Genomic DNA, 53,925 nt, shown 5'->3' on the forward strand with positions numbered 1-53,925 from the left:
CAGCGCCGCAGCGCCACGACGGCCCAGATCGCCTCGACCACGCCAAACGGCCAGGCCCCTTGCAGGAAGCCGTAAGCCGAACCGAGCACGCAGGCCATTGCGAACATCAGCACGAACCAGTGGCTGCGGTCTTCCAGGGCGTAAGCGACCAGCATCGCTGTCACGGCGAACAAGCCGAATAATGTCAGCGCATCCATGTTCCGGGTTCACTCCGTAGCGCGACGCGTGATATGCGCTAACACCATGCCGGCTCTTATCCTGCCTCTCGTCGATGCTGCAACCCACTGGCCCGAACGCGGCGGGTTGGTCGGCCTTGATCTCGGCACCAAGACAATTGGCGTTGCCGTCTCCAATCCAGACCGCCGGTTAGCTACCGGCGTCGAAACGATCCAGCGCAAGGCGTTCAAGCAGGATGCCGCCCGGCTGCTCGCGATCGCCAGTGAACGCAAGGCCGTCGGCTTCGTGCTGGGCCTGCCCATCAACATGGACGGCAGCGAGGGCCCGCGCGCGCAATCGACCCGCGCGTTTGCCCGCAACCTCGCCGGTCTGACCGCGCTGCCCATCGGCCTCTGGGACGAGCGCCTGTCGACCGCCGCGGTCGAGCGCGAGCTGATCGGCATGGATGTCAGCCGCGCCAAGCGCGCCGAAGTGATCGACGAGCACGCCGCGATCTTCATCCTGCAAGGCGCGCTCGACCGCCTCGCCAATCTGCGCGCAGCCCCGGGGCCTGACTGATCCATGGCCGTCGTGATTGCGGCGCTCCTCCCCGTCTTTATCCTGATCGTGCTCGGCGTGGTGCTGAAGCGCACCCTGATGCGGCTCGATACGCAATGGAACGGGCTTGAGCGGCTGACCTATTTCGTGCTGTTTCCGATGCTGCTGATCCAGACGCTGGTGAAGGCCGACCTGTCCAAGGTCCCGGTCGCAGGCGTCGGCGGCGCGCTGCTGCTGTCAGCGCTCGCGATGTCGCTGCTCTGCCTCGCGCTCCGCCCCGCCCTGTCGCGGCTCGATATCGACGGCCCCGCCTTCACCTCGATCTTCCAGGGCGCGATCCGCTGGCAGACCTATGTGGCGCTGTCCGTCTCCGCCAATATGTTCGGCGAGGTCGGGCTGGCGCTCGCCTCCGTCGCGATGGTGGCAATCATTCCGCTGGTCAACGTCCTCAGCGTCGCGGTGCTCGCGCACTACGCAGCGCCGAAGAAGCAATCCGCGCGCACCGTTGTCATGACGGTTGTCCGCAATCCCCTGATCTGGGCCTGCGTGATCGGGCTCGTCGTCAACGTCATCCACCTGCCGTTGCCGAAGATCTGGCATGAGGTGGCGGACGCACTCGGCCGCTCCTCGCTCGCCATCGGCCTGCTCGTCACCGGCGCCGGACTGCATCTTGAAGGCCTGCTCCGTCCCAGCGCGGGCGCGGCTATCGGCGTGGTGTTCAAGCTGGTGCTGATGCCCGCGGTCGCGCTGGTGCTCGCCGTCTGGTTCGGACTATCCGGCGACAGCCTCGCGATCGTCGCGATCTGCGCCGCGGTGCCGACCTCCACCAGCGCCTATGTGCTGGCCCGCCAGATGGGCGGCGATGCCCCGCTGCTGGCGCAGATCATCACGCTGCAGACGATTTTGGCGGCGATCACGATGCCGATCGCGATCGCGCTGGTGGCCTAACTCCCCAGCCACATCGTCAGCACCACCGCCGTCAGATTGTTCAGCGCGTGCAGCACGATCGTGAGCCAGAGCGAGCTGCTGCGGTAACGCATGTAGCCGAACCACAGGCCGATGGAGAAGACCTCGGCGAGGAAGTACAGGTCGTATTGCAGATGCACGACCGTCCACACCAGCGACGACAGGATGATGGCGCCGGGCACGCGCAGGAAGCTCGCAGACCAGCCGCGAAACAGAAAGCCGCGGGCGAGGACCTCTTCGGACATCGGCGCTGCCACGCTGAAGGCGAACAGCAGCATCAGCGCCGCGCCCTTGTCGCGACCGGATTTCAACAGGTCGGTCATGAAGCCCGGCGTCGCCTCGCGGCCCAGACTCCGCGACATCGTCTCCCAGGCGACCACGATCAGGATCAGCCCGACCGCGCCGAACAGGAGTTGCTTCCAGGACGGCCAATAGAACGCGAGATAGTCGACGAAGGAGGCCTTCTTGATGCGGATGGCCAGCCACACGGCGGCCAGCGTCGCCGGCAGGCCCATCGTGACCGAAAACGCGAGCGACGCCGGCTCGCGACCGATGTGCTGCATCGATGCGAGGTCGATTGGGTCACGGGCGACCCAGACCAGATAGACGATGGCCCCGATCTGCCCGACGAACATGGCTGCGAAGATGGCGATGCCCCACAGCGCCGTGCCCCAGAACTTCCAGACTCGCGGCGGCGCCGGCGTCTCGGTGAGCGGCGGCAGATCGGGATTGAGGGAGTCCATCAGGAGGCTTTCGTTTGGCAGGCTCACGGCAGCGCCCGCTCCAGCAGCGTGCGCACGTCGCCGCTCTCGAGCTCGACCGCGCCGTACATGCTGGCGTGGTTCGTGGCGAGGCGCGTGGCAGCGAACAGTTCTGCTTGACGCGGTGACACGCCGTTGAGCGCGGCGGCGGCCGCAAGCAGCGCCAGCTTCTCGACCGCAAGGCGCGCTACGCGCTCGCCGTCCGGGCGGCCGAAGGTCTTGCCGATGAATCCCGCCGTCTCGCCTGCCCCTGGCAGACCTTTGGTCTCGGCAGCAAGCGCTTGCAGGACCGACATCGCTGCCTCCGGCTCGCGCGAGAGCGCGCGCAGCACGTCGAGACACATGACGTTGCCCGAGCCCTCCCAGATCGCATTGACCGGCGACTCCCGGTAGTGCCGCGCCAGAATGCCGTCCTCGACATAGCCGTTGCCGCCGAGGCATTCCATGGCTTCGTAGAGAAACGGCGGCGCGCTCTTGCAGGTCCAGTATTTGATCGCAGGCGTCAGCAGCCGCATGTAGGCGGCCTCCGCCGGATCGAGCGGCGTCCGATCGAAGGCGCGGCAGAGCCGCATCACCACAGCCGTGCTCGCCTCCACATGCAGCGCCATGTCCGAGAGTACCGCCTGCATCAGCGGCTGATCGGCGAGATGTTTCTGGAACACGCTGCGGTGCCGGGTGTGATGCAGCGCGTGGGCGAGCCCCGAGCGCATCAGGCCGACCGAGGCGATCGCGCAATCCTGCCGCGTCATTTGCACCATCTGGATGATGGTACGGATGCCCTTGCCCTCATCGCCGACGGCTTCCGCATAGGCACCGACGAACTCAACCTCGGACGACGCGTTGGAGCGGTTGCCGAGCTTGTCCTTCAGCCGCTGGAACTGGATCGCGTTCACCGAACCATCCGGCGCGAAGCGCGGCATGAAGAAACAGGTCAGTCCCTGGTCCGCCTGCGCCAGCACCAGGAAGGCGTCGCACATCGGCGCCGACATGAACCATTTGTGGCCGGTGATACGGTAGGCGCCTCCCTCGCGCACCGCGCGCGTCATGTTGGCGCGCACGTCGGTACCGCCCTGCTTCTCGGTCATGCCCATGCCGAGCGTCATACCGCGCTTCTCCCACCACGGCGCGAAGCTGGGATCGTAGCTTTTCGTCGACAGCACCGGCATGACCTTGGCGCGCAGATCAGGCTGCATCGCCAGCGCCGCAACGGAGGCGCGCGTCATCGTGATCGGGCAGAGATGGCCGGTCTCGACCTGCGAGGCCATGTAGAATTTTGCCGCGCGGATGACCTCTGCGGCATCACCCGCGGGTCTTCCATCCGCAGTCCAAGTCGAATTGTGCACGCCGGCACGGGCGCTGTGAGCCATCAGCTCGTGATAGGCCGGATGAAACTCGACCTGGTCGCGCCGATTGCCCTTGGCATCGAAGGTGCGCAGCTTCGGCGTGTTCTCGTTCGCGACGCGCCCCCGATCGACCATCGCAGCCGAGCCCCAATGCTTGCCGAACTCCGAGAGCTCCGGTTCCGCCGCCGCAGCGCCATTGGCCCTGACCGCCGCGACCAGCGGCTGGTCCGCGGCGAACAGATCGACGTCCTCGAACGGCGGCGACTGGTTGAAGACCTCGTGGGTCGCGAAGCTGGGCTGGGTCATCTCGTGTCCTCGGCGCGGAATCAGTTCCGCCGCGGCTGGATCGGGAAATCATAGGCCGCACCGCCCGCTCCCGGCAGCGAAAAGTGCCACCACTCCTTTGCATAGTTCACAAAGCCTTGCCTTGCCATCGCAGCCACCAGCCGCTTGCGCCAGGCGCGCTGATCCGGACTGATCGTTGGTGCGGCGGTATGCCCTTTCACGTCGGTGCAGTCATAGCCGGTGCCCATGTCGACGCTGCCCTCCGGCAATCGCGCCTCGACCGGTGCCGTGCAGTCCGCGTAGGTCTTTGACGGGTCGTATTTGCCTGAATTGTCGGCGTTGAGATCGACCAGCGTGAGATCGAGCGCTGCGCCCGTCGAATGCTGCGAGCGGCTTGCGATGTAGCCGAGGCGGAACAGCTCGGTCTTGGGAATTTTGGGATTGTAGCGCCGCTCGGCGGCCGTCTCGTGGCCGTTCTGCGACCACCTGACCATGTCGAGCGAGGCCCGCGCCGGCCGGTAGCAGTCGAACATTTTCAGTGAGAGATTTTGCGCCGCCAGTTCCTGCTGGACCGCCTTCAGCCGCAGCCCAACCTCCCGCTTCACCACGCACTCGCCGGCCCCGTAGCCGGCGAGCGGACGGCCGACGAAATTGTTCGAGGTGGCGTAGCGGATGTCCTGGATGATGCTGGGCTCGATGTCGTGCAAATAGACGAAACCGCCGGGAAGCGATTGGGCGTGGGCCCCGGAAACAAAAGCCGCGACCAAGAGCGCTGTTAGAGTTGTTTTCAGCGGAAATCTCCCCTTCGTCATGGCCGGGCTTGTCCCGGCCATCCACGCCTTTTCTGCGACAGCACCTTAAGAACGTGGATGCCCGGGACGTCTAGCGCGAAGACGCGCTTCGCGCTTCTGCCCGGGCATGACGGAGAAGACGGGGACAGCTCACGCCAGCGATAAGACCGACAGATCGGGGGATAACTCCCCGCCCGGGCTTTGGCCCTTGCCCCCCCGGCCATCCCCGCCTATAGCTCTCGCTTTAATGACATCGAAATCGACCTTCGTCCTCGGCCACCGGCATTTGCTGGGCATCGAGGGCCTTTCCGCGGCCGACATCACCGGCCTCCTCGACCTGTCCGAAGAATATGTCGAGCTCAACCGCCAGGTTGACAAGAAGCGCACCGTCCTGCGTGGACGGACCCAGGTGAACCTCTTCTTCGAGGCGTCCACCCGGACCCAATCCTCGTTCGAGCTCGCCGGCAAACGGCTGGGCGCCGACGTCATGAACATGTCGGTGTCCTCCTCGTCCATCAAAAAGGGCGAGACGCTGGTCGACACCGCCATGACGCTCAACGCCATGCATCCGGATATCCTGGTGGTGCGCCATCACGCCTCCGGCGCGGTGGAACTGCTGGCCCGCAAGGTCGACGGTTCCGTGATCAATGCCGGCGACGGCGCGCATGAGCATCCGACACAAGCCCTGCTCGACGCGCTGACCATTCGCCGCAACAAGGGCCGGCTCGAGGGCCTCGTGGTCGCGATCTGCGGCGACGTGCTGCATTCGCGCGTGGCCCGCTCCAACATCATCCTGCTCAACGCGATGGGCGCCCGCGTCCGCGTCGTCGGCCCCTCCACACTGCTGCCGCCCGGCATCGAGCGGATGGGCGTCGAGGTCGCGCGCGACATGCGCGAGGGGCTCAACGGCGCCGACATCGTCATGATGTTGCGGCTCCAGCGCGAGCGCATGAACGGCTCCTTCGTGCCGTCGACCTCCGAGTATTTCCATTATTTCGGGCTGGACCAGAAGAAGCTCGCCTACGCCAAGCCAGACGCCCTTGTCATGCATCCCGGCCCCATGAACCGCGGCGTCGAAATCGACACCGCGGTCGCGGACGGCGCGCAGTCCCTGATCCGCGAACAGGTGGAGATGGGCGTGGCCGTGCGCATGGCGGTGCTGGAAGCGCTCGCCCGCAACCTGCCGAACGCGTGATGCTCATGTTGACCGACCGCCGACCCATCCTGCTTGCCAATGCCCGCGTCGTCGACCCCAGCAGGGATTTCGATGGCCCCGGCGATGTCCTGATTGCCGACGGCATCATCCGGGAGACCCGCCGCGGCATTGGCGCTGCCGGCGTCCCCGAGGGCACCGACGTCGTCAACTGCGCCGGCAAGATCGTCGCACCCGGCCTGATCGACATGCGCGCCTTCGTCGGCGAGCCGGGCTTCAGCCATCGCGAGACCTTTGCGTCCGCGAGCCAGGCGGCTGCGACCGGCGGCATCACCACCATCATCTGCCAGCCCGATACCCTGCCGGTGATCGACAACTCGGCGACCGTCGACTTCGTGATGCGTCGCGCCCGTGACACCGCGATCGTCAACATCCAGCCGATGGCGGCGCTGACCAAGGGAATGCACGGCGAGGAGATGACCGAGTTCGGCCTCCTCAAGGCAGCAGGCGCGATCGCCTTCAGCGACTGCGACAAGAGCGTGAGCAATGCGCAGGTGATGCGCCGCGCGCTGACCTACGCGCGCGATTTCGACGCGCTGATCGTGCACTACACCGAGGACCGCGATCTCGTCGGCGAAGGCGTGATGAACGAGGGCGAGTTCGCCTCGCGGCTCGGCCTGATGGGCATCCCGAACGCGGCGGAAGCCGTGATGCTGGAGCGCGACATGCGCCTGGTCGCACTCACCGGCGGCCGCTATCACGCGGCGTCGCTGACCTGCATCGAGTCGCTCGACGTGCTCAAGCGCGCCCGCGACGCCGGCCTCGCCGTGACGGCCTCAGCCTCGATCAACCACCTTGCGCTGAACGAGAACGACATCGGCCCTTACCGTTCGTTCCTGAAGCTGTCGCCGCCGCTGCGCACCGAGGACGACCGCCGCGCGCTGGTCGCCGCCGTCGCCTCCGGCCTCGTCGACGTCATCATGTCCGACCACAACCCGCAGGACGTCGAGGTCAAGCGCCTGCCTTTCGCAGAAGCAGCCCCCGGCGCCATCGGGCTGGAGACCATGCTCCCGGCGGGCCTGCGCCTCGTGCACAATGACGAATTGGACCTCAAGACGCTGATCCGGGCGATGTCGACCCGGCCGGCCGAGATTTTGGGATTGCCTGGCGGAACCCTGCGCACGGGCAGCCCCGCCGACGTCATCGTGATCGACCCCGATGTGCCCTGGGTGGTCGATCCCGCCGACCTCAAATCGCCCTGCAAGAACACGCCGTTCGACGAGGCCCGCTTTACAGGCCGCGTGGTGCGCACCATTGTCGGCGGACGGACAGTGTACGAGCATGTCTGACGTGCGGAGCTGCAGCCAGGGAATTTGCAGACATGGCGCTTGAACTGTTTCTGCCGGTCGCTTTCGTCATCGGCTACCTGCTCGGCTCGATTCCGTTCGGACTGATCCTGACCAGGCTCGCCGGCACGCAGGATATTCGCTCGATCGGCTCGGGCAGTATCGGCGCCACCAATGTGCTGCGCACCGGACGGAAGAGTCTGGCCGCGGCGACCCTGCTGCTCGACGCGCTCAAGGGCACCGTGGCGGTGGTGATCGCCGGCTACATCGCCGGTCCCAACGCCGCGATGCTGGCCGGGCTCGGCGCCTTCCTCGGCCATCTTTTCCCGGTCTGGCTCAAGTTCCGCGGCGGCAAGGGTGTCGCCGTCTATATCGGCATTCTGCTCGGGCTGTTCTGGCCGGCCGCGCTGGTGTTCTGCCTGCTATGGCTCGCGACCGCCTTCACCACCCGCTATTCCTCGCTCTCTGCGCTGGTGGCGTCCTTTATCACGCCGCTGTTCCTGTGGTGGTTCGGCCATCTCGCACTAGCAGCGATGGCCGCGGTGCTGACGCTGCTGCTGTTCTACGCCCATCGCGAGAACATCAAGCGGCTGCAATCGGGCAAGGAAAGCCGGATCGGCGAGAAGGCATAAGCCGGGAATCCACGGATACCGCGGCACCCCTTCTGCATTATATCGCAAATGGTGTTCGCAACTTGCAGCCGAATCACGGCTGTATGGACGAACGGGTTCCTGGCTCGGCCCTGATCATGGGCATAGCTCTACGCGGTTGCTCAGAATGAGCGAGAAGATTGTCAGCGCGCAAGACGATGGCGATTTGCGAGGTGCTGCTTGCACCGCGGCAAGCCGGCTGCTCTCGACGACGGACATCTGGTCTAGTGCGCCCTCGCCGCTTGTCGCTCCAGCGCCTGCTTCCGTCCCGCCTCCACCGCGCGAGCCCGATCCGATCGTGGAAGCGCGGACACCAGTCGAAATTGTAGCTGTCGCAGCGCCCGTCACGCACGATCGGACGCCGCGGCAATGGCCGCCGCGAAAATTGTCGCTGGCCCTCCAGGGCGGCGGCACCTTCGCCGCGTTCACCTGGGGCGTGCTGGAGCGGCTGCTGGAAGAGCCATCCATCGCGATCGACACCATCAGCGGCGCCAGCGCCGGCGCCATCAACGCGCTGCTGCTCGCCTCCGGTTTCGCCGAGGGTGGCCGCGAAGGCGCGCGCGCGCGGCTGAACCGCTTCTGGATCCGGCTGATGCACGAAGCCTCGTTCCGATCGCTGATGCTGATCGGCGGCTTCTCGCCGGCGGGAAGCTCGGTCGCGTTCGGCCCGACGCTGCGCTCCGGCCAGTTCGATCCGTTCGATCTCGATCCGCTGCGGCAGGCGCTGTCGCGCGACATCAATTTTTCCGCCTTGCGCGACCCGCGGTGCCCGAAGCTTCTGATCGCGGCGACCCGGATCCGCGACGGGCAGCAGCAGATCTTCCGCAACGACGTGATCACCGCCGACGTCGCGCTGGCCTCGACCTGTCCACCGCTGGTTCATTGCGCGGTCGAGATCGACGGCGAGGCTTATTGGGACGGCGGCCTCGGCGGCAATCCCCCCCTGCTGCGGCTCGTGCAGGACACGACGAGCACCGAAATCCTGCTCGTCCAGGTCACGCCGGCGCGCGACAGCTACGTGCCGATCACGCTCGCCGCGATCGACCGCAGGCTGGATCAGATCGCGGCCAACGCCGCCCTCAATGCCGAGATCGCCGCGATCGAATGGGCGCAATCGCAGGCCGCATCGTCGTTGCGGCTCTCCAGGATCGCCGCGGAAGATTTCGTCGACGGCCTGGCGCAGCGCTCATCGACCGATCTCGGCCGCGGCTTCATTCGCGCGCTGCACCGGAGCGGCCGCGAGGCTGCCGGGCGCTGGCTCAAGCAAGGTCCAGATCACAGCGCAGCGCCGGCCGCATCCGGCCAGCGCATCGTCGCTCTCGAACCTGCGCTAGCCTGATTTCGCCAGCGCCTGCTCCAGGAACCACGCCGTCGCCAGCGCATGGGCGTCGTTGCCGAAGCGCGCGATCACCTGCACGCCGATCGGGAGGCCATTGGCTTTCAGCACGGGCACGTTGACGCAAGGGTTGCCCATCAGCGTCCAGAGCCTGTTGTAGCGGGGGTCGCCGGTGCTCGCGAGCTCCTTGGCTGGCGGCGTGCCCGGCGCCGAATAGGTCAGCAGCACGTCGAACCGCTCGAACAATTCGCCGATCTCGCGGCGTCCGCGGCGGCTGATCCGGCGCGCGTCGTCATAGTCCTTGGGTGTGAGACCGACCGTCGCATCGAGACTGGCGCGCAGCATCGGCGCGATCTCATCGTGGCGTTCGGAAAATTCCCAGGCGAGCGCGCGATGCGCCTCGAAGTCCTGGATGATCGGGTGGATGCGCCAGGCCTCCTGCACCGCCTGCGGCAGATCGATGGTCTGCACGCTGGCGCCAGCCCGCGTCGCCGCCTTGATCGCGGCCTGCAGCCCCTCCTCGGCGGCCGGCTCCACGGCGCCGGCAAACTCCTGCCTGATAACGCCGATGCGCGGCGCCTTCGCCGGGACGATGCCGGCGAATTCGGTGCGGCCGGTTATTGCCAGCAGTCCGCGCGCGAGATCTTCCGCGCGGGCGCCGAACAGACCGACGGTGTCGAGCGCCCACGAATAGCATTTGACGCCGACCGTCGGCAGCATGCGGAACGACGGCTTAATCGCGGCGGTGCCGCAATAGGCGGCGGGCCGGATCACCGAGCCGCCGGTCTGGGTACCCAGCGCCAGCGGGATCATGCCGGCACCGACGGCCGCGGCCGAGCCCGAGGACGAGCCGCCCGGCGTATGCCCGAGGTTATGCGGATTGAGCGTCGGGGTCGGATCGCGCGAGGCGAATGCCGTGGTCGTGGTCTTGCCGATGATGGTGGCGCCCGCCCGCTTCAGCATCATCACCACAGGCGCGTCCGCGCGCGGCTGCCAGCCGCGATAGATCGATGATCCCATCTCGGTCGGAAAATCGGCGGTGTCGATGATGTCCTTGATCCCGACCGCGATGCCGCGCAGCGGCCCGGCGCCTTGCGCCTTCGCCGAGCTGTCGTAACGGACGAAGGCGTGGACCTCCTTCTCCCGCGCCTCGATGGCTGCATGCGATTGCGCGATGGCGGCCTCGGGCGAAAGCTCGCCCGCTTCGATGCGGCGCTGAAGGTCGGCGAGTGAGATCATGGCAATACCCTTCTTATTGGGATCGCTTTTAGCATCGGGGCAAGGTCGCGCAAGCGCACGTCGCTGTTGCCCACGCCTTCAGGTTGTTCCATGCTGTCCCTGCAAGGAGCCGCCGTGGACGCCATCAATCCAAGTGTAGAGCTGACCGAAGCCGACAGGATCGACCGCCTGCGGCTGATCCGGTCCGACAATGTCGGGCCGCGCACGTTCCGGTCGCTGGTCGATCATTTCGGCACGGCGCGCGCGGCGCTGGAGCGGCTGCCGGATCTGGCACGCCGCGGCGGTGCGCAGCGATCGGCGCGCATCTGTAGCGCCGACGAGGCGAAAGCCGAGCTCGCCGCGAGCCGCAAGTTCGGCATCACCTGGCTCGCGCCCGGCGAGGACGGTTATCCGGCACGCCTGGCAACACTCGACGATGCGCCGCCGCTGCTCGCCGTGCGCGGCGACCATGCAACGCTGATGCGGCCGATGATTGCGATCGTCGGTTCGCGCAATGCCTCCGGTGCAGGCTTGAAATTCGCCGGTCAGCTCGCCCGCGAGCTTGGCGAAGCCGGCTTTGTCGTCATCTCCGGCCTTGCCCGCGGGGTCGACCAGGCCGCGCACCGCGCCAGCCTCGAGAGCGGCACCATAGCCGTGCTCGCCGGCGGACATGACTGCATCTATCCGCCGGAGCACGGCGATCTGCTGGCCTCGATCCTCGACCGCAAGGGTGCCGCGATCTCCGAGATGCCGCTCGGCCACGAGCCGCGCGCCCGCGACTTTCCCCGCCGCAACCGGCTGATCTCGGGCGCCGCGCTCGGCGTGGTCGTGGTGGAGGCGGCGCACCGCTCGGGCTCGCTGATCACCGCGCGCATGGCCGCCGAACAGGGTCGCGAAGTGTTCGCCGTGCCGGGCTCGCCGCTCGACCCGCGCGCCGCCGGCACCAACGATCTGATCAAGCAGGGCGCGACGCTCGTCACCGAAGCGGCCGACGTCGTCAACGCGGTCGCACCGATCATGGAGCGGCCGCTGATGCGTACCGCGCGCGAGCCCGACAGCGAGCCGTTCGAGAGCGATCCTCAAGGGCACGACCGCGACCAGATCACCGGCCTGCTCGGCCCTGCCCCTGTCACGATTGACGATCTCGTGCGGATGTCCGGCGCCTCGCCGGCCATCGTGCGTACCGTGCTCTTGGAACTCGAGCTCGCCGGCCGGCTCGAACGCCACGGCGGTGGCTTGGTCTCGCTGCTTTAAGGAGTGGTCCGCTCGTCGAAGCGCGTACGCGCCGCGGCGATCTGCTGCTGATGCGTGATCGCCCATTCGCCGAGTGCCTTTACCGGCTGCTGCAGTCCCCGGCCGAGATCGGTCAGCTCGTAATCCACCCGCGGCGGAATGGTCGGGAAGATCGTGCGTGTGACCAGGCCGTCACGCTCGAGCCCGCGCAGCGTCAAGGTCAGCATCCGCTGCGAAATGCCATTGATCATGCGCTTGAGCTCGTTAAAGCGCTTGGGCCCGTCACTTAGCATCATGATGACGAACACGCTCCATTTGTCGCCGACGCGCGCGAGGATCGAGGCGACGCCGCGGCAGTCCGCATGGTTGGGATCCGGCCTTGGTGAGGCGGGCAAATCGATGTGCGCAGGTTTCAGGGATGTGCCCATGGCTCAAAAAGGTGCGTTCTTGCGGGGATTTCGATAGTCACTCATGTAGCTCTGGTTACAAACTTATACCAGGGTGATCCCGAATGAAACTCCTCCACATCGACTCCAGCGTGCTCGGCCCCCACTCCGTTTCGCGGCAAGTCTCCGCCGCCATCGTCGACCGTCTCAGGCAGGCGACGCCATCGCTCGACATCGTCTATCGCGACCTGACGCAGAGCCCGCTCGCCCATCTCTCCGGCTCGCATCTGGCGGCCGCGCAAGGCGCGCCTGCGCCGGCGGAGCTCGGCCCCGATCTCGCCGCCAGCAAGGCCGCGCTGGACGAGTTTCTTGCCGCCGACATCGTCGTGATCGGCGCGCCCATGTACAATTTCACCATTCCGAGCCAGCTCAAGGCCTGGATCGACCGGGTCCTGGTGGCGGGGAAGACGTTCAGCTATGGGGCCAACGGCCCGCAGGGCCTTGCCGGCGGCAAGCGCGTAATCTTCGCGGTTTCGCGCGGGGGCTATTACGGCGCGGGCTCGCCCGCCGCGTCGCTGGAGCACCTCGAAAGCTATCTGCGTGGCGTGTTCGGTTTCATGGGGATTCATCATCCCGAATTCATCAGCGCCGACGGAATCCAGGTCGGCCCGGAGCATCGCGAGAAGTCGCTCGCAAGCGCGCTCGAGGCGGCGACCGCCCTCCGCGCGGCCTGATAACGCGCACATCATCAGCCGCCGCAACATCGCTTGCGGCGGCTGATCGACCGGTGCGCGATCGGCGAAGCTAAAACCAGGCGCCCTGAATGCCCAGGATGACGGCGACGAGGGAAACGAACAGGCCGATGCCGGAGAAAAGAGCGACCCCGACGAACTCGGAGGTGTCGGAACGCTTGGCAGGAACGGCGGAGTTTTCGGTGTAAATACGCGGTGCTGAAATCGGGGAAATAATACGAGCTGCCTTTGGCATATCGGGCTCCCTTGAAATGAGTCTTCGTGACCCCCTGCCCGTAAAAGTGTCTTGGCAGCGCAAGCGAAGGTTCAATGCCTCCCGCAACGTTCAGAAAATACAGCTCGCGAGACGTGGGAACCGGCCGGCGCAACCGCTCGCCGCTGCGCCGACCGATTCAATTTGCACCAAGATTGATCAGCCGCGATAGATCGGCGCGCCGCTCGGAGAGGCAACCGCGCCGCCATCGACGAAGATTTCCTGGCCCTGCACATGCGCGGAATCGTCGGAGGCGAGGAACAGCACAGTCTTGGCGACGTGATCTGTTTCACCAATGCGCCCCAGCGGCGTCGTCAGCGCGATCCGCTTCTCGAACGCCTTCTCGGCTTCGGGCGTCGCGGTCGCGGGTCCCCAGATCGGCGTGCGGATCGCACCGGGCGCGACCACGTTGACGCGAATGCCCCGCGGCGAGAGCTCCGAGGCCATGATCCGCGCCATCGCCCGCACGCCGGCCTTGGCGGCGCCATAGGCCGAATAGCCGGGAATGCCGAGCACGGAGATCACCGAGCCGTTGAGGACGATGGAAGCATTGTCGTTGAGATAAGGCAGCGCGGACTGAACGGTGAAGAACACGCCGGTCAGATTGGTGCTGATGACCTTCTCGAAGACCTCCAGCGTGGCCGACCCCAGCGGCGTACCGCCGGCGATGCCGGCATTGGCGAACAGGATGTCGAACTTGCCGAACTTTTCGGCGCCCTTCTTGATCGCAGATTCGGTCGCGGCAATGTCGGTGGCGTCGGCGGCGAGCGCGAGCGCGTTCGGCCCGAGCTCCTTCGCGGCCGCCTCGAGCGTCTCCTTGTTGCGCCCGGTGATCACCACCTTGGCGCCCTCGGCCACGAACAGCTTTGCCGTTGCCAGTCCAATGCCGCTATTGCCGCCGGTGATCAGGGCCGTCTTGTTCTTCAGTCTCACGTTCGCCTCCAGTGGTTTCATCATAAAACTACGATTGCCATCTAGGCCACCTGGTTTTAAGATGCAACCACAAGAGCGCGTGAACGGTGACAGGACCGTGCGATCGCGAAAGGACCAGATCATGGTGAAACGGACGAGCTTCGAGGGGGACGCCTGCCCGATCGCGCGATCGCTGGAGGCGATCGGCGACCGGTGGTCCCTGCTGATCATCCGCGAGGCGCTGTTTGGGCTGCGCCGCTTCGGTGAGTTTCAGAGCAAGCTCGGCATGGCCAAGAACATCTTGTCGACGCGGCTGCGCGCGCTGGTCGATCACGGCATCCTGACCACGGCCCCCGCCTCCGACGGCAGCCCTTACGAGGAATATGTGCTGACGCCGAAAGGCCGCGGCGTCTTCCCGGTGTTGGTAGCGCTGCGCCAATGGGGCGAGGATTTCGACGATCGCCCGTCGGAGATCGCGACCATCCTGGTCGATCGCGAGAAAGGCCGACCGGTGAAGAAGCTCGAACTGCGCGCGGAGGACGGGCGATTGCTCAGCCTCGCGGACACCTCGCTGAAGCCGCGGCCTGCGCCGCGGCGACGGTCAGCGGGATAGCGGTGCGCTGTCTCTTCAACGTCGTCCTGGCGACCGATTCCGCTCGGTCTTCGCGGCTACGACAGCCCGCGATTGCTCCGCAGGTTGACCCACTTTCATCGAAGGCGGGTCGGCATGTACCCGAGCGTCCCAACTCGCAATATGGCGTGGCGGACTTGTACAAGCCATCGACAGCGTCAAAGATGGCGAGGTCCCACCAAACTGGCACCACCATGCCCCTGCTCGCCATCACCTATTTTTCCATCTCGGGCACCACCGAGAAGCTGGCGCATGCGGTTGCGCGCGGAGCAGATGGCAAAGCGCAGGTCACGCTGTGTCGCATCACCGGCGGCGACATCGTGTCAGGCCGCTTTCAGAATGAGAGCTTACTGGAGACGATCGATGGCGCCGACGCAGTTGCGTTTGGCAGCCCGACCTATATGGGCGGGCCAGCCGCTCAATTCAAAGCGTTTGCCGATGCTTCAAGTGATCGATGGAGCCAGCAGCGCTGGGCCAACAAGATCGCAGCCGGGTTCACCACGGGCGCCTGCGCAAGCGGCGATCAACTCCACACACTGTCCTACTTTTCCATTCTGGCCGCGCAGCACGGCATGCTCTGGTGCGGACTGGATATTCCCGGTGGCGAGGATCCGAGCGGCCGCAATCGTTTGGGCAGCCAGCTTGGTCTGGCAACACACTTGATTGACGGCTCGTTGCCGGAGAGCGACCTCGGCACGGCCGCATATCTCGGCCTGCGATTGGCCAAAATGGCAAGCCGCAACGGCTAACCGCACCGTCGTTGGAGCAGTACATCGCCCCCTTCACGACAGCCTGCGCTTGCTCCTCAGCCGCAGATGCTCGTCCGCCTCGAGCTTGGTCATTCCCAGGAGATAATGCAGCACGTCGAGCCTGTGCCGTTCGGCAAGCTTGCGCAGGGCCCCGACCTGCTCGGCGATGAAGGCGACCGCCTCCTCGACGCCGCCCTCCCCCGGTTCCTCGTGACGCAAGCCTCCCCCCGCGCGCGATGCGGCGCCCGCCCGTTTCTTTCCTGGCTTAGTCACCAGCCCCCACCCGAATCCATGCCCCGCGGCAACATTACGCCGACATCGACCGCAACTCAAAGGTGGTATTTTGCAACTTTCTCGATATGAAACTTTTCCCATCGGGAGGGCTCTCAACAGCCCTCGATTTGACAGCGACGGCCTCACCACCCATGTTCGGGACGAAAGGGCCGACCCGAATCTCATCGAATTCGGCCCCAAATTTCCCCATAAGTTACTGGAACTACATGAATATCGTCATTGTGGAGTCGCCGGCGAAAGCCAAGACGATCAACAAGTATTTGGGCTCGTCCTACGAGGTTCTGGCCTCGTTTGGCCATGTCCGCGACTTGCCGGCAAAGAACGGCTCCGTCGATCCCGACGCCAATTTCAAGATGATCTGGGAGGTCGACCCCAAGGCGGCCGGCCGGCTCAACGACATTGCCAAGTCCCTCAAGAACGCCGATCGCCTGATTCTCGCCACCGACCCTGATCGCGAGGGCGAGGCCATCTCCTGGCACGTGCTGGAGGTCCTGAAAGAGAAGCGCGCGATCAAGGACCACAAGATCGAGCGCGTGGTGTTCAACGCCATCACCAAGCAGGCGGTGACGGACGCGATGAAGAATCCGCGCCAGATCGACGGTGCGCTGGTCGACGCCTATATGGCGCGCCGCGCGCTGGACTATCTGGTCGGCTTCACCCTCTCCCCCGTGCTGTGGCGCAAGCTGCCGGGCGCCCGCTCGGCGGGCCGCGTGCAGTCGGTGGCGCTGCGTCTGGTCTGCGACCGCGAGCTCGAGATCGAAAAGTTCGTTGCGCGCGAATACTGGTCGCTGATCGCGACCCTGCTGACGCCGCGCGGCGACGCCTTCGAGGCCCGTCTCGTCGGCGCCGACGGCAAGAAGATCCAGCGCCTCGACATCGGCACCGGCGCGGAAGCCGAAGACTTCAAGAAGGCGCTGGAAGCAGCCGCCTACGCGGTGACCGCGGTCGATGCCAAGCCGGCCCGCCGCAATCCGCAGGCCCCCTTCACCACCTCGACGCTGCAGCAGGAAGCCAGCCGCAAATACGGCTTTGCGCCGGCGCACACCATGCGCATCGCGCAGCGGCTCTATGAAGGCATCGACATCGGCGGCGAGACCACCGGACTCATTACTTATATGCGTACCGACGGCGTGCAGATCGACCCGTCCGCGATCACCCAGGCCCGCAAGGTGATCGGCGAGGATTACGGCAACGCCTATGTGCCGGACGCGCCGCGTCAGTACCAGGCCAAGGCCAAGAACGCCCAGGAAGCCCACGAAGCGATCCGGCCGACCGACATGTCGCGCCGTCCCGACAGCATGAGCCGCAAGCTCGAGTCCGACCAGGCGAGACTCTATGAACTGATCTGGAAGCGCACCATCGCGAGCCAGATGGAATCGGCCGAGCTGGAACGCACCACGGTCGACATCACGGCGAAGGTCGGCGGCCGCACGCTGGACCTGCGCGCCACCGGCCAGGTCGTCAAGTTCGACGGCTTCCTCGCACTTTACCAGGAAGGCCGCGACGACGAGGAGGACGAGGACTCCCGCCGCCTGCCCGCGATGAGCCCCAACGATGCGCTGAAGCGGCAGTCGCTCGCCGTCACCCAGCACTTCACCGAGCCGCCGCCGCGCTTCTCCGAGGCCTCGCTGGTCAAGCGCATGGAAGAGCTCGGCATCGGCCGGCCCTCGACCTATGCCTCGATCCTCCAGGTGCTGAAGGACCGCGGCTACGTCAAGCTCGAGAAGAAGCGCCTGCACGGCGAGGACAAGGGCCGCGTCGTAGTCGCGTTCCTCGAAAGCTTCTTTGCCCGCTACGTTGAATACGACTTCACCGCCAATCTGGAAGAGCAGCTCGACCGCATCTCCAACAACGAGATCTCCTGGCAGCAGGTGCTGAAGGATTTCTGGACCGGCTTCATCGGCGCGGTCGACGAGATCAAGGATTTGCGCGTCGCGCAGGTGCTCGACGTGCTCGACGACATGCTGGGACAGCACATCTACCCGCCCCGCACCGATGGCGGCGACATCAGGCAATGCCCCAGCTGCGGCAACGGGCGGCTCAATCTCAAGGCCGGCAAGTTCGGCGCCTTCGTCGGCTGTTCGAACTATCCGGAATGTCGCTACACCCGTCAGCTCGCCGCCGACGGCGAGGCAACGGCCGATCGTTCGCTCGGCCAGGACCCGGATACGGGCCGCGATGTCTGGGTCAAGGCCGGGCGGTTCGGCCCCTACATCCAGCTCGGCGAGCAGAAGGATTATGCGGAGGGCGAGAAGCCGAAGCGCGCAGGCATTCCGAAGGGGATGTCCCCTGGAGATGTCGAGCTCGAGCTTGCGCTCAAGCTGCTGTCGCTGCCGCGCGAGATCGGCAAGCATCCGGAAACCGGTGAGCCGATCACCGCGGGTCTCGGCCGCTTCGGGCCGTTCGTGAAGCACGAGAAGACTTATGCCAGCCTCGAGGCCGGCGATGAGGTGTTCGACATCGGCATCAACCGCGCGGTGACGCTGATCGCGGAGAAGATCGCCAAGGGCCCGAGCCGCCGCTTCGGCGCTGATCCCGGCAGGGCGATCGGCGATCATCCCACCCTCGGCACCGTCACGGTAAAGGGCGGCCGCTACGGCGCCTATGTCACCGCGGGTGGCGTCAATGCCACGATCCCGAGCGACATCGAGAAAGACGCCATCACGCTGCCGCAGGCAATCGCGCTGATCGACGAGCGTGCGGCCAAGGGCGGCGGCAAGAAGCCGAAGAAAGCGGCGAAGCCGGCCAAGGCCAAGAAGGCTGCGGCGAAGGCCGCCGACGGCGATGACGCCGCACCAAAAACCAAAAAGCCGGCCGCGAAGAAGGCGGCCAAACCCAAATCCGAATCCACCAGCAAGGCGCGCGCAGCCGTGTCGTCGACGGCCAAAACGTCACCGACCAAGGCAGCTGGCGCCAAAGCTCCGGCCAAGAAAAGTGCCGGCACCAAATAGAGGCTAAGTGAAACGCAAGAATGACCGTGGCTTTCCCGACAGGGCAGCCATCGTCGCCTTCATCAAGGCAAATCCCGGAAAGGTCGGAACCCGCGAAATTGCACGCGAGTTCGGCCTGAAGAACGCCGACCGCATCGAGCTCAAGCGCATGCTGCGCGAGCTCGCCGACGACGGGCTCGTCAAGAAAAAGCGCCATACGATTTCAGAGCCGGACAGCCTCCCGCCGACGCTGGTCGCCGACATTACCGGCCGCGACGCCGACGGCGAGCTGGTCGCCTCCCCCACTGAATGGGACGAGGTCGAAAGCGGCGAGCCGCCAAAGATCCTCATCACGATGCCGCGCCGGCCGAAGCCCGGCACCGCGGCCGGCGTTGGCGATCGCGCGCTGCTGCGGGTCGAGCGATCCGACGAGACCGAAGGCCCGGCCTATCGCGGCCACATCATCAAGGTTTTCGACAAGACCAAGAGCCGCATCCTCGGCGTCTTCCGCAGCCTGCCCGAAGGCGGCGGACGGATCATCCCGGTCGACAAGAAGTCCGCCGACCGCGAGCTGAACATCGCCCCGACTGAGACGCACGGCGCGCAGGACGGCGATCTCGTCAGCGTCGACATCATCCGCTCGCGCGGCTTTGGGCTGGCGTCAGGCCGCGTCAAGGAGAAGCTCGGCTCGGTCAAGTCGGAGAAGGCGATCAGCCTGATCGCGATCTACGCGCACGACATCCCGCTGCAATTCCGTCCCGCGGCAGAGCGCGAAGCCGAAGCGGCGGAGCCGGCCAATCTGAAGGGGCGCGAGGACTGGCGCGATGTGCCGCTGGTCACCATCGATCCGCCGGATGCCAAGGATCACGACGACGCGGTACACGCGCAGCCGGATCCTGATCTCAACAACAAGGGCGGCTTCATCGTCGATGTCGCCATCGCCGATGTGAGCTTCTACGTGCGACCGGGCACCGCGCTCGACCGCGATGCGCTCGATCGCGGCAACTCGGTCTATTTCCCCGACCGCGTCGTGCCGATGCTGCCCGAGCGCATCTCCAACGATCTCTGCTCGCTGGTGCCGGGCGAGCCGCGCGGCGCGCTCGCGGTGCGGATGATCATCGCGCCGGACGGGCGGAAACGGTCGCACAGCTTCCACCGCATCCTGATGCGCTCCGCAGCCAAGCTGAACTATGCGCAGGCGCAGGCCGCGATCGACGGAAGGCCGGACGACACCACCGGCCCCCTGCTCGATCCAATCCTGAGGCCGCTTTATGCCGCCTATGCCTGCGTCAAGCGCGCGCGCGACGAGCGCGATCCGCTCAATCTCGATCTGCCCGAGCGCAAGATCCTGCTCAAGCCCGACGGCACGGTCGACCGCGTCGTCGTGCCCGACAGGCTCGACGCGCACAAGCTGATCGAGGAGTTCATGATCCTCGCCAATGTCGCGGCAGCCGAGATGCTCGAGAAGAAGTCGCTGCCGCTGATCTACCGGGTGCATGACGAGCCGACCCTGGAAAAGGTCCACGCGCTCGCGGAATTCCTGGCGACGCTGGACGTTCCGTTCGCGAAAGGCGGCGCGCTGCGCCCCGCTCTGTTCAACCGCGTGCTGGCGCAGCTCGAAGGCCACGACCACTTTCCGCTGGTCAGCGAGGTCGTGCTGCGCGCCCAGGCACAGGCCGAATACTCTTCGGAGAATTACGGTCATTTCGGCCTGAATTTGCGCCGCTATGCGCATTTCACCTCGCCGATCCGCCGCTACGCCGACCTTGTCGTGCACCGTGCGCTGGTTCGCGCGCTCGGCCTCGGCGAAGGCGCGCTGCCCGACACCGAGACGCCGGAAACGTTGAGCGAGGTCGCAGCTCATATCTCAGTGACCGAGCGGCGCGCGATGAAAGCGGAGCGCGAGACCGTCGACCGCCTGATCGCCCATCACCTCGCCGACCGCATCGGTTCGAGCTTCCAGGGCCGCGTCTCCGGCGTCACGCGCGCCGGCCTGTTCGTCAAGCTCGCCGAGACCGGCGCCGACGGCCTGATCCCGATCCGATCCCTCGGCACGGAATATTTCAACTATGACGAGGGCCGCCACGCCCTGGTCGGCACCCGCAGCGGCACCATGCATCAGCTCGGTGATGTTGTCGACGTCCGCCTGATCGAGGCGGCTCCGATCGCAGGCGCGTTGCGCTTCGAGCTGCTGTCCTCGTCCGGCGAGACCGCACCGCGGGGCCGCAGGTCCTCCGGTCCGCAACGCCGCCGCTCGTTCAAGGCGCACCCCGGGCGCAGTCCTGACAAGAAGCGCAAGCCGGACAAGCCGAAGAAGCCCGGCAAGGGGAAAACGGCCAAGGGAAAAAGCAAGGGCAAGGGCCAGAAGGGCAAGGCATGGTGACGACGAGCACGGCGCCGAAGATCTGGACCCGCGACACCGGCCTCGTCGAGAAGCGCGACGTCTTTGCTGCGATGAGGCGCGGCTTTCGCGGCCGCTGCCCGCGCTGCGGCGAGGGAAAGCTGTTCCGCGCCTTCCTGAAGACCGCGGATAACTGCTCCGTCTGCGGCCTCGATGTCACGCCGCATCGGGCCGACGATTTGCCAGCCTATCTCGTCATCGTCATTGTCGGGCACATCGTGGTGCCGACTATTCTGTGGATCGAGACCAACTATACGACGCCGGTCTGGATCAGCTTCGCGGCCTATCTGCCCTTCACCTTCGTCGCCTCGCTGGCACTGCTGCAGCCGGTGAAGGGAGCCGTGGTCGGATTGCAATGGGCTCTGCGCATGCACGGGTTTGACGAGAACCCGACGGATGGTATTCCGCCGGTGTAAGCAAAATAAACAAGTAGTGGTTTGGGTGAGGACATGACGGATACGTCGCAGGCAGCCGACAAGGCAAAGATCCACGAGGGCAAGGAAGCCGATCATCATCCCTATTTCCGCCCTAGGGATGCCGCGACACTGATCCTGGTCGACCGCAGCGGAGCCATTCCAAAAGTCCTGGTCGGCAAGCGCCACGACAAGGTGGTGTTCATGCCCGGAAAATTCGTTTTCCCGGGCGGCCGCGTCGACAAGGACGATTATCGCGTACCATGCGCGGCGCCGATCACCGCCGAACTGGAAGCCAATCTCGCCAAGGGCAGCCCGAAGACGCCGGCCTCCCGCGCAAAATCGCTGGCGATCGCCGCGATCCGCGAGGCCTGCGAGGAAACGGGTCTCTGCCTCGGACGCAAGGCCGAGGTAAAGACAAAACTCGAAGGCGCCTGGAAGCCGTTCGCGGATGCGGGCCTGTTGCCGGATCCCTCCAGCCTGTTCCTGATCGCGCGCGCAATCACCCCGCCCGGCCGCGTCAAGCGGTTCGACACGCGCTTCTTCACGGCGGACGCCTCCGCGATCACCCATCGCGTCGACGGCGTGATCCACGCCGATGCCGAGCTTGTCGAGCTGGTCTGGGTCGAGCTCGGCTCGAAGCCGCTCGCCGATCTGCATCCGATGACGCGCAATGTGCTCAACGAGCTCGACGCGCGCCTTGCCACCGGCCCGCTCCGCCACGATGCGCCGGTGCCGTTCTTCCATTTCTACGGCGGCAAGATGCAGAAGGATATTTTGAGCTGATCAGTTCGTGACGTCCGCATTGTCCGCGTCGGGCTCGGTGCCGACATAGTCGCGCGCGGGAAGGTTCAGCACTCGCCCGAGCTCGCTGGCGAAGCGACTGGCTTCCTCGCGCTTGGTGAAGCTCATCAGCGTGATCGGCTCGGTCCCTTTGTTGCCGCAGAGATTGACATCATATGTCGTCAGCTCCGGATCGTCGTCGTCGGTAATGCTGATGAAATGATAATCGGCGAGATCGCGATGCTTGCGAAAATTCAGCGGGCCGAACTGCCTGGTGATGACGATCTGGCGCAGCGTCTCGTTCAGCACGACGAAGGTGCGAAAGGTGAGCAGGATGATTCCGGGGATGCCCACGAGCAGCCCGAGTCCCGTGAACACCACCACCGGCATGAGATCATCGGCGAGCCGCCCAAAACCGGAGAAATCCTGCCGCAGGCCGAGCGCGACATTCCACAGCAGATAGAAGCTCGCCGCCAGCAGCGGCAATGACAGCAGCCGCCCGACCCAGGGCATGGGCCGGTCGATGCGGACGATGCGCCCGTCCACGGTCATTGCACCTGCCATCGAAGGTCTCCTCGGGAGCGAAAGTCATGGCTTGGTCGGAGTGAGCCGTGGATCGGTTCGATGGGACTCCTCCGTCATTCCGGGCGCGGCCCGGAATGACGCGAATGTGCTCAGGGCGTCGCGAAAAACAAAATAATCTTCCTACCTCCCCCGATGGCGGAGTTCCGCGGCGTGCCTATGTCTTCGGGAACGACACCAAGAACGGACACCGGGCGATGGCACAACGGCAACTCAAGCTTGGCGCGTTCATGCGCCCGATCAGCATCCACACCGGTGCCTGGCGCTATCCCGGGGCTTGGCCGGACGCCAATTTCAACTTCGGCCACATCAAGACGCTGATCCAGAAGCTCGAGGCCGGCAAGTTCGACGCCTTCTTCATGGCCGATCACCTCGCCGTGCTGAACATGCCGGTCAATGCGCTCAAGCGCAGCCACACGGTCACCTCGTTCGAACCCTTCACGCTGTTGTCGGCGCTCTCGGCCGTCACCGAGCGGATCGGCCTGATCGCGACGGGCTCGACCACGTTCGACGAGCCCTATCACGTCGCACGGCGCTTCGCCTCGCTCGACCATCTCAGCGGCGGGCGGGCGGGCTGGAACATCGTCACCACCTCGAACCCGGATGCGGCGCTGAATTTCGGCCTCGACGACCACATGGAGCACGCCGAGCGCTACAAGCGCGCCCGCGAGTTCTACGACGTCGTCACGGGCCTGTGGGATTCCTTTGCCGACGACGCCTTCGTGCGCGACGTCGAAAGCGGCGTGTTCGTCGATCCCGCCAAGATGCATGTGCTCGACCATCACGGCAAATATCTGAAGGTGCGCGGTCCCCTCAACATCGCCCGCCCGGTCCAGGGCTGGCCGGTGATCGTGCAGGCCGGCGCCTCCGAGGACGGCAGGCAGCTCGCCGCCGAGACCGCGGAAGCCGTCTTCACCGGCGGCGGCAGCCTTGCCGACAGCCAGAAACTCTATGCCGATATCAAGGGCCGCATGGAGAAGGTCGGCCGCGATCCTGAACACCTCAAGATCCTGCCCGGCGCCTTCGTCGTGGTCGGCGACAGCGTCGACGAGGCCAAGGAGAAACGCGCGCTGCTCGACAGCCGCGTGCATTACGACAGCGCCATCGCCTCGCTCTCGGTCATCCTCGGCACGGATGCCTCCGGCTTCGATCCGGATGGGCAATTGCCGGAAATCCCGGAGACCAATGCCAGCAAGAGCGGTCGCCAGCGCATGGTCGACCTCGCGGCCCGCGACAAGCTCACGGTGCGCCAGCTCGCCCAACGCGTCGGCGGCTATGGCGGGCTATCCTTCGTCGGCACGGCCAAAACCATCGCCGACCAGATGGAGGAATGGCTGGTCGGGTGCGGCTCCGACGGCTTCAACATCATGTTCCCGTTCCTGCCTGCCGGCCTCGACGATTTCGTCGACAAGGTGGTCCCGGAGCTGCAGCGCCGCGGGATTTTCCGGAAAGAGTACGAAGGGCCCACTTTGAGAGAGAATCTGGGCCTGCCTCGGCCCAAAAACCGGTTCTTCGAGGCGTAATCGGCCTGATCTGGGTGCTTTTCGAGCCCTAAAATCTTGACATCAGGCGGTTTCTGGCTAGGTTGCCGGCCAACGCGGGCCATTTGGCCGGCTCCAGATTCCCTTCATTCCTGAGGTTCTGAACATGGCCAAAGCGGTCACCATCAAGGTCAAGCTCGTGTCCTCGGCCGACACTGGCTTCTACTACGTCGCCAAGAAGAATTCGCGCACCATGACCGACAAGCTGGTCAAGAAGAAGTACGACCCCGTGGCGCGCAAGCACGTCGAATTCCGCGAAGCCAAGATCAAGTAAGATCGCGGAACGTAGAAGACTTTTGCGGGGCCCTTTCGGGTCCCGTTTTATTTTGGCCCCTCTCTCGTGTCCGGATACGCAGCAGCGCCCCGTGGACGTGACGCTACGCTGCGAGCTGGGCACAGCGAGTCATGGCCAGATTTTTTTCAACCTTCGGTTGCTCGCTCCCGAATGTATGTTACCGTGCACTTGCCGGGCGGAAATTTCCGTCCGGATTTGGAAGGACATGGTCATGAGATTCGCATCAAGCCTTGTCGTGCCTTCAACCATCGCTGTCTTGTCGACCGTCTTGCTGTGCGCGCCGGCAGCGTCGCAAATCCCAACCGGCTCCGCCGCCACGATTCCTCCCGTCACGGTCGACGCGCCGAAACAGGTGGCAAGGCCGCACGTGTCGGAGCGAGGAGCAAACACAATTGCGCCGCGTCGGACTGCCTCAACAGCTCAAACGTCAGTCGCGCGAACGCCTTCGTATGCGCCGGGTTCTGTGATGGGGAGGATTGCCAGCCTGGAGAAAGTCGCCAGCAGCTGCAACGGTGGCTGTGCATCAAGCTTCCCAAGCGGCAAAGATCCCTGGGTTGGATGCAGCGTGTCGGGCGGCAACATAGACTACGGACCTTTCTCGCCGACCTGCCGAGACACCATCACCCACAAATCCTACCTGGACTGCGTCGAAACCAGGACGTTCCTGGGCGACAACCGAAACAAGGCTCACTGGTTGTGCAGCAGTCTGGCCGCCGGCAACAGGTTTAAGGTCGCCGATCTCAAGCGGTCAGGACGCACGCGTTAGTCCATCCCGTCCGCCGGCTTTCTGGCGCAGTTGAACTTAGCTCTCCTGTCGTAAGTTCGCGGACGTCACGGAGCTTGAATGGGCTTTTTCTGGCCCGTCTTGGGCGCTCGCGTGTCCCGGGCGCGCTGCAACGCGCAAGCGTTGCTGCGCAGAACCGGGACCCAGAAAGCCACACAATACAACCAGCGACTGGGCCCCGGCTCTGCAACGCACCGCTAAAGAAGCGCCGCGCTGCGCCGGGGCACGAGAGCGCGAGGAAGCGTGCTTCTGGAACTGTCTCCTCCGCTATGCGCTCCCGCTTCGGCTGATCACCGAGACGATCAGGGCGCTGCGACTGCAACCGTTTCTTCGATAATCCTCAGTTGTCCATTTTCGCTGGTCAGTATGGATGAGTAATAACCGTGAAACGGACGGTCTCCTACCTTGGCCTCCCATGTTCCAGCGTTGAGGACAAAGCTCGCTGATCTGAAGGCCATGTTCCCTCCGTTGGGTTCGCTATTGTGAATTGATATCGCTCAGCGCCGTTCGACAACTGAGCGTTGCTGCACCTCAATAAGCGCGGCAAATAAGTCGTCTGCTAAACCTGCACTTCCGCTTTCGTACCCTGGCCATTTCGAACCAGACGCGGCTCCGTTCCCGCCAAAAGCCTTTGGATGTTGGCACGATGGCGGATGATCACGTAGAGGCCGCCTCCGATCACCAGCAACCGATACGGCAATGGGTGCTCGACCGCGCAGACAAGAACGATTGACGTCAAAGCCGCGAGCATCGAGCTCAAGGAAACGATCCTGGTCATAGCCAGCACGAGGCCAAAGACGGCTGCAGCCCCCAATCCGACGGGCCAAGACATCGCCAGCAACACACCGAGCCCCGCGGCAGCCGACTTGCCGCCCGTGAAGTTCAGCCAGATCGATCGGCTATGTCCCAACAGCACAGCAAGTCCAGCCAGACAAACAGCCCATGGCACCCAGACATGCAGATCAGACGCTGTCGGCGGCGGGGATATTTCCGCGTACAGCCAAGGGCAGAACGAACGCGCGACGATGATGGCACCCACGCCCTTCAGCACATCGCCGACGAGCACGAACAAGGCAGCCCCCTTGCCGAGAGTGCGCAAGACATTCGTTGCCCCGGTGGACTTGGAGCCATGCCTTCGGATGTCGATGCCCCTGAGCAGCTTCCCCGCCAGATGGCCCGTGGGGACCGAGCCAAGGAGATAGGCGATCAACAACCCAACCGCGCCCGCTGTCCAAAAAGCCATGGGTTTTGGATCCAGTTTCCTGAACGCTGTTTTATCCCCGACTTCGTCTGACCGCTATACGTCACAAGTGGCCGATCACGGCCCCGAGGCTGCGACTGCGATCGAAGGTCTCTGCAGGTTGAAACGCGATGATAATGTCCGGCTGCCCCCGCGACGGGAAGGGTTCCTTTTTTCTCGCCGCCGGTGTTTCATCTGCGCGGCGGAGAACGGACATGCAGGGATCGCTGGGGGAAAAGATCGGTGAAGGCGCCTTCTCCGAGGCCTACGCCTGGGCGCCCGGTCAGGTCGTGAAGCTGTTTAAGGCCGGCGTCTCTCATCTGCTCGGCCGACACGAGGTACGCATGATCCGCGCCGTGCACGCCGCCGGCGTCCCCGTGCCGGCGGTGTTGGGAGAGGTGACGCTGGACGGGCGCTTCGGCATCGTGCTGGAGCGCCTCGACGGACCGACCCTGCGGCATCTCTCGCGCACCGGCGCGGTGACGTTCGAACAGGCGGGCGCGATCATCGCGGCTCTGGCCATGTCTCTTCACAAGACGTCGCCACCGCCGGAGCTCCCCTCCATGCGCGCGTATATGGAGAGCGAGTTGCGGCACGACGACGGCAAGGTCCCGAAGCACGTCGCCACTGACATCCTCACCCTGATCGATCGCCTGTCGACCGGCGGCGGGCTTTGCCATTGCGACCTTAGCCCCGGCAACGTGATCATGACTGCGGAAGGCCCCAAGCTCGTCGACTGGACCTTCGCGATGCGCGGGCCCGCCGCCCTCGATCTTGGGTTCTTGCATGTCATCCTGTCCGAGCTCGGCCCGAAAATAGCCGACAATCCGGAGCGGCCGCGCGCGACCAATGCGGCGGCGCAATCCGAATATGCGCGGCTGGCCGGCATGTCTCTGGCGGAGTTGACGGCGGCAATGGAGCCGTATTTGCCTATCGTCCGCACCTTCGTCGTCCTCGGAAACGTGGTGCCTGCGCTGCGGGAGCAACTGATCCAGCGCATCGAAGCGGGGCTGCGCGCGAAAGACTGAACCGTCCGCAACCTCGATTCCTGTTCGCCGTCTCAAGGCGCTCTCGATCACCGAGCAAATCTCGGCAGCCAGTGGAGCCGTTTGGCACAATCGGGTTGTATCGGGAGGCGGCCCTCGCGCTTGGTACAGCCAAAATCGGCATTCTTGGTCCTGTTTTATAGCCGGGCGCAACGCATCTATTCGCTGACGACCGGCGACCGGAGCGATCCCTATCCATCAGGATGAGTGGGAGCCCCGGTCAATGCGGAGAGCGGAGATTGCGGACACGAAGACACGAGTTCCACACAGCCTGACATTCTGTGGATGCCGGTGCGTCCACGCTCTTTGCATTATTCGCCCAAGAGACAAATGACCGAGGAGATAATTCCCATGAAGGCGATCGTTGTAACGGACCAGGCCGCAGGAAGGGCCGGGATGAAGCTCATGGACCGGCCCGAGCCGCAGGCAGCGATAAACGACGTCGTCGTTCAGGTTCATGCGTCGGGATTTGTACCGACTGAGCTGGCGTGGCCCTCGACCTGGACCGATCGCCTCGAACGTGACCGAACACCGTCGATCCCTGGGCACGAGCTGGCCGGAGTGGTCTCCGCCCTCGGATATGGCACAACGGGACTATCAGTCGGACAGCGGGTGTTCGGCCTCGCGGACTGGTATCGCGACGGCACGCTGGCCGAGTATGTGGCGATCGAGGCACGCAACCTTGCACCGCTGCCGGGCGACGTCGACTTTACGGTAGGTGCGAGTCTGCCGATCTCGGGCCTGACGGCGTGGCAAGGGCTGTTCCAACACGGCCGCCTTCAGGCGGGGCAAAGCGTCCTCGCACACGGCGCGGCCGGCGCAGTCGGATCGATGGTGACGCAACTCGCACGAGAGGCCGGCGCCTACGTCATCGGCTCTGGACGCGCCGCCGACCGTCAGACGGTGCTCGACTTCGGCGCGAAGGAGTTCGTCGACCTCGACAACGATACCCTGAAGGACGTGGGCAAAGTCGATCTGGTCTTCGATGTCATCGGCGGTGACATCCAGAAGCGATCCGCAGCACTGATCCGAGCCGGAGGAACATTGGTGACGATCGTGGGGCCGGCCGAGACGCGGCCCTCCGATGGCCTGGCGGTCGACTTCGTCGTCGAGTCCGATCGAGCCCAACTGAGTGAGATCGTACGGCGGGTGCGGGACGGACGACTGCGGACGAACATCGGCAACGTCTCGACCCTCGATGATGCCGTCGCCGCGTTAAATCCGACCAAGCGACGCAAGGGGAATACGATTATCCACATTCGTCCCTGAGAGACGCACGCCCATTGATGCGCGCGACCGGCCGGCGATCACCAGCAGCTCGGATGCCCGCTGGATTATCCGCCGCGATGGAGACGAAGCATGCGCTTCCGCCCTGCCAGGGCGTGTACTCATTAAGCGGCCGCCCGCCAGATGTCCGGTTTACCGCCAACATCGGCCGCAGACCTGAAGGCCTTCGAGGTCGCAGATGGGCCAATGGGAGACGTCACCGACGCCCAAACTTGACTGACGCAACACCGCGGCTAGCGAAGCGGGCGGGACCGGCTGAACAAGAAACCGCTGGGAGTGAACTTTCGGGCTACTGCGAGCGCGCTGGCCTCGCACGTTTCGAGCGCGATCTTCTGGGCCAGCATGACGTCGCCAATCGGAAGATCGCCAACGGGCAGGAAGCACAAGCCGATCTTTGGGCGACCGTTTTCGCCGATCTCGCAGACATTCGCAGCCGCTCCCGCATAGATCCTATAGCGGTTGCCCGTATCGCCGCCGACCACATCGAAATAGCCTGTTTGCGTGAATTGCCGCCGCTGGAGGGGCGAGAGGCAATGCCGCAGCAGCAGCAGCGCGCGTCCTTCGGGAGTGCTCTCGGCGCCGTGTCTAATGAACAGCGCCTTTGCAGCCCTCATCCGTGAGCGTTCACCCGGCCGGGACGGCCTGAACAGCCACACGGCTCAGCGATTCAGCCGCCGACCAGCCTGGGGAAGAAGAGAGTTTCTTCCGCAGTGGGGTCGAACGATCGGATCTGCGACACCTGATTTGAACCGGTCCGGACCGCGGCGGTGAAGCCGACGTTCCTCAGCTCGCGGAATCGCTGCTCCGCCTTGGCTACTTCTCGTGCATCGTTGGCGTCGAAAAAGTGACGGCTGTCGCCGGTACTGTCCATCACGACTTGGATCGGCATGCGGATCCCTCCTTGTTGCTTCATGACTGAATGTTGTCGAAGCTCCGAAACCGGCGCCGGAAGGCGCAACAAAATGGGCCCCAGCTCCCGGGGGGCAATGGGGGAAGAGCTGGGGCCCGACTGAATCACCCACTTGGGGATGGGCATTGGGAAAACTTGGTAACTGACGAGTCGTTCCAAACTGCCGTTCCGCCTACAAATGTTCAGCGGCCTCTGTCGTCCTTGCCGTTGGGACTACCATCGCCGCCGCCGTTACCCCAGCCATTGTTGCCGTGGTGGTGGACCGCGCTCGCACCCGATTTAGCAATTGCATCGGACGTGAGGGAGGTGGAGAGCAGCAGCGTTATGGCTGGAGGTGTCACCACCGCGAACTTTCCGCAGGTCTTCAGAAATTCGCGGCGGTCATCGTCTTCGTCGGGCATGGGGTCTCTCCGGAGCTGGCGCAGAGATTAAATACCTTAAATATTATTAAATCAATTGAACCATGTTAATAAGTCCGGTCACAAAGTGCGACAATAAGTTTCGTCCGGCTTCGCACTTTTCGGAACTTCCTCAGGGGCAGCGGACCGAAGCCCTCAAGCGTCGTCAGGTGCGCGGACCCGGCAATCTCCGGTCATCAGTATGCAGGGCGACTATGTTGAGCAGCCTGTGTCGGAGATTTAGTTCGCACTCAGGGACGAGTGGGCGATGTTCCGTGGCTAAGTGACGACTTTGAGCGATGGTTCGTTGGCTGCTCGAGCAGGCACGTGTCTCGGCGCTGAATTCTTCGGCCATTTTGCGCTCCTAACATGCAGGCGGGAGCGCGGAATTGTCTCTCAGCCACCGACGCCTACGGTTAGACCCTCGGCCGGCGATGCGTATCAATGTGCGAAGTCGCTTATCATTGCTGGCGCTTCTCGTCCCCTCCTTCTCAGCAGGAGTGAAGGCGAGCGCTTGGAGAGGTTTTAGGAGGAAGCCCACCATCCGTCGGGGAATGGCTCCAGCAAAGTCCGATTGACTTGGTTGTCGTTGTCAGGGGCTGATAGGGCCTGCATTCCAGCTTGGTGGCGCGCGGCGACGGAAGCGGACAGACAGGGCGCCTGGTTCACGAGTTCGAAGGCGGCGCGAAGCAGGATGTGTCAAGCGTAATGGAGGCACACTGCGGGCGCTTCGCTCTGCTTCTTCGACTAGACCTCGAATATATTCCAATTCTGAGAGCTGAGAGGTGAGTTCGCTAAGTCGTTGGGCATAAAGGATTGCGCGAGAGCTTCGCATGAATGTTCTCCCCTGCGCAAAAAACTATCGGGAAAAACCAGCAAATCAATTTAACTATGTTAACGGGCTCGGTCACGAAAGTGCGCCCATAAGTTGCTCCAAGGCTATTCGAGGCTTCGCTACTCCCTCAGGGGCAGCGCGATGCGCTGGAGTCCGCTTTGGGCCGATTTTGTTGCAAAAGTTGGCTGCAATGGATTTGGCCGCTGGGCCTTTTGTTGAGCCGCGCTTTGAAGCGCTGGCCCTGACGCATTTTACGCAACTTTGACGCTACGCTACGCGATGCGCAGAACCTGAGCCGGCGGCGGTCGTGCGACCAGCGATGCAAACCGCCTCAGATTCTGAGCGATGGCGGCTAGAACAAACTCATCCTGGGCACCTTGCGGGCCTCGCAATCGGAGCCGACCAAGCTTCAGGATGCGCTTCAAGTGTGCGAACCTCATCTCGATCTTCTTGCGCTGACGCCGAGAGAGCTCGAAGCCCTCGGTGCCAGCGAACGACCGGGCAACGTCTCGGGCATGCTCATGGATATCGCGCGGGATCTTGCGTGATGGTTCCTTTGGGCAGCACTGCGGTTTGAGCGGGCATACATCGCAGTCGAGCTTGCTGGCACGATACAGAAGGGTCTTGCCCTCGTGCACGGTACCGCTCGTCCCAAGCCGCTTACCACCCGGGCAGTGGTAAACGTCCCCGGTTGGGTCATATCGAAAGTCGCTCCGCGAGAAGGTGCCATCATCCCGCTTCGACTTATCGAACACAGGGATATGCGGCGCGATGCCCTTCTCCTCGACCAGCCAGTTCAGCATCGGAGCCGCTCCGTAAGCGGTATCCCCGACAAGTCGCTCTGGCTTGAGACCAAAGCGCTCCTCGGTTCGTTCGATCATGGTTTTTGCTGCACCGACCTCGGCCTGGCGAATGGCGCGGGAGGCCTCGACATCCACGATGACGCCGAACTTCACGTCGATGAGATAGTTGTCGGAGTACGCGAAGAATGCCGGCCCCTTGTGAGCGCCGGTCCACTGCGCTGCCGGATCGGATGGCGAGACAAACTTCGGGATGACATCGCTGGCGGCGCCCCACGCCGGATCGTCGAGGGTTGCCAAATACTCCTTCACCGCGCGGCTGGACCTGGCCGGATCGCGATCCCTGCGCCAGTCCTGACCTGCGATCGAGCGCTGCTTGTTCGCGTCGGCCGCAATCAGGCTCGCATCGACTGCAAATCCTTCGCCACCAACCAGACCGGCGGCAATGCATGTCTCGACAATCCGTTCGAACACGCGGCGGAGAACATCTCCATCACGGAAGCGCTCGTTGCGGGCGCGCGAAAATGCCGAATGATCCGGGACAGCGTCCTCGATACCAAGCTTGCAGAACCAGCGATAGGCGAGGTTCACCTGCACTTCACGGCAGATCAGCCGTTCCGAGCGGATCGCAAAGACATACCCCACGACCAGCATCCGGATCATCAGTTCCGGATCAATCGACGGGCGCCCCATCGACGAATAGTGAGATGCTAGTTCACCGCGAAGCCAGGACAGATCGAGAGCAGCATCGATCTTCCGCACCAGATGATCTTCGGGTATCGCGTCGCCAAGACGAAACTCGTAGAACAGTTGACCTTGGTCACTCTTCAGACGGCCCATCATGGATCGACCTCGCCGAGATTCGCGTCAACACAACGGAATCACGGTTCGTGACTTGTCTCAACCGACTTTTGCAACAAAATCGGCCCACTAGCGGTCCTCGACTGGCCGCGCTCCGTAGGTCAGCTACGGACCAATCGCGTCGATTTGGCGCTGCGGCGCTCAACGCAGGAACGTCCTCGTAGCTGCCAAGTTAAGCCGCCAAAATCACCTGTGAGGGAGACAAAGTCATGGCCCGCGCAACGGCCCACCCGGATCATCACTGCATCTCGAGCGAAGACATTCAGGGAACCGAGGTGTATGGAGCAGATGGAAAGAATATCGGTGAGATTGATCACCTCATCATCGACAAGGTGTCAGGCCGCGTAGCTTATGCAGTCATGAGCTTCGGCGGATTTGTTGGCTTGGGTCACAGCCACTACCCCATTCCATGGAGCGCTCTGACGTATGATACGTCGATCGAGGGCTTCCGAACCAATATCACAGAGCAACAGCTCAGGGATGCGCCGGAGTTCAGCGATGACTCCTGGCAGGATCGAGATTGGGAAACGCGAACCCACCGGTATTATGGGACACCCACTTACTGGGAAGCGCGAGGTGGCCTATAACGCCAGACGACGCGCCGGAATTTTCCAATCGTGAGTGTCAGCTGAATTGATCGGCGACCCTCGTGGATGCTGTCGGATCGATCTTCCGACCCATACCAGCATTGAGCTTCGCTGGACACCGTCCAGCGAAGTTCAGGCAGTTTTGATTGATGAGCCTTGCAGCGAACAACGCCTGCCGCCCGCATCGGAGGCGGAGGATGTCGCTCATTGGTTTTGCTCAGCTTCTCTCTAGAGTCAGCAATGGGTTCAAGCGGCGCCCAGCGGGCATTACCGTGAAGGTCCGCTTCGCACCAATTACGGAAGTCCCAAATTGGGCGCGGCGCTGGGCACTGATCGGGGCAGCGGTACCACTCCGTTTGATGATGCCGCGCTCCACGAAGTTCGCTCAAGCCGCTGGACGCCTCGCCTACGCCGTCCGCAACACCGGCGCCGGCGGCTGCGACGGCCGGATCAGCGCAAACGCGACCTGGATGATGCCGCCGGCCAGCCCCAGCGCGACGCCGATGCGCCAGGCCATCGTGTACGAGCCGAGCGCGTCGTAGAGCAGCCCGCCTCCGTAGGCACCGAGGAAGCTGCCGATCTGGTGGCTCATGAAGGCGAGGCCCTGGATCATCGCCTGCCAGCGCAGGCCGAACATCTCGGCAACCGCGCCCGCGACCAGCGGTCCGACACCCATCCACAGGAAGCCCATGATTGCGCCGAACAGCAAGGTCGAGGCAGGCGTCGCCGGCAACATGAAGTACCAGGCCAGCGCCAGCGAGCGCAGGACGTAGATGCCGCCGAGCAGCGCCAGCTTGTTCCAGCGCTGGCCGGCCCAGCCGAAGAACAGCGAGCCGAGCACGTTGAAGCCGCCGATCATCCCGAGCGTCTGCGCGCTCAGCATCGGATCGAGGCCGCAGATCGCGAGATAGGACGGCAGGTGCGTGGTGAGGAACACGAGCTGCATGCCGCAGACGAGATAGGCGCAGGTCATCACCACGAAGGACGCATTGCCGAAGGCGGTCTTCGCTGCAATCATCGCCGTGGCATCGACGATCTCGTCAGTCGCGGGCTTCGGCAGCGGGACCGCGTCGACGCGCCCGGCATACCAGGCCGCCGGGATCATCAGCACCGACATCACCACGAAGCCGGCCAGCCCAATGCGCCAGCCAAAGCCCTCGTTGAGCATCTGCCCGATCGGCGCTGACAGCAGCGCGCCGAGCGAGCCCGCGCCGGAGACGATGCCGAGCACGGTGGAACGCACCGTCGCGGGCACCGCGCGCGCCGCCACCGACATCGCGATTGCCGCCGCGGTGCAGGCGAGCGAGGTGCCGATCAGCACACCGGCGCCGATCATGATGGCGACGAGACCGTTCGCGGTTGCCATCAGCACCAGGCCCGCGATGTACATGAACGAGCCTGCGATCATGATCGGACGGAAGCCGTAGCGCGTGGTCATTGCCCCGGCGAGCGGCTGGAGAAAGCCCCAGGCGAGGTTCTGCACGGCCAGCGCCAGCGTGAAATCGGAGATCGACAGATGGATGTCGTGGGTCAGCGGCTGCATGAAGATGCCGAGGCTCTGCCGCAGCCCCATGCTCAGCGTCAGCATGATCGAGGCGCCGATCAGGATGGGCAATGTCGGGCGCAGGACCTGCAACAGGGGCATTTTTGTCTCCCTCATCGGCGCGGCGCGAGCGCCGTCGTCTGCAATATCAGTTGATTTTGGTTACACAGACCTGTGTACTTAGGCTATGAATAGCGTGCGCTGTCAAGCAAACAGGACATTCACCGCCGCATGGCTCCCCCGCCCGCCCCACAGACGATGAAAGAGCGGATTCTCGAGACCGCCGACAAACTGTTCTATCTTCAGGGCATTCGCGCCATCGGCGTCGACACCATCGCGGCCGAGATCGGCATCTCCAAGCGCACGCTCTACAACCACTTCCCCTCCAAGGACGCGCTGATCGCCGCCTACCTGGAGCGCCGCTTCGTGCAGCCCCGCCCCTCCGACAAGCCCCCGGCCGAGCAGATCCTCGCCACCTTCGATTCGCTGGAGCGCCGCTTCGCCGCAAAAGATTTTCGCGGCTGCCCGTTCGTGAATGCCGTCGCCGAACTTGGCCCGGCGGACCGCGCCGTAAAGAAGATTGCCATCGCCTTCAAGGAAAGCCGCCGCACCTGGTTTCGCGATCGCCTCAATGAGCTCGGCGTTGCGAACGCAGAGGCACTCGCAACGCAGCTTGTGCTGCTGGTCGACGGCTCGATCGCGCAGGACCTCGTCCGCGACGACCCCGCAATGGCCCGCGCCGCGAAGGAAGCGGCGACGGTGCTGCTGCGGAATGCGGGGGTGACGGTGGGAGATCAGACTACGGTGAAGCGAGGCAAGCGGCCGGCCCGGCATCCCTGAAGCAGCTGCAACATCAGAACCCGCCGCTCGCCGCAAGAAGTACGGATCGGAAAGCACGCACCGCAAGGTCCGTTTGCCGTGCTTCACCCTTCGATCTCTTGAAGCGAGTGGACTGAGAGGAACCATCGTCATTTCGGCGTAGTTGACCTTCTTTACACCGGAGAAGGTCATGAATCGAAAATCGCTTCTTCTTACAGCCGCACTGTCCTTCGCTGTTGCCGCTCCCGTCTTCGCACAAGGCGGCGGCGGAGGTGGTGGCGGCGGAGGCGCGGGTGGCGCAGCTGCGAGCGGCGGCGCGTCCGGATCATCCGCCAGCTCAGGCGCAGGCACTGGCACGTCTGGCGCCGCCAATGGAGGCCACTCGGCGCCATCCGGCATGGGCACAAACGGAACCTCAACCGGCGCTCACACCAACAACTCTCCAACCAACCCGAACGTTCAGCCCCCGACGCCGAACGGGAATACCGCGAGCACACCGACCACCACCGGCGCGGGCAACACCGCGTCAGGATCGACACAGGCGGGCACGCCAAACGGGACCGACAGGTCCGGTATCACGTCCACCAACGGCGCCAACAGCGACAACAAGAACCAGATGAGCCCCGCGGAGCAGGCAAGAACGGGGATCAAGACGCTTCCACAGGATCAAACTCCAGGAGCCGTCAGTGCGCCGGGTGTTGGCGTCGGTCATGCGGCGAACGGCTTGCCGATCGGTACGCCCGGTTCAGGGACCAGCAACGTCGATCAGAAGTGACCCGGACTTTCTCCATCTCCACAGGGCCCGCTACGGCGGGCCCTTTCTGTGACGTCCTGAAGGGAGTGGACGAGGCCTAGGGCTGCGAGGGCGAGACATGGAGTAAACTTGGCATCAGGCGGCCCTGCCGATACACTGGTTTTTTTTGGGGCGTGCCCATGATTAGATTTTCGTCGTTGCTGCCAATTTCATTTCTGATCATCTGCACCCCGGCCTGGGCCGACGAGATGAAGATCCAATTCACGTTTGGACCTCCGCGGCCCTGCACCACCGTCTTTCCCAATCCCGAAATCAAGATGAAGAGTGTTCCGCCCGGCACGCGCACGATCGTCGTCAAGTTTCGCAGAGAGAAGAACTACGAGATGGGGGGCCAGGAGATCCCATTTCCTTCAGACAACATCGTGAAGCCGGAGAGCTTGCGAACCTGGGGCCCCTGCAATTCCGGCCTGTACACTTATGAGGTCATCGCGAAGTCCAGCACGGGCGCGGCCCTGGCCAAGGCAGAATGGTCGGAGCCCTATCCTCCCTGACCTGAAGGGTGGACGCCCGCTTGTTCGCCGTGGCGTGCCGGATTCCTCGCTAGCGGGATGACAGCAGAGTTTGTGGATGTTGGATGCTAGCAGGATGCTCCTGTTTTGCCCGACGAGTCAAACGGCAATGCTGTGCGCATCAGCCGTTTTGCAGCCGACGTAAGCCATTGATCCGACTAGTGTCGGCTACTGTGCATGGGGTTGTTTTCGCGTTTTTTTACGCGGGCGTGTGCCAGCGGCCTCACGCCGCGTGCGACACCACGCGATTGCGGCCGTCGTGCTTGGCGCGGTACAGGGCGGTATCGGCGCGCTTGAGCACGTCGCCAACCGCCTCGCCCTTCTGCTCCAGCGTGGTCAGGCCGATCGAGATCGTGACCTCGATGCGCTTGGTGCCCTTGTGGATCGCAAAGGGCTCGCCGGCGATCGAGCGGCGCAGGCGCTCGGCGACCATGCCCGCGACGTGGAGATCGGTCTCCGGCATCACGATGACGAATTCCTCGCCGCCGTAGCGACAGGCAAGGTCGATGCCGCGGATCGACTTGCGCACCCGCACGGCGAATTCGCGCAGCACGTCGTCGCCGGCGTCGTGGCCGTAATTGTCGTTGATCGACTTGAAGTAGTCGATGTCCAGAATCATCAGCGCCAGCGGCTTGCCGCGCGTTGCGGCCTGCTCGGCCAGCGTCGCGAGATGGCTCTCCATGTAGCGCCGATTGTGCAGCCCCGTGAGCGCGTCGGTGATCGCCATCTCGATCGAATTCTGCACGTTGTCGCGCAAATGGTCGGTGTAGCGGCGACGGCGGATCTGGGTGCGGGCACGCGCCAGCAGCTCGATCTTGTCGATGGGACGCAGCAGATAGTCGTTGACGCCGATCTCGAGCCCGCGCAGCAGCCGCGTCGCGTTCTCGGGGTCGGCGATCGCCAGGATCGGCACATGCCGCGTGCGCTCCAGCGAGCGCGCCTGGCTGCACAGCCGCAGGCCGTCGAAATTGTTGAGGTCGAGCGAGACGATCAGCAGATCGTAATTGCCCTCGGCGGCGTGGAACAGCGCCTCCGTCGGGTTCGGCTCGACGTCGATGGTGTGCTCGGCGGCAAGGATCGTCGCCAGCCGCTCATAGGAGGACTGGCGGTCGTCGACCAGCAGGATACGGCCGCCCTTGCCGGTGTCGGAGATCGCACTGCGCTCGGGCGCCTGCATGCCGATCTCGAGCGAGGTGATGGCGCGCATGCGCAGCTCGTCCGTCATCATCTTCAGCCGGGTCAGCGAGCGCACGCGCGCGATCAGCACGACATCGGAGACGGGTTTTGTCAGGAAATCGTCGGCGCCGGCTTCCAGCCCGCGGTTGCGGTCGGACGGGCTGTCGAGCGCGGTGACCATCACGACGGGAATGTGATGCGTGGCCGGATCGGTCTTGAGCCGGCGGCAGACCTCGAAACCGTCCATGTCCGGCATCATGACGTCGAGCAGGATGATGTCGCATTCGGCGCGGGCGCAGATCGCCAGCGCCTCGGTGCCGTTCGCGGCGGTCATCACGTCGAAATATTCGGCGGACAGGCGGGCTTCGAGCAGCTTGACGTTGGCAGGGACGTCATCGACGACGAGAATACGCGCGGACACTGTGAACTCACTTCCTATCCGATGAAACGTCGGACCGTCTCAATGAATTTGCCGACCGAGATCGGCTTGGACAAATAGGCCTCGCAGCCGCCCTCGCGGATGCGCTCTTCGTCGCCCTTCATCGCGAACGCCGTGACGGCGACGACGGGAATGCTGCGCAGCTCCGGATCGTCCTTGATCCAGCGCGTCACCTCCAGGCCCGAGACCTGCGGCAATTGGATATCCATCAGCACGAGGTCGGGCCGCATCTTGCGAACGAGGTCGAGCGCCTCGTAGCCGTTGCTGGTGCCGGTGGTCTGGTAGCCGTGCGCCTCCAACAGGTCGCGGAAGAGCTTCATGTTGAGCTCGTTGTCTTCCACGATCAGGACGGTCTTAGCCATCCCGCCCTCCTGATTGGTCCGCAGACCGATGCATGTGACGCCTCAGGCGCCGGTCGCCGGCGCTTCGAAAACTGGATTCAAACTAGCCTCGAATTCGCTTGAGTTTCGTTAAACCCGAGGGCCGACTTTCTGCGATGTGGTTTCCAGTTGCTTGTCGGGGGTCGCAAGACTTGGGTAAGAGACTGGGCAAGAGACTTGGAAACGAGACTCGGGCATGGTGGCCCCAAAGTAGACACCGAAAGTTAACGGAAAGGCAAACCGGCCACGTGAAAAAGCCTGTTCACAACCCGCGCGAAGTCGCTGAAATCGTTGCGCTTCAGGCGCTGTCTTTCGTCGCGGGCGAACCCGAGCGGCTGGGCCTGTTCCTGGCCGAGACAGGGGTCGGCCCGGAGATGCTGCGCAATGCCGCCTCGGACCCCAATTTCCTGCTGAGCGTGCTCGATTTCGTGATGCGCGACGACGCCACCGTGAAGGCTTTTGCCAGCACGGCGGAACTGCATCCGACCAACGTTGCCGCAGCGCGGCAGGTTCTCGGCGACGCGCTCGGCGACCCCAATTGGGAGCGCGACGTGCCGTGACCTCCTTGGAGACGGCCGGGCCCCGCTGCTTCTGCCGGGATTGTTCGGCCGATCTGGATATGGGCGTGCGGCGCTGTTCCGCCTGCGGTTCCCCCCGCCTCGCCCGCCACCGCGCGCTCGCAAGCCTGACCATCGCCCATATCGACTGCGACGCCTTCTACGCGACCGTCGAGAAGCGCGACAATCCCGACATCGCCGACAAGCCCGTGATCATCGGCGGGGGCAAGCGCGGCGTGGTGTCGGCCGCCTGCTACATCGCCCGCACCTACGGCGTGCGGTCGGCCATGCCGATGTACAAGGCGTTGGAAGCCTGCCCGCATGCAGCCGTGATCCCGCCGAACATGGCGAAATATGTCCGGGTCGGGCGCGAGGTGCGCCAGGCCATGCAAGCGCTGACGCCGCTGGTCGAGCCGCTTTCGATCGACGAGGCGTTCCTCGATCTCTCCGGCACCGAGCGGGTGCACGGCATGATCCCGGCCAAGGTGCTGGCGCGGTTCGCACGCAACATCGAGCGCGACATCGGCATCAGCGTCTCGGTCGGCCTCTCCTGCAACAAGTTCCTGGCGAAGATCGCCTCCGACCTGGACAAGCCGCGCGGGTTTGCTGCGCTCGACCAGGACGAAGCGCGCCTGATGCTGGCGGAGAAGCCGGTCGGTTTCATTTTCGGCGTTGGACCCGCGACGCAGGAGCGTCTGGTGCAACGCGGCTTCCGCATCATCGCGGACCTGCAGAAGGCCGACGAGATCGAGGTGATGCGGCAGTTTCCGAGTGACGGCCGCAGGCTGTGGCGACTCGCGCGCGGCATCGACGACCGCCGCGTCGAGCCCGATCGGGGCGCCAAGACGATTTCGAGCGAGACGACGTTCGAGACCGACATCCGGGACTTCGCGACGCTGGAGAAGATTTTGTGGCGGCTGTGCGAAAAGACGTCGTCTCGCCTTAAGAGCAGCGAGCTCGCCGGCCTGACCGTCACGTTGAAGCTGAAGACCGCCGATTTCCGCCAGCGCACCCGCTCGCAGTCGATCACGGCCCCGACGCAGCTTGCCGCGAAGATCTTCTCGATCTGCCGCGAGATGCTGGCGAAAGAGATCGACGGCACCGCCTTCCGCCTGATGGGCGCCGGCGTCAGCGCCCTGCGCGAGGGTTCAGTCGCCGACGACACCGACATGCTCGACCGCCGCGCCGCCCATGCCGAGCGCGCGGTGGACAGCTTGCGCAAGAAATTCGGCAGCGCCGCAGTGATCCGCGGCATCGCGTATGAGGGGCCGGAAAAGGCGCAGGAGTGATGACAGGCGAACGCGACCTCCACGCACTGCTGAGACACATGAAGCCGGAGATGCGGCCGGGCATCTTCGTGTTCTGCACGATCCCGACGAACGAGCCAGTTCCCGCAGCGCTCAGTCCACTGCTGACGTTTTGCGAGCAGGAAGGAACGACGCTGGTGCTCCTGCGCGAAGAGGCCGAAGCGGCAGGACTACGCCACGCATTTGCATCGTGCCTGATCACCCTGACGGTTCACTCCGCACTCGATGCGGTCGGCTTCCTGGCGGCGATCACGGCACGTCTCGCCGCAGCCGGCATCAGCGTGAACGCCGTGTCGGCGTTTCACCACGATCATTTGTTTGTGCCGGCAGACAGGGCCGACGACGCGATGGTTCTTCTGCGAGAGATGTCCAACGCAACACACTTGTAGCGAAAGATCTCAATCCGCGACAGCCACCGCTTCGATCTCGATCATCCATTCCGGCGCGGCGAGCGCCGAGACGCCGACCAGCGTGCTCGCCGGCGGCTCCATACCTTCGAAGAAGGCCGAGCGGGCCTTGCCGATGATCGGGCGCAGCTCCGGCTTGTAGTTCACGACGAAGGTCGTGATCTTCACGATGTTGGCGTAGCTCGCGCCGGCCGCCTTCAGCGCATGCCCGAGATTCTGCATCACCTGCGTGGTCTGCGCCGCGAGATCGCCCTCGCCGACAATCCGCCCCTCCTCGTCCACCGACACCTGGCCGGAGATGTAGATCGTCCGCGCCCCCGTGGCGGTGACGACATGCGAATAGGCGGGATTGTGATGCAGGCCGCTGGGACGGAGATGATCGAGCTTGGGCATGACGAGCCTCCCGGATGTTTGTGGTTGGGAGGAGCGTAGCCAGAGACCGCGTTGCAGGCCAGCCCTCAATTGCAGGGCTTGCTGTCCTTCGCGTCGAACTTGCCCATCGCGCCCGAAATCACAAAATCGTTGTAATCGAGCACAAGCTGGCGCGAGACGCCGTTCTCGTAGAGCTCGAACGCCATCGCATAGACCGGCGTCTGCTCGCCTTCCTTCTGCTGGGCCTCACGATCGAAATAGCTGACGGTGACGGGCCAGCGCTTGAGGGACTTCATGTGCTCGTCGGACGTCGAGGGATCGGGCGAGCCTTCGCGTTCGGCGGGGATCGGCTGGCCGATCACGGTCAGCGTGTTGTAGACCTTTTGGCCATCGTCGGAGCCGTCATAGACGGAGAGTTCGAGCAGCGACTTGCCGTCCTTGGCGGCGGCAATGATGCGCTGGATCTGTTCGGTCGGGAATACGATCTTGCCGTCGAGCGTAAAGCTCTTCGGGGCCGGCAGCTTCAGCTTGACGTTGATGTGGTCGCCGTCGCGCTCAGCCGAGCCGTCGACCCGGCCGGCATCCGCCTCGTTCATCCGCGTCTCGATCTTGAAGCGGTAGCTTTTGCCGCCGGCGTCCTCCCAGGAATTGGAGCGGAGGTCGCTGAGCGTGACCTTGCCCTCGCCGCTGTCGAGCTCGGAAACCTGGCGGAATTCGGAGGTGTAGCCCTCGCACGAACTTCCGGTGAAATTGTAGAGGATGCGGCCGCGCGCGCTGTTGATCGAATTCGAGCGCGATTTCACCAGGCTCAGATCATAGAGCGCCTGATGCGCGAGAAACGGACCGTTCGCGGCCAACGCCCCGCCTCCGGGGCCGAGAGCGGCCGCCGCGAGCGCCGTCACACCGAGCGAAGTCCGGAAAAGGTGCAGCATGTCTGGTTCCTGAGGAAAGCGCAGATTCGACATTTTAATGACCGTTCCATTGCGTCGCAACTGAGGCCGTTTCACGTAAAGTTGCGGCCTTTGCGTTGAACCTCCTGCCCTGCCTCAACAAAATGCCACCCCCGACGGTTGCTTGCATGTGGCGGCACGATGGGCGAAACAGGGCCCGCCCGGCCTGCAAGGGATGCGCCGGGGCGGATGGATTTTTGGACAACGAGGTCGGACATGGCGGGCACGGTCGAGCAGAAGCTGGCGGAACAGGGCATCAAGCTGCACGAGGCCCCCACCCCCGTGGCAAACTACGTGCCGTTCGTGCGCACCGGTAATCTGCTGTTCGTCTCCGGCCAGGTTTGCTTCGATCCCGCCGGCAAGCTGATCGCCAAGGGCAAGCTCGGCGCCGGCGTGACCATCGAAGACGGCGCCGCGGCCGCCCGCGGCTGCGCCGTCAATCTGCTGGCCCAGGTCAAGGCGGCGCTGGGCGACCTCGACAAGGTCGTGCGCGTGGTGCGCCTCGGCGGCTTCATCAACTCGGCGCCGGACTTCCTGGACGGGCCGAAGGTCCTCAACGGCGCCTCCGACCTGATGGTCGCCGCCTTCGGTGACAAGGGCCGTCATGCCCGCACCACTGTCGGCGTCGCCTCCCTGCCCGCGGATGCGGCGGTCGAGGTCGAAGGCGTGTTTGAGGTCGCCTGAGGCGAATGCGCGCTCCTGATTGGCTGACAGCCCGCCCGGTCGCCCATCGCGGCCTGCACGACATTTCCCGCGGCATCGTCGAGAACATGCCGGGCGCGGTGCAGGCTGCAATTGCGGGCAATTTCTCCATCGAGGTCGACATCCAGCTCTCCGCCGACGGCGAGGCCATGGTGCATCACGACCATGCGCTCGGCCGCCTGACCGAGGCCACCGGCCCGCTGGTCGAGAAAACCGCCACTGAACTGAAGGCGCTCACGTTCAAGGACACGGCCGAGCGGATGATGTCGCTCAGCGACCTCTGCGCCCTTGTTGGCGGCCGCGTGCCGCTGGTGATCGAGGTTAAGAGCCGTTTTGACCGCGACCGCAAGCTGGTGAAGCGGATGGCCGAAGTGCTCGCGTCCTATGATGGCCCCGCGGTCGGCATGTCGTTCGACCCGGACCAGGTGCTGGCGCTGCGCGAGCTGCTGCCATCCCGCCCCCGCGGCATCGTCGCGCAACGGAGCTATCAGGACGACTACTGGGCTCATCTGACGCAGCAGCAGCGCGACAGCATGCTGTACCTGCGCCATGGTTTTCAGACCCAGCCGCAGTTCGTCGCCTTTAGGGTCGACGACCTGCCCGCCCCCGCCCTCTGGATCGCCCGCAATGTGTTCGGCTGCGCTCTACTGGGCTGGACCGTGCGTACGACCGAGCAGCGGACGCGGGTCGCGCAATATGCGGATCAGATGATCTTCGAGGGCTTCGTACCCTAGGCTTGATGTTTCCCACTCTTGAAGTCGCTGCTGCAATGCACGATCTTGGGCACGATGGCACCATCCGAAATCACCCTTGAGGCCGTACCTTCCATTGGCGAAGTATCGCCGGACGACTGGGACGCCTGCGCCAATCCCGGCGGCAAGTCTTGTAATGGGCATGGCAAGGGAACCTCATCCGGACTTCCAGGGGATTCCCTCGGCCTCTCAAAGCCCGGCTATAACCCCTTCGTCTCCCACGCGTTTTTATCGGCCGTTGAGAAATCGGGTTCGGCCACGATCCGCACCGGCTGGGGACCGCGGCATCTCGTGGCCAAGGTCGACGGTCGCGTCGCCGGCGTCGTGCCCTGCTATCTGAAATCGCACTCGCAAGGCGAATATGTCTTCGACCGCGGCTGGGCCGATGCCTATGAGCGCGCCGGCGGGCGGTACTATCCGAAGCTGCAGGTTTCGGTTCCGTTCACGCCGGCGACGGGACCGCGGCTGCTGGTCCGCGACGGCGTTGACCGCGAGCACATCATGGAAGCGCTGGCGAGCGGGTTGGTGGCGCTGTGCGGTGTCAGCAAGGCTTCCTCGGTGCACGTCACTTTCGCCCGCGAGGCGGAGTGGAAGCTGCTCGCCGAGCACGGCTTCCTCCAGCGCACCGACCAGCAGTTCCATTGGCACAACGAAGGCTTTGCGAGTTTCGACGATTTCCTGGCGACGCTGAACTCCCGCCACCGCAAATCGATCAAGCGCGAACGGCGCGATGCGCTGGCTGCCGGGGTCACCATCCACTGCCTCACGGGCAAGGAGATCACCGAGGATGCCTGGGATGCGTTTTTCATGTTCTACATGGAGACCGGCTCGCGCAAATGGGGCCGCCCTTATCTGACGCGGGAATTCTTCTCGCTGATCGGCGAAACCATGAGCCAGGACGTGCTGCTGGTCATGGCATGCCGCAACGATCGCTGGATCGCGGGCGCGATCAACTTCATCGGCTCGGACACGCTGTTCGGCCGCAACTGGGGTGCGGTCGAGCATCATCCCTTCCTGCATTTCGAGGTCTGCTATTACCAGGCGATCGACTTCGCCATCAAACGCGGTTTGGCGAATGTCGAAGCCGGCGCGCAGGGCGAGCACAAGATCGCACGCGGCTACCTGCCGCGGACCACCCACTCCGCTCACTTCATCGCTGATCCGGGCTTGCGCCGCGCCATCGACGATTACCTCAAGCGCGAGCGCGCCTATGTTGCGGAAGCCGGACGGGAGCTGGCCGAGCTCGGCCCGTTCCGCAAAGGCGCCGACGAGGCGCCTTGACGGTTCGTTGCGGCTGGTGACAGTAAGCGCAAAATTCCAGGGAGCCGCCGCCATGACCGCCTACGACCCCGACAACATCTTCGCGAAGATCCTCCGCGGTGAATTCCCCTGCCACAAGGTTTACGAGGATGAGCACGTGCTCGCCTTTCTCGACATCATGCCGCGGGTACCGGGCCACACGCTGGTGATTCCAAAAGCTCCTGCCCGCAACATCCTCGACATCAAGCCGGACGACTACGCCCACGTCGCCCGCGGCGCACACAAAATCGCTGCCGCAGCGATGACGGCGTTCAAGGCCGACGGCATCACCGTGCAGCAGTTCAACGAGGCGGCCGGCGGACAGGTGGTGTTTCATCTCCACATGCACGTGATGCCGCGCCACGACGGCGTGGCGATGCTTCCGCCCGCCAGCCGCAAGGAAGACGTCAAGGTGCTGGAAGAGAACGCGACCAAGCTGATCGCGGCGTTGAAGGCGGGCTGACGCTCTCCACTCGTCATTGCGAGCGCAGCGAAGCAATCCAGACTGCCTCCGCGGCTACAGTCTGGATTGCTTCGTCGCAAGAGCTCCTCGAAATGACGGAGGAGACACTTCACTCCGTCTGAAAATCTCCCGGCTGCGGGGCGGCCAGCGGCGTGAACTCGCAACGATCTGGTTTGATGTCGATCAGCGGCGTGTTGTCGAGGCAATCGAGCCCGCGCACCAGAATCGCGTTGCCTTCGATGCCGACCAGCTTCACGATCGACGTGCCGATCGGATTAGGGCGCACCGGCGAGCGCAGCGAAAACGTGCCGCGGGTCTTCTCGTTGTTCTTAGGGCTTTGCAGGACGATGTCGCGGCGCGACTTGTCGAGCCAGTAAAGCACTTCGAGATTGCTGTAGAAATCGACGCCCTTGATCGCCGGCACGAACGGCTCGAAGATCTCGAGCCGACATATCGGGCCGTCTGTCCGGCCCTGCCGCGGGGTCTCCATCCGCGAGCTCCAGGGCGTGCGGATGCGGCCGATGAAGACGAGTCCGGCATCTTGCGTCGGCGGCAGCTCGATGGAGACTTCACCCTCGCGGAGCTGGTTTTCGCGAACCATATGTCCAATTCCCTGCTGTTCGCCGGCGGTTTTAGCCCAACCACCACTTGCCGGCCAGCATGAAGACTTCGCCCGCGACCACGCCCGCGAAGATCGAGCGGCGGGCCAGCAGGAAGACGACGAGGCCGGCGCCGACCGCACCGTAGCGCAGGGCGTCCGGCACGCTCGCAAGCGCCCCGGGGGGCTCGACCACGATCTGGGCGATGACGCCGGCCAGGGTCGCCGTGGCGACCGCCCGTACCCAGACCAGAAGCTCGGAGCCCTCGTCGATGCCGCCGCCGAACCACAGGCCCAGCATGCGCCATATCTGGTTGGGAACAACGCCGGCGACGAACAGCACCGCCAGCGCGTGCCAGTCGCCGATGAGCTGCGCAAAGCTCATGCGCGCACCTCCCGCCACCAATGCGCGCCATAGGCAATCGTGCCCGCCACGAGCCCGCTGACGAGGATGTCGAGGCCGGAATTGATCTTCGCGGCCAGTGGATACAGCAATATGCCCAGCGCGAGGGCGACGACATCGGCGAGCTCGCGGCTGTTGCGTGCGGTCGAGAACAGGAAGGACAGCGGCGTCAGCAAAAGGATCGCCGCGCCAAGCGTCTGAGTCAGATTGGCGGCAAGGAAATAGCCGACCGCATTGGCGGTGAGACACACCGAGACAAGACCGAAGCCAAGTCCGTTGACGAAGGCGATCCGGCGTTCACGCGGTACCTGCGGCAGGAAGCGATGGCATTCGACCCACAGTGTCACCGCGGTGAGATGCGCCGCGAAAAACAGCTCGCGCCGTTTCGTCGTCGGCGTGCGCATCAACGGCAGCACCGAGACCACCATCGGAAACAGCCGGATCGCACTGACGGTGACCGCGATCGCGGACTGGACGATCGTCGCGCCGGAGCCAAGCGTGGTGATCAGGATGATCTGCGCCGGACCTGCCCAGACGAACAGCGTCGAGCAGAGCGCCCAGAGCAGGCTGAAATGTGTGTCGTGGGCGAGCGCGCCGATGCCGAGATAGGTCACGAACAGCACGAGCGTGAGGATGGTCTGCGTGATCGAGCGCAGCCCCCACGCAAAGGCGCGCCAGGGACTTTGCCATTGAGGTGAATTGAGCGGAGGAAGCGCCACGGGGAGTCTTGGCCGGATGAGGAATCGTGCCCGCATAACGGGCAATGCGGCGCCTCGCGTCAAGAAAGCGCACGGCGGGGCTGGCATGCACGCTGGGACAGATGCCCTACCCGCTCACACCGCGATTCTTCAGCACGAAGCACGCCCCGCCGGCCTTGCGGATGCGACCGCAGAGTTCATCCGCCTCGCTCCGCGTATCGGCGCCGATGCGCACCTGGTAGAAGGCGCGCGTGCCGCGGCTGCGCATCACCGAGCTGAGCAGGCTCGGATCACGTTCGCCGATCACGGCGCTCAGCCGCGTGACCGCGCGGGAGTACATCGCCAGCGCGCGGTTGCGGTCAAAGCCCGCGGCGAGCTGCACGCCCCAGACCTTTGCAGCCGCAAGCTCCACATGCTGCTCGAGCTCGGCGACGAAGGCATTCGGCGCGCGCTTCAAAAGCGCCATCAGATCGCGGCAGCTCGTCGGCGGCACGCTGGGCGGCCCCTTGCCGGTCGCGCCTGCCTTGGCCCACGCATCGACGCTCGTGCCGGTGATCGCAAGAACGTAATTGCGGGTCTGCTCGGGCATGCCGCCGGTGCCGGCGAGCCATTCCTGCACCCGGCGCGGCCCGGCATTGTAGGCGGCCGCCGCCAGCCCCAGATTGCCGAACTGGTTGCGCAGCTCGTTCAGGAATTCCGCCGACTTCGGCAGCGCCTGCACCGGATTGAAGGGATTGAGCAGCCCGCGCTCGCTCGCGGTGCCCGGCATGAATTGCGCGATCCCCTGCGCCCGCTCGCCGCTGCGCGTCACCGGCCCGACCGCATCGGTCTGGAAGCGGCTTTCCTGCCAGATCACGCGGGCGAAGAACTCCAGCGGAAGATTGGCATCGCGCGCCGCGGCCTCGATGATCAGGCAGATCGACTCCCGCGTGTCGCTCTCCCGCGCACCGGGCTTCTCCGGCTGCACAGCGAGTTCTTCGACGCTTGGGATGGCAACGTCGGTCTTGGCGGGCGAACTGTCCCATGCCGCGGCCTGGGTCGACGAGACAAGCAGCGCGGAGATGATGCACATCGCAATCTGCACCCATCGCGCGCAGGCACGGCGGTAGCGCGCCTCGGCGCGGCATGCGACAGTGTGATCAACAATGTTGTGGCATCGTGCCATGGTTCGACGGGTCGCCAATATTATGCTGCCTGACCTGCTTCTCCCAATGCGTTACCCCGCCAACCGGATCCGCGCGATCCTTGTCCTCGCCGCGCTCATCCTGAGCGTCGCGCCAGCCGCCGCGCAGGTGACGTCTCAAGTCGCGTCTCAAGTCAATTGGCGGATGACCACGGAATACCCTGAGAATAACATCTCCGGGATTGGGCTGGCGACTTTCGCCAGCCGCGTCTCCGACCGTACCCACGGCTTCGTGACCGTGACTAACGCCTTCGACAACCAGCTCAAGATCAACTCGGGCGAGATGCCGCGCGCGGCGCTGGACGGCCGGATCGCGGGCGGCGATGCCTTCGCGGGCGCGCTCTCGGGCCTCGACCCTGTGCTCGGATTGTCCACCCTGCCTTTTCTCGTGCAATCGGTGGATCTCGCCCGGGCCACCAATCTGCGGGCGCGACCGCTCTATGAGAAGGCGCTGGCTGCGCGCGGCCTCAAGCTGCTCTATGTGACGATCTGGCCGGCCACGGGCCTCTGGTCGGAGCAGTCGCTCGACGGTGCTGACGACCTGCCGAAACTGAACCTGCGAACCTACGATGCCAATTCCACCGAGGTCATGCGCGCAGCCGGCGCGAACGCGCAATTCCTGCCGATGGATGCGGCGCTCGCCGGACTGAGGGAACACCGGCTGAATGCCTTCCTCACCTCCGGCGACGGCGGCGCGGGACGCAAATTGTGGGACTTCCTGCCGCATTTCACGGCCATCAACTACGCGATGCCAATCTCGATCGCCTTCGTCCGCAGCGACGCCTTTGCCGAACTGTCCGAACCGATGCAGCGCGAGGTGCTGGCGGCGGCGGCCGAGACTGAGCAGAGCCAGCTGGCGCTATTGAGCCACCGCACCATCGAGAACTATGCGCGCATGCGCGACAATGGCGTCCATATCGCCGAGCCGGCGCCTGCGTCCCTTGTCACGGAGCTGCGGAAGGCAGCAACGGGCGCGATCACCGCCTGGGAAACCCGGGCAGGCGCGGAGGCGACCGCCATCGTCGAATGGGCGAGACAGCAATGAGGGAGCGGTAGCGGCGCTCCGCTGGTCTCGCTGCCTACCGCCTTAGTTTTGACCGCAACCGGGATTTCGCCCCGGATGGCGCGGTCGAGGGCATCAATCAGCGCCTGGATCTCGATAAACTTGTTGCGCGCTCGCTCGGCCGTGTCGCGCACAAAGGGGGCGGCCAGCACTTTCGCATGCGCGTCCCTGTCCTCGATCATGCGCTCACGGGCCTTCTTCAGGGTTTCAAGTCGCTCGCTCATCCGGCCTCTCCTGAAAAAATCGTCTCGATCCCTCGTCCGGACTCGTTGATCGACGAGCGCGGCGAACGAGCAACCCTCAACAGCCGCGGCAGATGTTCTTCAGCTTCGCCGCGGTTCTGGCCTCTTCCGCCACGAACGGGTCCTTGTAGGCAGCACGGGACCCATCGCCTTCCGCAGCAGCGGGCTTTTTTTCCTTCGGAGGAAACGCAGCATCGTAGCAGGCGAGACGTCCGCTCGTGCTTTCGATCGCCCGGCAGTCCGGTCCTGCCGCGACAGCGCCTTGCGACAGTGTGCCAAGTATCAATGTGCCAAGCATCAATGCGACGAGAAGCGCTCTCCGGCGGATCCAGTCGACCAGACGAAATCGAGTCATGCACGCTCCTGCTCAGTCGGCGGGAGCGCTGGTGACCCTCAGTCACCGGTCGATGCCAATGGAAAGGCGGTGATGGCGCGACTCTACGCTTCCCTCCCGCGAATAGCGAGCTTTAAGGGATACGCGGTATCGGGAAGGCGATTTTCGGCGTGACAATGGTTGCGCGTTTGCCTTGGCCCCCGGCCTCGTTTAGGTCTGGCAATAGGCGGCGGTATCAACACAGGCGCGACAATATGGTGACCATTTATTTCGATCTCGACGGCACGCTGACCGACCCGAAGCCCGGGATCACGCGCTCGATCCAGTACGCCCTGGAGCGGCTCAACGTTGCGGTTCCGAGCGAGGACGAGCTGACCTGGTGCATCGGGCCGCCGCTGCATGCCAGCCTGCAAAAGCTCACGGGCAGCGCGGAACTCGCCGACCGGGCGCTGCTGCTCTATCGCGAGCGCTTCAGCGACGTCGGCCTGTTCGAGAACGAAGCCTATGCCGGTATCGTGGACACGCTGACAACGCTTGCCGCGACAACACCGCGCATGTTCGTGGCGACCAGCAAGCCCGCGGTCTACGCCACCCGTATCGTCGAGCATTTTGGCCTCAAACCGTATTTCGAGCGGGTGTTCGGCTCCGAACTCGACGGCACGCGCGTCGACAAGCGCGACCTGCTGCGCTACGCGCTCGACGAAGCCAGGGTCGATCCCGCCAGCGCGATCATGATCGGCGACCGCAGCCATGACGTGGTCGGCGCCCGCACCAACGGCATGACCGCGATCGGCGTGCTCTATGGCTACGGCAGCGAGACCGAGCTGCGGGACGCCGGCGCGCATCACATCTGCGCCGCGCATCCCGAGCTGCTCGGCCATTGCGTGATCTAACTCTATCAAGCGGCGACGGTCTCCACCGCCGCCAGCATGCCGGTCTTGGCGTGACAGTTCAGGTACTCGAAGAACTGCTCGTCGGCAGCAGCCACGGTGACCTCGTGGTAGAGCCGCAGTTTTGCCGAGGGGCCGAGCGTCGACAGGTACTTCATCGCGGCGCCGAATATCCTGACGTGGGACGGATGCGATTCCGCCCACCGCTCCAGCGCCGCCAGGCTCTTCCACCAGCTTTGACCGTAGGACTTTTCACTCGCGTCCCCGCCGGCTGCAAGCACGCGCATGTAACGGTTGGCGTAACAGCCGATGCCAAGGCCGTCATCGCGCAAGAAATCCATGCCCTCGCGCAACACCGGTTCGACGTCGTCGAGATAGAGCTTTCGTTCAGAGGTCTCGGTATCGCTCCAATCCTGGCCTGATCGGATCAGACAGAGATTGTCGTGCGCCTTCACGCGCAGCCGCGCGCCGTCGCGGATCAGCTCGGGATTGCCGCCCGGCGACATCGGGCCGGTCTGTGACAGCGGGATGCGGTCGCGCATGCCGCCCCAATAGGCGTGCTCCTGCACCTCGCCGCTCATGCCGCCGGAGATTGCGGCGACGCCCTCGGGCCGGCCGAGCGAGGAAAACAGCGTCTCGTGCCGCGCCACCGTGGGGCGCAGCACCTCGATGAACGTGCCGATGCCCTCGGGCTGCGCTCCGGTCCAGGCCTCGCGCGCCGATGCAAACCATTTGTCGAACCGCGCAATGTCGTCCCAATAGGCCACCGAGACGACGTTCTCGTAGCCTGCCTGATCAACATATTGCGCCCGGTCCCAATGCGAAGGACCGCCTTCCGCGGCAAACCGCGCCGCGATTTCGGCGAGAGCGTCCGTTGCAGCAGCTGCCGCCGTGCCGCGATACTGAAGGCCGAAATAGGCCATCACGACCCGGTTCACGGAAGGCTTATAGCGCGCCACGAAGGACGGGTATGGCGGCTGGTAATCGTCCGGCACGCGCTTGTGGCGCGTGCGCGGCGTCTCGAGATGCAGAGGAATTGCGGATTCCATGATCGTGCCTCCCTCGATTGCGGCGATCAGCTCGCCGCCGCGGCAATGTCCGTGGGCTCGACGGTGTCGACCGGCAGCGCAAACTGCTCGACGCGCTGGTATCGCTTCTTGTTGAGCAGGAGCCGGGTCACGTCGGGGCGCGAATAGTGCCCGGCTGGATCAGCGGCGTTCTTGGCGACGCCGATGGCGCCAAGATCGATCTCGGCGATCAAGAGGCCCTCCTGGTCCGGCGCGAGCTTATCGCCGATCTGGCTGCCATCGGGGCCGTAGATCGCAGCGAAGCCGCCGCCGGCATGCAGCAGCGCGTGCTTGTCCGGCCGATCACAGAGCTCGTCGATCATGGCTTGCGAGACCGTCGCGCAAGGCGCGAGCACGAAACAGGAGCCCTCGACCGCATAGACGCGCGAGGCGGCGTTGTTCACCTCGGCGCCGAGCGCCGGCGCGAAAGGATCGTAGAGCGAAAAGCTCGGCCAGGCCGCGACATGGACCTGCTCATTCTGGGCATACATGGCGTATTTCGACAGCGGCTGGAGATGCTCCCAGCAGCACAGGGCGCCGATGCGGCCGATGTCGGACCGCGCGTGCACGGCGAGATCGCTGCCGTCGCCCTCGCCATAGACCGTGCGCTCGGCATGGGTCGGCCGCAACTTGCGGCGCTTTGCGATGGTCTCGCCATCGGGCCCGATCAGCCATTGCGCCAGATAGAGACTGCCGCCGTCGCGCTCGGACAGACCGAGCACGGCAGTGAGCTTGGCCTTGCGCACGGCGTCGCGCAGCCGCTCGGCCTGCAGACTGTCATAGGACAGCGAATTGTCGAAATAGCGTTGCACGAAGCCACGACCGATCGCCCAGGCCGGCGAATCCATCCAGATGTGCCAGGGGTAGCCGGGGATGAAGGCTTCCGGAAAAGCGATCAGCTTGGCGCCCTTCTCGGCGGCGTCCCTGATCAGGGCGATTGACTTGTCGATCGAGGCGTCGAGATCGAGCCAGGCGGGCGCCGCCTGCACCACCGCGACCTTGTATTTCGGATGTTCGATGCCCATTCCCGCCTCCCTTGCCGGTTGATCGGAAGCCAGGTCCGATGCAGTCTATTTGACCAAGCCGGGCGGCGGGCGCTCGACCGCGGCGGAACAAAAACTCGACCGGACGGGATTCACCGACCCGGTACGGGATTTGCCTTCGTCAGTCGGGACCAGCGCCGACACGCGATTTTGCGGGATGTGAAAGGGAGGCTCTGCAGATGCCAATCCAGTTCACCACGGACGACAGCCCAGGCCACCGCCGGCTTGCGCTCTGGCAGGAAATCGTTTGCGACGTCTTCGTCGGGCTCGACTGCAGGTCCGATCTTGGCAGCGCCTTTCGCGGCACGGTCACCCGGGCGCCACTGGGCAAGGCGGAATGCTCCGAGGTCTGCTCCGACCGTCAACACGTGTTGCGCACGCCGTCGCGCATCGCGCGCTCGGATCAGGACTTCATCCTGATCGCGCTCGGCAATCGCGGCGCCGGCGGC

60 protein-coding genes and 1 pseudogene (2 of these 61 only partly in view) are annotated in these 53,925 nt (G+C 64.5%); 32 read left to right on the forward strand and 29 right to left on the reverse strand.

Annotation, left to right across the window (positions count from 1 at the left end; all coding sequences use genetic code 11):
• Positions 1-197 carry the 5' portion of a hypothetical protein gene (locus IVB19_RS20970; RefSeq protein WP_085357370.1) on the reverse strand. Its footprint begins 19 nt before the window's first position, so only the first 197 of its 216 coding nucleotides appear in the window; its start codon is at positions 195-197; its stop codon lies off the left edge, out of view.
• Positions 198-243: 46 nt separating this feature from the next.
• Between IVB19_RS20970 and ruvX the strand changes: the two genes are divergently transcribed.
• Together ruvX and IVB19_RS20980 are read left to right on the forward strand one after the other, a co-directional pair.
• The gene (ruvX, locus tag IVB19_RS20975; RefSeq protein ID WP_007603328.1) at positions 244-735 is read left to right on the forward strand and encodes a Holliday junction resolvase RuvX; all 492 of its coding nucleotides are present in this window, start codon (positions 244-246) and stop codon (positions 733-735) included.
• A gap of 3 nt (positions 736-738) precedes the next feature.
• Positions 739-1,662 (forward strand): AEC family transporter, encoded by a 924-nt coding sequence (locus tag IVB19_RS20980; protein ID WP_247369740.1) that lies wholly within the window; start codon positions 739-741, stop codon positions 1,660-1,662.
• Here the strand turns inward: IVB19_RS20980 and IVB19_RS20985 are convergent.
• Genes IVB19_RS20985 through IVB19_RS20995 form a run of 3 tightly spaced genes read right to left on the reverse strand, consistent with a single transcriptional unit; the run spans position 1,659 to position 4,881 of the window.
• Positions 1,659-2,423 (reverse strand): CPBP family intramembrane glutamic endopeptidase, encoded by a 765-nt coding sequence (locus IVB19_RS20985; protein WP_018458318.1) that lies wholly within the window; start codon positions 2,421-2,423, stop codon positions 1,659-1,661. The genes IVB19_RS20980 and IVB19_RS20985 overlap by 4 nt on opposite strands.
• A gap of 23 nt (positions 2,424-2,446) precedes the next feature.
• A complete protein-coding gene (locus tag IVB19_RS20990) occupies positions 2,447-4,090 on the reverse strand; it encodes an acyl-CoA dehydrogenase family protein (protein ID WP_247777399.1) in 1,644 nt (547 codons plus the stop codon).
• Between the two features lie 20 nt (positions 4,091-4,110).
• Positions 4,111-4,881, reverse strand: coding sequence for a M15 family metallopeptidase (locus tag IVB19_RS20995; protein WP_247369736.1), 771 nt, complete (start codon positions 4,879-4,881; stop codon positions 4,111-4,113).
• Positions 4,882-5,107: 226 nt separating this feature from the next.
• On the opposite strand from IVB19_RS20995, the gene IVB19_RS21000 reads away from it, so the two are divergent.
• The 4 genes from IVB19_RS21000 (at position 5,108) to IVB19_RS21015 (ending at position 9,348) form a co-directional block, all read left to right on the forward strand.
• Positions 5,108-6,055 (forward strand): aspartate carbamoyltransferase catalytic subunit, encoded by a 948-nt coding sequence (locus tag IVB19_RS21000; RefSeq protein WP_007603315.1) that lies wholly within the window; start codon positions 5,108-5,110, stop codon positions 6,053-6,055.
• The gene (locus IVB19_RS21005; RefSeq protein WP_018458321.1) at positions 6,055-7,362 is read left to right on the forward strand and encodes a dihydroorotase; all 1,308 of its coding nucleotides are present in this window, start codon (positions 6,055-6,057) and stop codon (positions 7,360-7,362) included. The genes IVB19_RS21000 and IVB19_RS21005 overlap by 1 nt, the downstream gene beginning before the upstream one ends.
• Positions 7,363-7,394: 32 nt before the next feature.
• Positions 7,395-7,991 carry a glycerol-3-phosphate 1-O-acyltransferase PlsY gene (plsY, locus tag IVB19_RS21010; RefSeq protein WP_018458322.1) on the forward strand — a complete coding sequence of 199 codons (597 nt, stop codon included), beginning with the start codon at positions 7,395-7,397 and terminating at the stop codon, positions 7,989-7,991.
• A gap of 145 nt (positions 7,992-8,136) precedes the next feature.
• Positions 8,137-9,348 carry a patatin-like phospholipase family protein gene (locus IVB19_RS21015; protein ID WP_026233553.1) on the forward strand — a complete coding sequence of 404 codons (1,212 nt, stop codon included), beginning with the start codon at positions 8,137-8,139 and terminating at the stop codon, positions 9,346-9,348.
• Here the strand turns inward: IVB19_RS21015 and IVB19_RS21020 are convergent.
• Positions 9,340-10,584, reverse strand: a complete 1,245-nt coding sequence (locus IVB19_RS21020; protein ID WP_018458324.1) for an amidase — start codon at positions 10,582-10,584, stop codon at positions 9,340-9,342. The two genes, IVB19_RS21015 and IVB19_RS21020, sit on opposite strands and share 9 nt — an antisense overlap.
• Positions 10,585-10,674: 90 nt before the next feature.
• On the opposite strand from IVB19_RS21020, the gene dprA reads away from it, so the two are divergent.
• A complete protein-coding gene (gene dprA / locus IVB19_RS21025; protein ID WP_247296519.1) occupies positions 10,675-11,817 on the forward strand; it encodes a DNA-processing protein DprA in 1,143 nt (380 codons plus the stop codon).
• Here dprA and IVB19_RS21030 read toward each other — a convergent pair.
• Positions 11,814-12,224, reverse strand: a complete 411-nt coding sequence (locus tag IVB19_RS21030; protein WP_018458326.1) for a winged helix-turn-helix transcriptional regulator — start codon at positions 12,222-12,224, stop codon at positions 11,814-11,816. The two genes, dprA and IVB19_RS21030, sit on opposite strands and share 4 nt — an antisense overlap.
• Before the next feature lie 83 nt (positions 12,225-12,307).
• Between IVB19_RS21030 and IVB19_RS21035 the strand changes: the two genes are divergently transcribed.
• On the forward strand, positions 12,308-12,916 hold the full coding sequence (locus IVB19_RS21035; protein WP_018458327.1) for an FMN-dependent NADH-azoreductase: 609 nt from the start codon (positions 12,308-12,310) through the stop codon (positions 12,914-12,916).
• 70 nt (positions 12,917-12,986) lie between these two features.
• Here the strand turns inward: IVB19_RS21035 and IVB19_RS21040 are convergent, their stop codons facing one another.
• Both IVB19_RS21040 and IVB19_RS21045 read right to left on the reverse strand, forming a co-directional pair.
• Entirely contained in the window at positions 12,987-13,169 is a 183-nt protein-coding gene (locus IVB19_RS21040; RefSeq protein ID WP_018458328.1) for a hypothetical protein, read from the reverse strand.
• Between the two features lie 177 nt (positions 13,170-13,346).
• Positions 13,347-14,120: an SDR family oxidoreductase gene (locus IVB19_RS21045; RefSeq protein WP_166517487.1), complete on the reverse strand. Its 774-nt coding sequence runs from the start codon at positions 14,118-14,120 to the stop codon at positions 13,347-13,349.
• 121 nt (positions 14,121-14,241) lie between these two features.
• Here IVB19_RS21045 and IVB19_RS21050 point away from each other — a divergent pair, with 121 nt between their 5' ends.
• Positions 14,242-14,712 (forward strand): winged helix-turn-helix transcriptional regulator, encoded by a 471-nt coding sequence (locus IVB19_RS21050; RefSeq protein WP_204511390.1) that lies wholly within the window; start codon positions 14,242-14,244, stop codon positions 14,710-14,712.
• A gap of 182 nt (positions 14,713-14,894) precedes the next feature.
• Positions 14,895-15,479 carry a flavodoxin family protein gene (locus IVB19_RS21055; RefSeq protein ID WP_245329522.1) on the forward strand — a complete coding sequence of 195 codons (585 nt, stop codon included), beginning with the start codon at positions 14,895-14,897 and terminating at the stop codon, positions 15,477-15,479.
• A 33-nt stretch (positions 15,480-15,512) separates the two neighbouring features.
• Here IVB19_RS21055 and IVB19_RS21060 read toward each other — a convergent pair whose 3' ends face one another.
• On the reverse strand, positions 15,513-15,698 hold the full coding sequence (locus IVB19_RS21060) for a hypothetical protein (protein ID WP_018458332.1): 186 nt from the start codon (positions 15,696-15,698) through the stop codon (positions 15,513-15,515).
• 281 nt (positions 15,699-15,979) lie between these two features.
• Between IVB19_RS21060 and topA the strand changes: the two genes are divergently transcribed.
• Genes topA through IVB19_RS21080 form a run of 4 tightly spaced genes read left to right on the forward strand, consistent with a single transcriptional unit; the run spans position 15,980 to position 22,303 of the window.
• On the forward strand, positions 15,980-18,724 hold the full coding sequence (gene topA / locus IVB19_RS21065; protein ID WP_085383371.1) for a type I DNA topoisomerase: 2,745 nt from the start codon (positions 15,980-15,982) through the stop codon (positions 18,722-18,724).
• A gap of 7 nt (positions 18,725-18,731) precedes the next feature.
• Complete coding sequence (rnr, locus tag IVB19_RS21070; protein WP_247296514.1) at positions 18,732-21,086, forward strand: ribonuclease R; 2,355 nt, start codon at positions 18,732-18,734, stop codon at positions 21,084-21,086.
• The gene (locus tag IVB19_RS21075; RefSeq protein WP_018458336.1) at positions 21,080-21,520 is read left to right on the forward strand and encodes a DUF983 domain-containing protein; all 441 of its coding nucleotides are present in this window, start codon (positions 21,080-21,082) and stop codon (positions 21,518-21,520) included. The genes rnr and IVB19_RS21075 overlap by 7 nt, the downstream gene beginning before the upstream one ends.
• Positions 21,521-21,553: 33 nt before the next feature.
• Complete coding sequence (locus IVB19_RS21080; protein WP_085351448.1) at positions 21,554-22,303, forward strand: NUDIX hydrolase; 750 nt, start codon at positions 21,554-21,556, stop codon at positions 22,301-22,303.
• Here IVB19_RS21080 and IVB19_RS21085 read toward each other — a convergent pair whose 3' ends face one another.
• A complete protein-coding gene (locus IVB19_RS21085) occupies positions 22,304-22,864 on the reverse strand; it encodes a hypothetical protein (protein ID WP_247338479.1) in 561 nt (186 codons plus the stop codon). It abuts the gene before it with no gap.
• Positions 22,865-23,079: 215 nt separating this feature from the next.
• On the opposite strand from IVB19_RS21085, the gene IVB19_RS21090 reads away from it, so the two are divergent.
• Together IVB19_RS21090 and rpmG are read left to right on the forward strand one after the other, a co-directional pair.
• Positions 23,080-24,405 (forward strand): LLM class flavin-dependent oxidoreductase, encoded by a 1,326-nt coding sequence (locus tag IVB19_RS21090; protein WP_247338478.1) that lies wholly within the window; start codon positions 23,080-23,082, stop codon positions 24,403-24,405.
• Between the two features lie 124 nt (positions 24,406-24,529).
• The gene (rpmG, locus tag IVB19_RS21095; protein WP_007603295.1) at positions 24,530-24,697 is read left to right on the forward strand and encodes a 50S ribosomal protein L33; all 168 of its coding nucleotides are present in this window, start codon (positions 24,530-24,532) and stop codon (positions 24,695-24,697) included.
• 1,364 nt (positions 24,698-26,061) lie between these two features.
• On the opposite strand, the gene plsY (IVB19_RS21100) is transcribed toward rpmG, so the two are convergent.
• Positions 26,062-26,745 (reverse strand): glycerol-3-phosphate 1-O-acyltransferase PlsY, encoded by a 684-nt coding sequence (gene plsY / locus IVB19_RS21100; protein ID WP_085395627.1) that lies wholly within the window; start codon positions 26,743-26,745, stop codon positions 26,062-26,064.
• A 212-nt stretch (positions 26,746-26,957) separates the two neighbouring features.
• On the opposite strand from plsY (IVB19_RS21100), the gene IVB19_RS21105 reads away from it, so the two are divergent.
• Together IVB19_RS21105 and IVB19_RS21110 are read left to right on the forward strand one after the other, a co-directional pair.
• Positions 26,958-27,770 carry an aminoglycoside phosphotransferase family protein gene (locus IVB19_RS21105; protein ID WP_247296504.1) on the forward strand — a complete coding sequence of 271 codons (813 nt, stop codon included), beginning with the start codon at positions 26,958-26,960 and terminating at the stop codon, positions 27,768-27,770.
• 369 nt (positions 27,771-28,139) lie between these two features.
• Positions 28,140-29,057 carry an NADP-dependent oxidoreductase gene (locus IVB19_RS21110; protein WP_085395626.1) on the forward strand — a complete coding sequence of 306 codons (918 nt, stop codon included), beginning with the start codon at positions 28,140-28,142 and terminating at the stop codon, positions 29,055-29,057.
• Positions 29,058-29,308: 251 nt separating this feature from the next.
• On the opposite strand, the gene IVB19_RS21115 is transcribed toward IVB19_RS21110, so the two are convergent.
• The 3 genes from IVB19_RS21115 to IVB19_RS21125 all read right to left on the reverse strand — a co-directional run bounded on the left by IVB19_RS21115 (position 29,309) and on the right by IVB19_RS21125 (position 30,386).
• Positions 29,309-29,689, reverse strand: coding sequence for a hypothetical protein (locus tag IVB19_RS21115; protein ID WP_018455151.1), 381 nt, complete (start codon positions 29,687-29,689; stop codon positions 29,309-29,311).
• A gap of 53 nt (positions 29,690-29,742) precedes the next feature.
• Positions 29,743-29,964, reverse strand: coding sequence for a hypothetical protein (locus IVB19_RS21120; protein WP_026232889.1), 222 nt, complete (start codon positions 29,962-29,964; stop codon positions 29,743-29,745).
• Between the two features lie 203 nt (positions 29,965-30,167).
• On the reverse strand, positions 30,168-30,386 hold the full coding sequence (locus tag IVB19_RS21125) for a hypothetical protein (RefSeq protein WP_085351389.1): 219 nt from the start codon (positions 30,384-30,386) through the stop codon (positions 30,168-30,170).
• 830 nt (positions 30,387-31,216) lie between these two features.
• On the opposite strand from IVB19_RS21125, the gene IVB19_RS21130 reads away from it, so the two are divergent.
• On the forward strand, positions 31,217-31,483 hold the full coding sequence (locus IVB19_RS21130) for a hypothetical protein (protein WP_143275423.1): 267 nt from the start codon (positions 31,217-31,219) through the stop codon (positions 31,481-31,483).
• A gap of 7 nt (positions 31,484-31,490) precedes the next feature.
• On the opposite strand, the gene IVB19_RS21135 is transcribed toward IVB19_RS21130, so the two are convergent.
• A complete protein-coding gene (locus IVB19_RS21135; RefSeq protein ID WP_026233905.1) occupies positions 31,491-32,861 on the reverse strand; it encodes an IS1182 family transposase in 1,371 nt (456 codons plus the stop codon).
• Positions 32,862-33,088: 227 nt separating this feature from the next.
• Here IVB19_RS21135 and IVB19_RS21140 point away from each other — a divergent pair, with 227 nt between their 5' ends.
• Positions 33,089-33,466, forward strand: a complete 378-nt coding sequence (locus tag IVB19_RS21140; protein WP_018455153.1) for a PRC-barrel domain-containing protein — start codon at positions 33,089-33,091, stop codon at positions 33,464-33,466.
• Positions 33,467-33,872: 406 nt separating this feature from the next.
• Here IVB19_RS21140 and IVB19_RS21145 read toward each other — a convergent pair whose 3' ends face one another.
• The gene (locus IVB19_RS21145) at positions 33,873-35,111 is read right to left on the reverse strand and encodes an MFS transporter (RefSeq protein WP_247297033.1); all 1,239 of its coding nucleotides are present in this window, start codon (positions 35,109-35,111) and stop codon (positions 33,873-33,875) included.
• 129 nt (positions 35,112-35,240) lie between these two features.
• Between IVB19_RS21145 and IVB19_RS21150 the strand changes: the two genes are divergently transcribed.
• Positions 35,241-35,849, forward strand: a complete 609-nt coding sequence (locus IVB19_RS21150; protein WP_085384428.1) for a TetR/AcrR family transcriptional regulator — start codon at positions 35,241-35,243, stop codon at positions 35,847-35,849.
• Between the two features lie 438 nt (positions 35,850-36,287).
• Here IVB19_RS21150 and IVB19_RS21155 read toward each other — a convergent pair whose 3' ends face one another.
• Entirely contained in the window at positions 36,288-36,479 is a 192-nt protein-coding gene (locus IVB19_RS21155) for a hypothetical protein (RefSeq protein WP_085386298.1), read from the reverse strand.
• 282 nt (positions 36,480-36,761) lie between these two features.
• Here IVB19_RS21155 and IVB19_RS21160 point away from each other — a divergent pair, with 282 nt between their 5' ends.
• Positions 36,762-37,133, forward strand: a complete 372-nt coding sequence (locus tag IVB19_RS21160) for a hypothetical protein (RefSeq protein ID WP_085384430.1) — start codon at positions 36,762-36,764, stop codon at positions 37,131-37,133.
• A 241-nt stretch (positions 37,134-37,374) separates the two neighbouring features.
• Here IVB19_RS21160 and IVB19_RS21165 read toward each other — a convergent pair whose 3' ends face one another.
• Complete coding sequence (locus tag IVB19_RS21165; RefSeq protein WP_018455158.1) at positions 37,375-38,748, reverse strand: PleD family two-component system response regulator; 1,374 nt, start codon at positions 38,746-38,748, stop codon at positions 37,375-37,377.
• A 14-nt stretch (positions 38,749-38,762) separates the two neighbouring features.
• Entirely contained in the window at positions 38,763-39,128 is a 366-nt protein-coding gene (locus tag IVB19_RS21170) for a response regulator (protein ID WP_007603272.1), read from the reverse strand.
• 266 nt (positions 39,129-39,394) lie between these two features.
• Between IVB19_RS21170 and IVB19_RS21175 the strand changes: the two genes are divergently transcribed.
• From IVB19_RS21175 to IVB19_RS21185, 3 genes are read left to right on the forward strand one after another with little or no spacing between them, the layout of a single operon-like run.
• Positions 39,395-39,706, forward strand: a complete 312-nt coding sequence (locus tag IVB19_RS21175; protein WP_027518410.1) for a DUF3572 domain-containing protein — start codon at positions 39,395-39,397, stop codon at positions 39,704-39,706.
• Positions 39,703-40,992 (forward strand): DNA polymerase IV, encoded by a 1,290-nt coding sequence (locus tag IVB19_RS21180; protein WP_085395620.1) that lies wholly within the window; start codon positions 39,703-39,705, stop codon positions 40,990-40,992. Before IVB19_RS21175 ends, IVB19_RS21180 begins: the two co-directional genes overlap by 4 nt.
• The gene (locus tag IVB19_RS21185) at positions 40,992-41,399 is read left to right on the forward strand and encodes an ACT domain-containing protein (RefSeq protein WP_085351383.1); all 408 of its coding nucleotides are present in this window, start codon (positions 40,992-40,994) and stop codon (positions 41,397-41,399) included. Before IVB19_RS21180 ends, IVB19_RS21185 begins: the two co-directional genes overlap by 1 nt.
• A gap of 9 nt (positions 41,400-41,408) precedes the next feature.
• Here IVB19_RS21185 and IVB19_RS21190 read toward each other — a convergent pair whose 3' ends face one another.
• Together IVB19_RS21190 and IVB19_RS21195 are read right to left on the reverse strand one after the other, a co-directional pair.
• Positions 41,409-41,810 (reverse strand): RidA family protein, encoded by a 402-nt coding sequence (locus IVB19_RS21190; RefSeq protein WP_007603265.1) that lies wholly within the window; start codon positions 41,808-41,810, stop codon positions 41,409-41,411.
• 65 nt (positions 41,811-41,875) lie between these two features.
• Positions 41,876-42,721: a cell envelope integrity EipB family protein gene (locus IVB19_RS21195; RefSeq protein WP_007611285.1), complete on the reverse strand. Its 846-nt coding sequence runs from the start codon at positions 42,719-42,721 to the stop codon at positions 41,876-41,878.
• 234 nt (positions 42,722-42,955) lie between these two features.
• Here IVB19_RS21195 and IVB19_RS21200 point away from each other — a divergent pair, with 234 nt between their 5' ends.
• From IVB19_RS21200 to IVB19_RS21215, 4 genes are read left to right on the forward strand one after another with little or no spacing between them, the layout of a single operon-like run.
• On the forward strand, positions 42,956-43,423 hold the full coding sequence (locus tag IVB19_RS21200) for a RidA family protein (protein ID WP_007611287.1): 468 nt from the start codon (positions 42,956-42,958) through the stop codon (positions 43,421-43,423).
• Between the two features lie 5 nt (positions 43,424-43,428).
• A complete protein-coding gene (locus IVB19_RS21205) occupies positions 43,429-44,175 on the forward strand; it encodes a glycerophosphodiester phosphodiesterase (RefSeq protein WP_018455163.1) in 747 nt (248 codons plus the stop codon).
• 54 nt (positions 44,176-44,229) lie between these two features.
• On the forward strand, positions 44,230-45,474 hold the full coding sequence (locus IVB19_RS21210) for a GNAT family N-acetyltransferase (RefSeq protein WP_204511402.1): 1,245 nt from the start codon (positions 44,230-44,232) through the stop codon (positions 45,472-45,474).
• 52 nt (positions 45,475-45,526) lie between these two features.
• Positions 45,527-45,955 carry an HIT family protein gene (locus tag IVB19_RS21215; RefSeq protein ID WP_018455165.1) on the forward strand — a complete coding sequence of 143 codons (429 nt, stop codon included), beginning with the start codon at positions 45,527-45,529 and terminating at the stop codon, positions 45,953-45,955.
• Between the two features lie 109 nt (positions 45,956-46,064).
• Here IVB19_RS21215 and tsaA read toward each other — a convergent pair whose 3' ends face one another.
• From tsaA to IVB19_RS21235, 4 genes are all read right to left on the reverse strand, one after another.
• Positions 46,065-46,556, reverse strand: coding sequence for a tRNA (N6-threonylcarbamoyladenosine(37)-N6)-methyltransferase TrmO (tsaA, locus tag IVB19_RS21220; RefSeq protein ID WP_018455166.1), 492 nt, complete (start codon positions 46,554-46,556; stop codon positions 46,065-46,067).
• 31 nt (positions 46,557-46,587) lie between these two features.
• Positions 46,588-46,938, reverse strand: a complete 351-nt coding sequence (locus tag IVB19_RS21225) for a branched-chain amino acid transport AzlD family protein (RefSeq protein WP_018455167.1) — start codon at positions 46,936-46,938, stop codon at positions 46,588-46,590.
• A complete protein-coding gene (locus IVB19_RS21230) occupies positions 46,935-47,675 on the reverse strand; it encodes an AzlC family ABC transporter permease (RefSeq protein ID WP_018455168.1) in 741 nt (246 codons plus the stop codon). The genes IVB19_RS21225 and IVB19_RS21230 overlap by 4 nt, the downstream gene beginning before the upstream one ends.
• A 106-nt stretch (positions 47,676-47,781) precedes the next feature.
• Positions 47,782-48,726, reverse strand: coding sequence for a lytic transglycosylase domain-containing protein (locus IVB19_RS21235; protein WP_162496378.1), 945 nt, complete (start codon positions 48,724-48,726; stop codon positions 47,782-47,784).
• Positions 48,727-48,841: 115 nt separating this feature from the next.
• On the opposite strand from IVB19_RS21235, the gene IVB19_RS21240 reads away from it, so the two are divergent.
• Positions 48,842-49,882: a TRAP transporter substrate-binding protein gene (locus IVB19_RS21240; protein WP_204513945.1), complete on the forward strand. Its 1,041-nt coding sequence runs from the start codon at positions 48,842-48,844 to the stop codon at positions 49,880-49,882.
• A 47-nt stretch (positions 49,883-49,929) separates the two neighbouring features.
• Here the strand turns inward: IVB19_RS21240 and IVB19_RS40725 are convergent.
• Together IVB19_RS40725 and IVB19_RS21245 are read right to left on the reverse strand one after the other, a co-directional pair.
• Positions 49,930-50,124 (reverse strand): annotated as a pseudogene (locus IVB19_RS40725) (hypothetical protein); the annotation flags it as partial.
• Between the two features lie 76 nt (positions 50,125-50,200).
• Positions 50,201-50,497 carry a hypothetical protein gene (locus IVB19_RS21245; protein ID WP_085351377.1) on the reverse strand — a complete coding sequence of 99 codons (297 nt, stop codon included), beginning with the start codon at positions 50,495-50,497 and terminating at the stop codon, positions 50,201-50,203.
• Positions 50,498-50,730: 233 nt separating this feature from the next.
• Between IVB19_RS21245 and IVB19_RS21250 the strand changes: the two genes are divergently transcribed.
• Positions 50,731-51,369, forward strand: coding sequence for an HAD family hydrolase (locus tag IVB19_RS21250; protein ID WP_085351376.1), 639 nt, complete (start codon positions 50,731-50,733; stop codon positions 51,367-51,369).
• A gap of 5 nt (positions 51,370-51,374) precedes the next feature.
• Here IVB19_RS21250 and IVB19_RS21255 read toward each other — a convergent pair whose 3' ends face one another.
• Together IVB19_RS21255 and IVB19_RS21260 are read right to left on the reverse strand one after the other, a co-directional pair.
• Positions 51,375-52,415, reverse strand: coding sequence for a phenylacetaldoxime dehydratase family protein (locus tag IVB19_RS21255; protein ID WP_085384438.1), 1,041 nt, complete (start codon positions 52,413-52,415; stop codon positions 51,375-51,377).
• Positions 52,416-52,441: 26 nt separating this feature from the next.
• Complete coding sequence (locus IVB19_RS21260; RefSeq protein ID WP_018455175.1) at positions 52,442-53,458, reverse strand: carbon-nitrogen hydrolase family protein; 1,017 nt, start codon at positions 53,456-53,458, stop codon at positions 52,442-52,444.
• Positions 53,459-53,655: 197 nt separating this feature from the next.
• Here IVB19_RS21260 and IVB19_RS21265 point away from each other — a divergent pair, with 197 nt between their 5' ends.
• On the forward strand, positions 53,656-53,925 hold the start of the coding sequence (locus IVB19_RS21265; RefSeq protein ID WP_018455176.1) for an AraC-like ligand-binding domain-containing protein. 687 nt of this gene lie beyond the right edge of the window; only the first 270 of its 957 coding nucleotides appear in the window; its start codon is at positions 53,656-53,658; its stop codon lies off the right edge, out of view.

It is taken from the genome of Bradyrhizobium sp. 187, from assembly GCF_023101005.1.
Taxonomy (GTDB): domain Bacteria; phylum Pseudomonadota; class Alphaproteobacteria; order Rhizobiales; family Xanthobacteraceae; genus Bradyrhizobium; species Bradyrhizobium canariense_D.

Bases quoted from the DNA above. Each gene is read 5' to 3' on its own strand.
- IVB19_RS21055 (WP_245329522.1), top strand. From the start codon at position 14,895: ATGGCGAGGTCCCACCAAACTGGCACCACCATGCCCCTGCTCGCCATC.
- IVB19_RS21035 (WP_018458327.1), top strand. From the start codon at position 12,308: ATGAAACTCCTCCACATCGACTCCAGCGTGCTCGGCCCCCACTCCGTT.
- IVB19_RS21245 (WP_085351377.1), bottom strand. From the start codon at position 50,497: ATGACTCGATTTCGTCTGGTCGACTGGATCCGCCGGAGAGCGCTTCTC.
- IVB19_RS21200 (WP_007611287.1), top strand. From the start codon at position 42,956: ATGGCGGGCACGGTCGAGCAGAAGCTGGCGGAACAGGGCATCAAGCTG.
- IVB19_RS21085 (WP_247338479.1), bottom strand. From the start codon at position 22,864: ATGGCAGGTGCAATGACCGTGGACGGGCGCATCGTCCGCATCGACCGG.
- IVB19_RS21190 (WP_007603265.1), bottom strand. From the start codon at position 41,810: ATGCCCAAGCTCGATCATCTCCGTCCCAGCGGCCTGCATCACAATCCC.
- IVB19_RS20980 (WP_247369740.1), top strand. From the start codon at position 739: ATGGCCGTCGTGATTGCGGCGCTCCTCCCCGTCTTTATCCTGATCGTG.
- IVB19_RS21260 (WP_018455175.1), bottom strand. From the start codon at position 53,458: ATGGGCATCGAACATCCGAAATACAAGGTCGCGGTGGTGCAGGCGGCG.
- IVB19_RS21015 (WP_026233553.1), top strand. From the start codon at position 8,137: ATGAGCGAGAAGATTGTCAGCGCGCAAGACGATGGCGATTTGCGAGGT.
- dprA (WP_247296519.1), top strand. From the start codon at position 10,675: ATGCTGTCCCTGCAAGGAGCCGCCGTGGACGCCATCAATCCAAGTGTA.
- IVB19_RS21135 (WP_026233905.1), bottom strand. From the start codon at position 32,861: ATGATGGGCCGTCTGAAGAGTGACCAAGGTCAACTGTTCTACGAGTTT.
- IVB19_RS21255 (WP_085384438.1), bottom strand. From the start codon at position 52,415: ATGGAATCCGCAATTCCTCTGCATCTCGAGACGCCGCGCACGCGCCAC.
- IVB19_RS21040 (WP_018458328.1), bottom strand. From the start codon at position 13,169: ATGCCAAAGGCAGCTCGTATTATTTCCCCGATTTCAGCACCGCGTATT.
- IVB19_RS21120 (WP_026232889.1), bottom strand. From the start codon at position 29,964: ATGCCGATCCAAGTCGTGATGGACAGTACCGGCGACAGCCGTCACTTT.
- IVB19_RS21105 (WP_247296504.1), top strand. From the start codon at position 26,958: ATGCAGGGATCGCTGGGGGAAAAGATCGGTGAAGGCGCCTTCTCCGAG.
- IVB19_RS20985 (WP_018458318.1), bottom strand. From the start codon at position 2,423: ATGGACTCCCTCAATCCCGATCTGCCGCCGCTCACCGAGACGCCGGCG.
- IVB19_RS21145 (WP_247297033.1), bottom strand. From the start codon at position 35,111: ATGCCCCTGTTGCAGGTCCTGCGCCCGACATTGCCCATCCTGATCGGC.
- IVB19_RS21205 (WP_018455163.1), top strand. From the start codon at position 43,429: ATGCGCGCTCCTGATTGGCTGACAGCCCGCCCGGTCGCCCATCGCGGC.
- ruvX (WP_007603328.1), top strand. From the start codon at position 244: ATGCCGGCTCTTATCCTGCCTCTCGTCGATGCTGCAACCCACTGGCCC.
- IVB19_RS21160 (WP_085384430.1), top strand. From the start codon at position 36,762: ATGATTAGATTTTCGTCGTTGCTGCCAATTTCATTTCTGATCATCTGC.
- plsY (WP_085395627.1), bottom strand. From the start codon at position 26,745: ATGGCTTTTTGGACAGCGGGCGCGGTTGGGTTGTTGATCGCCTATCTC.
- IVB19_RS21075 (WP_018458336.1), top strand. From the start codon at position 21,080: ATGGTGACGACGAGCACGGCGCCGAAGATCTGGACCCGCGACACCGGC.
- IVB19_RS21050 (WP_204511390.1), top strand. From the start codon at position 14,242: ATGGTGAAACGGACGAGCTTCGAGGGGGACGCCTGCCCGATCGCGCGA.
- topA (WP_085383371.1), top strand. From the start codon at position 15,980: ATGAATATCGTCATTGTGGAGTCGCCGGCGAAAGCCAAGACGATCAAC.
- IVB19_RS21225 (WP_018455167.1), bottom strand. From the start codon at position 46,938: ATGAGCTTTGCGCAGCTCATCGGCGACTGGCACGCGCTGGCGGTGCTG.
- IVB19_RS21185 (WP_085351383.1), top strand. From the start codon at position 40,992: ATGACAGGCGAACGCGACCTCCACGCACTGCTGAGACACATGAAGCCG.
- IVB19_RS21195 (WP_007611285.1), bottom strand. From the start codon at position 42,721: ATGCTGCACCTTTTCCGGACTTCGCTCGGTGTGACGGCGCTCGCGGCG.
- IVB19_RS20995 (WP_247369736.1), bottom strand. From the start codon at position 4,881: ATGACGAAGGGGAGATTTCCGCTGAAAACAACTCTAACAGCGCTCTTG.
- IVB19_RS21090 (WP_247338478.1), top strand. From the start codon at position 23,080: ATGGCACAACGGCAACTCAAGCTTGGCGCGTTCATGCGCCCGATCAGC.
- IVB19_RS21110 (WP_085395626.1), top strand. From the start codon at position 28,140: ATGAAGGCGATCGTTGTAACGGACCAGGCCGCAGGAAGGGCCGGGATG.
- IVB19_RS21210 (WP_204511402.1), top strand. From the start codon at position 44,230: ATGGCACCATCCGAAATCACCCTTGAGGCCGTACCTTCCATTGGCGAA.
- IVB19_RS21000 (WP_007603315.1), top strand. From the start codon at position 5,108: ATGACATCGAAATCGACCTTCGTCCTCGGCCACCGGCATTTGCTGGGC.
- tsaA (WP_018455166.1), bottom strand. From the start codon at position 46,556: ATGGTTCGCGAAAACCAGCTCCGCGAGGGTGAAGTCTCCATCGAGCTG.
- IVB19_RS21215 (WP_018455165.1), top strand. From the start codon at position 45,527: ATGACCGCCTACGACCCCGACAACATCTTCGCGAAGATCCTCCGCGGT.
- IVB19_RS21080 (WP_085351448.1), top strand. From the start codon at position 21,554: ATGACGGATACGTCGCAGGCAGCCGACAAGGCAAAGATCCACGAGGGC.
- rpmG (WP_007603295.1), top strand. From the start codon at position 24,530: ATGGCCAAAGCGGTCACCATCAAGGTCAAGCTCGTGTCCTCGGCCGAC.
- IVB19_RS21030 (WP_018458326.1), bottom strand. From the start codon at position 12,224: ATGGGCACATCCCTGAAACCTGCGCACATCGATTTGCCCGCCTCACCA.
- IVB19_RS21170 (WP_007603272.1), bottom strand. From the start codon at position 39,128: ATGGCTAAGACCGTCCTGATCGTGGAAGACAACGAGCTCAACATGAAG.
- IVB19_RS21240 (WP_204513945.1), top strand. From the start codon at position 48,842: ATGCTGCCTGACCTGCTTCTCCCAATGCGTTACCCCGCCAACCGGATC.
- IVB19_RS21005 (WP_018458321.1), top strand. From the start codon at position 6,055: ATGCTCATGTTGACCGACCGCCGACCCATCCTGCTTGCCAATGCCCGC.
- IVB19_RS21125 (WP_085351389.1), bottom strand. From the start codon at position 30,386: ATGCCCGACGAAGACGATGACCGCCGCGAATTTCTGAAGACCTGCGGA.
- IVB19_RS21250 (WP_085351376.1), top strand. From the start codon at position 50,731: ATGGTGACCATTTATTTCGATCTCGACGGCACGCTGACCGACCCGAAG.
- IVB19_RS21115 (WP_018455151.1), bottom strand. From the start codon at position 29,689: ATGAGGGCTGCAAAGGCGCTGTTCATTAGACACGGCGCCGAGAGCACT.
- IVB19_RS21235 (WP_162496378.1), bottom strand. From the start codon at position 48,726: ATGTGCATCATCTCCGCGCTGCTTGTCTCGTCGACCCAGGCCGCGGCA.
- IVB19_RS21130 (WP_143275423.1), top strand. From the start codon at position 31,217: ATGAATGTTCTCCCCTGCGCAAAAAACTATCGGGAAAAACCAGCAAAT.
- plsY (WP_018458322.1), top strand. From the start codon at position 7,395: ATGGCGCTTGAACTGTTTCTGCCGGTCGCTTTCGTCATCGGCTACCTG.
- IVB19_RS21150 (WP_085384428.1), top strand. From the start codon at position 35,241: ATGGCTCCCCCGCCCGCCCCACAGACGATGAAAGAGCGGATTCTCGAG.
- IVB19_RS20990 (WP_247777399.1), bottom strand. From the start codon at position 4,090: ATGACCCAGCCCAGCTTCGCGACCCACGAGGTCTTCAACCAGTCGCCG.
- IVB19_RS21020 (WP_018458324.1), bottom strand. From the start codon at position 10,584: ATGATCTCACTCGCCGACCTTCAGCGCCGCATCGAAGCGGGCGAGCTT.
- IVB19_RS21140 (WP_018455153.1), top strand. From the start codon at position 33,089: ATGGCCCGCGCAACGGCCCACCCGGATCATCACTGCATCTCGAGCGAA.